Source organism: Sphingobium sp. AS12, from assembly GCF_019097845.1.
Lineage (GTDB): Bacteria > Pseudomonadota > Alphaproteobacteria > Sphingomonadales > Sphingomonadaceae > Sphingobium.
In genome coordinates, this window is the sequence record NZ_JAHRGM010000056.1 from 56,249 (window position 1) to 113,765 (window position 57,517).

General features: G+C 63.7%; 51 protein-coding genes and 2 tRNA genes (2 of these 53 cut by a window edge). 32 read left to right on the forward strand and 21 right to left on the reverse strand.

Annotated features, from left to right (window positions below; all coding sequences use genetic code 11):
* Window positions 1-606: the start of an electron transfer flavoprotein-ubiquinone oxidoreductase gene (locus tag KRZ98_RS18505; RefSeq protein ID WP_217674907.1), read on the reverse strand. The gene continues 1,047 nt to the left of window position 1, outside the view; the window shows 606 of its 1,653 coding nt (coding positions 1-606); it begins with the start codon at window positions 604-606; the stop codon falls past the left edge of the window.
* Window positions 607-734: 128 nt separating this feature from the next.
* Between KRZ98_RS18505 and KRZ98_RS18510 the strand changes: the two genes are divergently transcribed.
* From KRZ98_RS18510 to KRZ98_RS18525, 4 genes are all read left to right on the forward strand, one after another.
* Window positions 735-1,466 carry a uracil-DNA glycosylase family protein gene (locus KRZ98_RS18510; RefSeq protein WP_217674908.1) on the forward strand — a complete coding sequence of 244 codons (732 nt, stop codon included), beginning with the start codon at window positions 735-737 and terminating at the stop codon, window positions 1,464-1,466.
* A complete protein-coding gene (locus KRZ98_RS18515) occupies window positions 1,463-3,256 on the forward strand; it encodes a lytic transglycosylase domain-containing protein (protein WP_217674909.1) in 1,794 nt (597 codons plus the stop codon). The genes KRZ98_RS18510 and KRZ98_RS18515 overlap by 4 nt, the downstream gene beginning before the upstream one ends.
* The gene (gene moaB / locus KRZ98_RS18520) at window positions 3,256-3,783 is read left to right on the forward strand and encodes a molybdenum cofactor biosynthesis protein B (RefSeq protein WP_217674910.1); all 528 of its coding nucleotides are present in this window, start codon (window positions 3,256-3,258) and stop codon (window positions 3,781-3,783) included. Before KRZ98_RS18515 ends, moaB begins: the two co-directional genes overlap by 1 nt.
* 82 nt (window positions 3,784-3,865) lie before the next feature.
* Complete coding sequence (locus KRZ98_RS18525; RefSeq protein ID WP_217674911.1) at window positions 3,866-4,933, forward strand: PA0069 family radical SAM protein; 1,068 nt, start codon at window positions 3,866-3,868, stop codon at window positions 4,931-4,933.
* Window positions 4,934-4,936: 3 nt separating this feature from the next.
* Here KRZ98_RS18525 and dnaE read toward each other — a convergent pair whose 3' ends face one another.
* The 3 genes from dnaE to KRZ98_RS18540 form a co-directional block, all read right to left on the reverse strand.
* Entirely contained in the window at window positions 4,937-8,470 is a 3,534-nt protein-coding gene (gene dnaE, locus KRZ98_RS18530; RefSeq protein WP_217674912.1) for a DNA polymerase III subunit alpha, read from the reverse strand.
* Window positions 8,471-8,543: 73 nt separating this feature from the next.
* A complete protein-coding gene (locus KRZ98_RS18535) occupies window positions 8,544-9,215 on the reverse strand; it encodes an ABC transporter ATP-binding protein (RefSeq protein WP_217674913.1) in 672 nt (223 codons plus the stop codon).
* Window positions 9,208-10,458 (reverse strand): lipoprotein-releasing ABC transporter permease subunit, encoded by a 1,251-nt coding sequence (locus tag KRZ98_RS18540; RefSeq protein WP_217674914.1) that lies wholly within the window; start codon window positions 10,456-10,458, stop codon window positions 9,208-9,210. The genes KRZ98_RS18535 and KRZ98_RS18540 overlap by 8 nt, the downstream gene beginning before the upstream one ends.
* Before the next feature lie 521 nt (window positions 10,459-10,979).
* On the opposite strand from KRZ98_RS18540, the gene KRZ98_RS18545 reads away from it, so the two are divergent.
* The gene (locus KRZ98_RS18545) at window positions 10,980-11,453 is read left to right on the forward strand and encodes an Hsp20 family protein (RefSeq protein ID WP_182913916.1); all 474 of its coding nucleotides are present in this window, start codon (window positions 10,980-10,982) and stop codon (window positions 11,451-11,453) included.
* Between the two features lie 41 nt (window positions 11,454-11,494).
* Here the strand turns inward: KRZ98_RS18545 and KRZ98_RS18550 are convergent, their stop codons facing one another.
* From KRZ98_RS18550 to ccmC, 8 genes are all read right to left on the reverse strand, one after another.
* Entirely contained in the window at window positions 11,495-13,426 is a 1,932-nt protein-coding gene (locus KRZ98_RS18550) for a potassium transporter Kup (RefSeq protein ID WP_217674915.1), read from the reverse strand.
* Between the two features lie 131 nt (window positions 13,427-13,557).
* A complete protein-coding gene (locus KRZ98_RS18555; RefSeq protein ID WP_217674916.1) occupies window positions 13,558-14,199 on the reverse strand; it encodes a cytochrome C biosynthesis protein in 642 nt (213 codons plus the stop codon).
* Window positions 14,196-14,603, reverse strand: a complete 408-nt coding sequence (locus tag KRZ98_RS18560) for a cytochrome c-type biogenesis protein (RefSeq protein ID WP_217674917.1) — start codon at window positions 14,601-14,603, stop codon at window positions 14,196-14,198. The genes KRZ98_RS18555 and KRZ98_RS18560 overlap by 4 nt, the downstream gene beginning before the upstream one ends.
* On the reverse strand, window positions 14,600-15,127 hold the full coding sequence (locus KRZ98_RS18565; RefSeq protein ID WP_217674918.1) for a redoxin family protein: 528 nt from the start codon (window positions 15,125-15,127) through the stop codon (window positions 14,600-14,602). The genes KRZ98_RS18560 and KRZ98_RS18565 overlap by 4 nt, the downstream gene beginning before the upstream one ends.
* Window positions 15,124-17,049 carry a heme lyase CcmF/NrfE family subunit gene (locus KRZ98_RS18570; protein WP_217674919.1) on the reverse strand — a complete coding sequence of 642 codons (1,926 nt, stop codon included), beginning with the start codon at window positions 17,047-17,049 and terminating at the stop codon, window positions 15,124-15,126. The genes KRZ98_RS18565 and KRZ98_RS18570 overlap by 4 nt, the downstream gene beginning before the upstream one ends.
* Window positions 17,050-17,185: 136 nt before the next feature.
* A complete protein-coding gene (gene ccmE / locus KRZ98_RS18575) occupies window positions 17,186-17,632 on the reverse strand; it encodes a cytochrome c maturation protein CcmE (RefSeq protein WP_217674920.1) in 447 nt (148 codons plus the stop codon).
* Window positions 17,629-17,760 (reverse strand): hypothetical protein, encoded by a 132-nt coding sequence (locus KRZ98_RS24460; protein WP_302849136.1) that lies wholly within the window; start codon window positions 17,758-17,760, stop codon window positions 17,629-17,631. Before KRZ98_RS24460 ends, ccmE begins: the two co-directional genes overlap by 4 nt.
* A gap of 4 nt (window positions 17,761-17,764) precedes the next feature.
* Window positions 17,765-18,493, reverse strand: a complete 729-nt coding sequence (ccmC, locus tag KRZ98_RS18580) for a heme ABC transporter permease CcmC (RefSeq protein WP_217674961.1) — start codon at window positions 18,491-18,493, stop codon at window positions 17,765-17,767.
* Between the two features lie 233 nt (window positions 18,494-18,726).
* Between ccmC and chrA the strand changes: the two genes are divergently transcribed.
* The 3 genes from chrA to KRZ98_RS18595 all read left to right on the forward strand — a co-directional run bounded on the left by chrA (window position 18,727) and on the right by KRZ98_RS18595 (window position 22,393).
* The gene (gene chrA, locus KRZ98_RS18585; protein WP_217674921.1) at window positions 18,727-19,923 is read left to right on the forward strand and encodes a chromate efflux transporter; all 1,197 of its coding nucleotides are present in this window, start codon (window positions 18,727-18,729) and stop codon (window positions 19,921-19,923) included.
* 147 nt (window positions 19,924-20,070) lie between these two features.
* Window positions 20,071-21,549, forward strand: a complete 1,479-nt coding sequence (gene purF, locus KRZ98_RS18590; protein ID WP_217674922.1) for an amidophosphoribosyltransferase — start codon at window positions 20,071-20,073, stop codon at window positions 21,547-21,549.
* Between the two features lie 127 nt (window positions 21,550-21,676).
* On the forward strand, window positions 21,677-22,393 hold the full coding sequence (locus KRZ98_RS18595; RefSeq protein ID WP_217674923.1) for an SDR family NAD(P)-dependent oxidoreductase: 717 nt from the start codon (window positions 21,677-21,679) through the stop codon (window positions 22,391-22,393).
* A gap of 4 nt (window positions 22,394-22,397) precedes the next feature.
* Here the strand turns inward: KRZ98_RS18595 and KRZ98_RS18600 are convergent, their stop codons facing one another.
* Complete coding sequence (locus KRZ98_RS18600; protein ID WP_217674924.1) at window positions 22,398-23,663, reverse strand: cyclopropane-fatty-acyl-phospholipid synthase family protein; 1,266 nt, start codon at window positions 23,661-23,663, stop codon at window positions 22,398-22,400.
* A 36-nt stretch (window positions 23,664-23,699) separates the two neighbouring features.
* Entirely contained in the window at window positions 23,700-25,076 is a 1,377-nt protein-coding gene (locus tag KRZ98_RS18605) for a deoxyribodipyrimidine photo-lyase (RefSeq protein WP_217674925.1), read from the reverse strand.
* A 217-nt stretch (window positions 25,077-25,293) separates the two neighbouring features.
* Between KRZ98_RS18605 and KRZ98_RS18610 the strand changes: the two genes are divergently transcribed.
* The 10 genes from KRZ98_RS18610 to KRZ98_RS18655 all read left to right on the forward strand — a co-directional run bounded on the left by KRZ98_RS18610 (window position 25,294) and on the right by KRZ98_RS18655 (window position 35,455).
* Window positions 25,294-25,779 (forward strand): RNA pyrophosphohydrolase, encoded by a 486-nt coding sequence (locus tag KRZ98_RS18610; protein ID WP_217674926.1) that lies wholly within the window; start codon window positions 25,294-25,296, stop codon window positions 25,777-25,779.
* Between the two features lie 55 nt (window positions 25,780-25,834).
* Complete coding sequence (locus KRZ98_RS18615) at window positions 25,835-26,734, forward strand: YdiY family protein (RefSeq protein ID WP_217674927.1); 900 nt, start codon at window positions 25,835-25,837, stop codon at window positions 26,732-26,734.
* Between the two features lie 95 nt (window positions 26,735-26,829).
* Window positions 26,830-28,056, forward strand: a complete 1,227-nt coding sequence (locus KRZ98_RS18620; RefSeq protein ID WP_217674928.1) for a hydrolase — start codon at window positions 26,830-26,832, stop codon at window positions 28,054-28,056.
* Window positions 28,053-29,072, forward strand: coding sequence for an arginine N-succinyltransferase (locus KRZ98_RS18625; RefSeq protein WP_217674929.1), 1,020 nt, complete (start codon window positions 28,053-28,055; stop codon window positions 29,070-29,072). Before KRZ98_RS18620 ends, KRZ98_RS18625 begins: the two co-directional genes overlap by 4 nt.
* Entirely contained in the window at window positions 29,069-30,352 is a 1,284-nt protein-coding gene (locus tag KRZ98_RS18630; protein WP_217674930.1) for an N-succinylarginine dihydrolase, read from the forward strand. The genes KRZ98_RS18625 and KRZ98_RS18630 overlap by 4 nt, the downstream gene beginning before the upstream one ends.
* A gap of 30 nt (window positions 30,353-30,382) precedes the next feature.
* Window positions 30,383-30,604: a hypothetical protein gene (locus tag KRZ98_RS18635; RefSeq protein ID WP_217674931.1), complete on the forward strand. Its 222-nt coding sequence runs from the start codon at window positions 30,383-30,385 to the stop codon at window positions 30,602-30,604.
* A 240-nt stretch (window positions 30,605-30,844) separates the two neighbouring features.
* Entirely contained in the window at window positions 30,845-31,744 is a 900-nt protein-coding gene (locus tag KRZ98_RS18640; protein ID WP_217674932.1) for a PAS domain-containing protein, read from the forward strand.
* Between the two features lie 146 nt (window positions 31,745-31,890).
* The gene (locus KRZ98_RS18645) at window positions 31,891-32,349 is read left to right on the forward strand and encodes a TadE family protein (protein ID WP_368389854.1); all 459 of its coding nucleotides are present in this window, start codon (window positions 31,891-31,893) and stop codon (window positions 32,347-32,349) included.
* Complete coding sequence (locus KRZ98_RS18650; RefSeq protein WP_217674933.1) at window positions 32,346-33,962, forward strand: pilus assembly protein TadG-related protein; 1,617 nt, start codon at window positions 32,346-32,348, stop codon at window positions 33,960-33,962. The genes KRZ98_RS18645 and KRZ98_RS18650 overlap by 4 nt, the downstream gene beginning before the upstream one ends.
* 41 nt (window positions 33,963-34,003) lie before the next feature.
* The gene (locus KRZ98_RS18655) at window positions 34,004-35,455 is read left to right on the forward strand and encodes a cobyric acid synthase (RefSeq protein ID WP_217674934.1); all 1,452 of its coding nucleotides are present in this window, start codon (window positions 34,004-34,006) and stop codon (window positions 35,453-35,455) included.
* Between the two features lie 8 nt (window positions 35,456-35,463).
* On the opposite strand, the gene KRZ98_RS18660 is transcribed toward KRZ98_RS18655, so the two are convergent.
* Together KRZ98_RS18660 and KRZ98_RS18665 are read right to left on the reverse strand one after the other, a co-directional pair.
* Window positions 35,464-35,540, reverse strand: a tRNA-Arg gene (locus tag KRZ98_RS18660).
* Window positions 35,541-35,593: 53 nt separating this feature from the next.
* Window positions 35,594-35,670: transfer RNA gene (locus KRZ98_RS18665), tRNA-Arg, on the reverse strand.
* 142 nt (window positions 35,671-35,812) lie between these two features.
* Between KRZ98_RS18665 and KRZ98_RS18670 the strand changes: the two genes are divergently transcribed.
* Window positions 35,813-36,298 (forward strand): hypothetical protein, encoded by a 486-nt coding sequence (locus tag KRZ98_RS18670; RefSeq protein ID WP_217674935.1) that lies wholly within the window; start codon window positions 35,813-35,815, stop codon window positions 36,296-36,298.
* Window positions 36,299-36,340: 42 nt separating this feature from the next.
* Here KRZ98_RS18670 and ppdK read toward each other — a convergent pair whose 3' ends face one another.
* The 3 genes from ppdK to KRZ98_RS18685 form a co-directional block, all read right to left on the reverse strand.
* Window positions 36,341-39,043, reverse strand: coding sequence for a pyruvate, phosphate dikinase (gene ppdK, locus KRZ98_RS18675; RefSeq protein ID WP_217674936.1), 2,703 nt, complete (start codon window positions 39,041-39,043; stop codon window positions 36,341-36,343).
* A 138-nt stretch (window positions 39,044-39,181) separates the two neighbouring features.
* Window positions 39,182-41,623, reverse strand: a complete 2,442-nt coding sequence (gene glyS, locus KRZ98_RS18680) for a glycine--tRNA ligase subunit beta (protein ID WP_217674937.1) — start codon at window positions 41,621-41,623, stop codon at window positions 39,182-39,184.
* Window positions 41,623-42,495, reverse strand: a complete 873-nt coding sequence (locus KRZ98_RS18685) for a glycine--tRNA ligase subunit alpha (protein WP_119745967.1) — start codon at window positions 42,493-42,495, stop codon at window positions 41,623-41,625. Before KRZ98_RS18685 ends, glyS begins: the two co-directional genes overlap by 1 nt.
* Window positions 42,496-42,629: 134 nt before the next feature.
* Between KRZ98_RS18685 and KRZ98_RS18690 the strand changes: the two genes are divergently transcribed.
* The 9 genes from KRZ98_RS18690 to KRZ98_RS18730 all read left to right on the forward strand — a co-directional run bounded on the left by KRZ98_RS18690 (window position 42,630) and on the right by KRZ98_RS18730 (window position 51,634).
* Window positions 42,630-43,523, forward strand: coding sequence for a TraB/GumN family protein (locus KRZ98_RS18690; protein ID WP_217674938.1), 894 nt, complete (start codon window positions 42,630-42,632; stop codon window positions 43,521-43,523).
* A gap of 3 nt (window positions 43,524-43,526) precedes the next feature.
* Complete coding sequence (locus KRZ98_RS18695; RefSeq protein WP_217674939.1) at window positions 43,527-44,411, forward strand: TraB/GumN family protein; 885 nt, start codon at window positions 43,527-43,529, stop codon at window positions 44,409-44,411.
* 247 nt (window positions 44,412-44,658) lie between these two features.
* Window positions 44,659-45,273: a 50S ribosomal protein L25/general stress protein Ctc gene (locus tag KRZ98_RS18700; protein WP_217674940.1), complete on the forward strand. Its 615-nt coding sequence runs from the start codon at window positions 44,659-44,661 to the stop codon at window positions 45,271-45,273.
* Between the two features lie 152 nt (window positions 45,274-45,425).
* Window positions 45,426-45,995 (forward strand): aminoacyl-tRNA hydrolase, encoded by a 570-nt coding sequence (gene pth / locus KRZ98_RS18705; protein ID WP_217674941.1) that lies wholly within the window; start codon window positions 45,426-45,428, stop codon window positions 45,993-45,995.
* Window positions 45,996-46,084: 89 nt separating this feature from the next.
* Complete coding sequence (locus KRZ98_RS18710) at window positions 46,085-47,713, forward strand: alpha-D-glucose phosphate-specific phosphoglucomutase (RefSeq protein WP_217674942.1); 1,629 nt, start codon at window positions 46,085-46,087, stop codon at window positions 47,711-47,713.
* 71 nt (window positions 47,714-47,784) lie between these two features.
* Window positions 47,785-48,885 carry a redox-regulated ATPase YchF gene (gene ychF, locus KRZ98_RS18715; protein WP_217674943.1) on the forward strand — a complete coding sequence of 367 codons (1,101 nt, stop codon included), beginning with the start codon at window positions 47,785-47,787 and terminating at the stop codon, window positions 48,883-48,885.
* 100 nt (window positions 48,886-48,985) lie between these two features.
* A complete protein-coding gene (locus KRZ98_RS18720; protein ID WP_217674944.1) occupies window positions 48,986-49,480 on the forward strand; it encodes a DNA-deoxyinosine glycosylase in 495 nt (164 codons plus the stop codon).
* 85 nt (window positions 49,481-49,565) lie between these two features.
* Window positions 49,566-51,116, forward strand: a complete 1,551-nt coding sequence (locus tag KRZ98_RS18725; protein WP_217674945.1) for an alkaline phosphatase — start codon at window positions 49,566-49,568, stop codon at window positions 51,114-51,116.
* Window positions 51,117-51,166: 50 nt separating this feature from the next.
* Window positions 51,167-51,634 carry a MaoC family dehydratase gene (locus KRZ98_RS18730; RefSeq protein WP_217674946.1) on the forward strand — a complete coding sequence of 156 codons (468 nt, stop codon included), beginning with the start codon at window positions 51,167-51,169 and terminating at the stop codon, window positions 51,632-51,634.
* 107 nt (window positions 51,635-51,741) lie between these two features.
* Here the strand turns inward: KRZ98_RS18730 and KRZ98_RS18735 are convergent, their stop codons facing one another.
* Both KRZ98_RS18735 and mutL read right to left on the reverse strand, forming a co-directional pair.
* The gene (locus tag KRZ98_RS18735) at window positions 51,742-52,242 is read right to left on the reverse strand and encodes a hypothetical protein (protein WP_217674947.1); all 501 of its coding nucleotides are present in this window, start codon (window positions 52,240-52,242) and stop codon (window positions 51,742-51,744) included.
* A 4-nt stretch (window positions 52,243-52,246) separates the two neighbouring features.
* On the reverse strand, window positions 52,247-54,031 hold the full coding sequence (gene mutL, locus KRZ98_RS18740) for a DNA mismatch repair endonuclease MutL (protein ID WP_217674948.1): 1,785 nt from the start codon (window positions 54,029-54,031) through the stop codon (window positions 52,247-52,249).
* A gap of 174 nt (window positions 54,032-54,205) precedes the next feature.
* Between mutL and KRZ98_RS18745 the strand changes: the two genes are divergently transcribed.
* The 4 genes in view from KRZ98_RS18745 to mrdA are tightly spaced (at most 30 nt apart) and all read left to right on the forward strand, a layout consistent with a single transcriptional unit that may run on beyond the window.
* Window positions 54,206-55,252 carry a rod shape-determining protein gene (locus KRZ98_RS18745; protein ID WP_006957952.1) on the forward strand — a complete coding sequence of 349 codons (1,047 nt, stop codon included), beginning with the start codon at window positions 54,206-54,208 and terminating at the stop codon, window positions 55,250-55,252.
* A 30-nt stretch (window positions 55,253-55,282) separates the two neighbouring features.
* Complete coding sequence (gene mreC, locus KRZ98_RS18750; protein ID WP_217674949.1) at window positions 55,283-56,197, forward strand: rod shape-determining protein MreC; 915 nt, start codon at window positions 55,283-55,285, stop codon at window positions 56,195-56,197.
* Window positions 56,194-56,721, forward strand: a complete 528-nt coding sequence (mreD, locus tag KRZ98_RS18755) for a rod shape-determining protein MreD (RefSeq protein WP_217674950.1) — start codon at window positions 56,194-56,196, stop codon at window positions 56,719-56,721. The genes mreC and mreD overlap by 4 nt, the downstream gene beginning before the upstream one ends.
* A protein-coding gene (gene mrdA / locus KRZ98_RS18760; protein WP_217674951.1) for a penicillin-binding protein 2 crosses the window boundary here: on the forward strand, window positions 56,718-57,517 show its 5' end (the start). 1,279 nt of this gene lie beyond the right edge of the window; 800 of the gene's 2,079 nt are visible here — the first part of the coding sequence; its start codon is at window positions 56,718-56,720; its stop codon lies beyond the right edge, outside the window. The genes mreD and mrdA overlap by 4 nt, the downstream gene beginning before the upstream one ends.

Here is a 57,517-nt window from a genome sequence, read left to right on the forward strand (position 1 = left end):
AAACTGGCGCTTCAATATCTTGGTCAGGTGGCCGCGCGCGCCTTCGGCAAAGAAAGTATATTTCGCGTGCAGCTCCAGGCCGGGCTGATAATCGCCCTTATGATTACCCTCCCGATCGACGCCCATGTCGCCGGTGGCCACGCCCTTCACGCTGCCATCCTCATTGTAGAGAATCTCGGCGGCGGCAAAGCCTGGGAAAATCTCGACGCCCAGCTCTTCGGCCTGCTCCGCCAGCCAGCGGCAGAGGTTACCCAGCGATCCGGTATAGGTGCCCTTATTGTGCATCCAGCCCGGCGTCATGATGTGCGGCATCGCCATCTTGCCGCTCTTGGTCAGGAACCAGTGCTGATTGTCGGTCACCGGCGTCTCTGCCAGCGAACAGCCCATGTCGCGCCATTCCGGCAGCAATTCGTCCAGCGCCTTCGGGTCGATCACTGCGCCCGAAAGGATATGGGCGCCGATTTCGGACCCTTTTTCCAGCACGCACACGGCCAGTTCTTGCCCGGCGTCATTGGCCAGCTGTTTCAGCCGGATTGCCGCTGACAATCCCGCCGGTCCCCCACCGACGATGACCACGTCATAGGGCATCGATTCCCGTTCGCTCATAAACCCTCCAATGGGCCACCGGCGGGCTGCACCCCGTCCATCCAGTCGCCTTATTACTCCAACACTTTACCAGCCATGGCGATGAAGAATCTTGACCCCCTCGTCAACCTCTGGCCCTAGATGATCGTATGCGGGGTGAATTGCAGGATCATACGGCGGCTGCCGACGCCTATATGGCGTGGTGGACGCTCGCGGGCGTGGATGGCGCCGTGGCCGAATCGCCGGTCAACTGGCTGCGTCCTGTGACTGCCGCCGATCCTAAAGCGACGATTCGCGCCGTCCCGGTGTCCGCCACCATTGAAAAAAAGCCTCAAAGCCTCGATTCGTTCCTCGGCTGGCTTGCGACCGATCCCGAACAGCCCGAACGACGCTGGCCCGGCGCACCCATATTGCCAATGGGTGGCGAGGGCGCCTCGCTGATGGTTGTCACCGACCTGCCCGACCCGGCGGACATGGCGGCGGGGCAATTGCTGGCCGATCGCGCAGGCGCGCTGTTCGACGCGATGCTGCGCGCGATAGGGCTGGACCGCTCCACCATTCATCTGGCTTCGCTTTTCACCGCCCGTCCGCCTGGCGGCATGATGGAGGCATCTGATCTTTCCACCGTCGCCGACCGGATGCGCGCCCATGTCGCGCTGGCCCGGCCCCGTCGTCTGCTGCTGCTGGGCGATCGGACGATCCGTGCGCTGCTTCCGACGGATGCCGCCACGACCGCCGATGGTTTACGCGACTTTAACCATGAAGGCGGCATTGTGCCTGCCGTCGCCACATTTCATCCCCGCCTGCTGCTGACCCAGCCAGCGGCGAAAGCGGAATGCTGGCGCGCCCTGCAAAGCCTGATCGAGGAAGTCCGCCCGTGATTCGTGCCGCGACCCAAATGTCCAGCCTGGCCCTGATGGCGATGGGACTGGCTGCAACGCTGCCCGCCCGTGCCGAAACCGCCCCGATTTCTCCCGCGCTCACCGCCGCGCCCGCTTCCCCGCTCCAGATTGGCGACGGGGAAAAGGCCAGCTATCGCGCCATCTTCACCGCTCTTCAGGGCCAGCAGTGGGCAGAAGCCAGAACGCTGATCAACGCGCTGGATGCGCAGGACGCCATGCGTCCTCTCGCCTTGTCCGAACTCTATCTCGCCAAGGGATCGCCCAAGGTCGAACTGTTCGACCTGCTCGACCTCATAAACAAGGCCGCCTGGCTGCCCAAGGCGGACCAGCTGTCCCGCCTCGCCGAAAAACGCGGCGCAACCATGCTGCCCACCCTGCCCCAGGTGCAGAAAATGGTGTGGCTGGGGTCCGCCCCCCGCCGCGAATATGTCGGATCGACCAAGACGGACACGCTGGCGATCGCGCTGGCGGGCCAGATACAGAATTTCGTCAAGGCCGACGATCCGGTCGGGGCCGAAGCGCTGCTGGCCAATGGCGAAACCGGCCTGACGCCCGAAGGGCTGACCGAAGTGCGCCAGCGCGTCGCATGGGCCTATTATATCGAAAATGACGACGCCAATGCCCGCCGCATGGCCGCCCGCGCGCTCGAAACCCGCACGGGTGGCGACTGGACCGTGCAGGCGCACTGGACCGCAGGCCTTGCCGCATGGCGTCAGAATGACTGCCGCGCCGCTGCCCCTGCGTTTGCTAATGTCGCGGCCTTTGCCACCAATGCCGACATGCGCGCCGCTGGCGCCTATTGGGCCTCGCGCGCCTACATGGTCTGCGGCGAAGCGCCCAAGGTCGCCAATTATCTCAAACTCGCCGCCCGTTCGGACGAAACCTTCTATGGGCTGCTGGCGCGCGAATCGCTGGGGATGCCGCTCGGCGCGCCACCGGTCGCGACCCGGTTCGGCCAGGCTGAATGGCTGGCGCTCAAGGACAGCCCCAACGCCCGCGCCGCCATCGCCCTCGCCGCGATCGGCGATACCGGCCGCGCCGACGAAATACTGCGCTATCAGGCGAAGATCGGCGGCACCGGCCAATATGACGCGCTGCTTCGCCTGGCGAGCGCGCTCAACCTGCCCGCGACCCAGCTCTGGCTCGCCCATAATGGCCCGGCCGGCAAACAACCGGCCAGCTTCGCCCGCTTCCCCGCGCCCGACTGGCGCCCCGATGGCGGCTGGCGGGTCGATCCCTCGCTCATCTACGCCCACACCTTGCAGGAATCGGGCTTCCGTTCCGATGTCGTGAGCAGCGCGGGCGCGCGTGGCCTGATGCAGGTGCGCCCCGGCACCGGCAGCGACATGGGGCTGGCCTCTGCCGCGCAACTCTTCGTGCCCTCCACCAACATGGAATTTGGCCAGCGCTATCTCGAAGCGCTGCGCGACATGAGCGCCACCGGCGGCCTGCTGCCCAAGGTGATGGCCGCTTACAATGCCGGGCCGTTGCCGGTCGAACGCTGGAACGCGCAGGTCAAGGACAAGGGCGATCCATTGCTGTTCATGGAATCGCTGCCTTATTATGAAACCCGCGCCTATGTGAACATCGTCATGCGCAATTACTGGATGTACCAGATCCAGGCGAAGGGGACCGCCGACTGCCTGACCGGCATGGCGCAGGGCATGTGGCCGACCTTCCCCAATGCCAAGGGCGTGAAGCTGGTTCGCTTGAGCCAAGCCGATGGCCGCGCCAGCCCCACCGCATCGATGGGCGGCGGGTCCGACTGATGCCGATCGACGAAAGCCGGACTTTCCTCCCCGTTCGCATCGCCGTCCTCACCGTATCAGACACCCGCAGCGCGGCGGATGATCGTTCCGGCGACACGCTGGTCGAACGACTGGAAAGCGCGGGCCATATATTGGCTGCCCGCTATATCGAGCGCGACGACAAATCCGCCATCGTCGCCCGGCTCCACGCCTGGATCGACGACCCGGACATAGACGTCATCCTGATAACCGGCGGCACCGGCGTCACCGGCCGCGACATCACCCCCGAAGCGCTGGCGCAGGTGCAGGACAAGGAAATTCCGGGCTTTGGCGAACTGTTCCGCTGGCTCAGCTACCAGACGATCGGCACCTCCACCATCCAGTCCCGCGCCACCGCCTGCGTCGCGCGCGGCACCTATATCTTCGCGCTCCCCGGCTCGACTGGCGCCGTGAAAGATGCGTGGGACGGCATATTGGTGAGCCAGCTCGACAGCCGGTTCCGCCCCTGCAATTTCGTCGAACTGATGCCCCGCCTGACGGAGCGCTGAGGCGAACTTGCCATATGCGATATGGGCTAGCTTTACGAACTTCCGGTTGACTTTTTGTTCCTTTTATGTTCTTATCCCTTACATGGGAATAGAGAAAGGAAGAGGCGCAACATTCAACACGCAAAGTGTGCGTTTTTCCCTGCCCCAACGCGAAACCGACGGAGACTGGCTCGACGCCGTGGCCGATATTGACGGCCCGGTCCCCCGCCGCCGAACGGAGGTGACGATCGAACATCCCCGCACGATCATCGCCCGCAACACGTCACCCGACATCGGTTTCGACCAGTCGATCAACGCCTATCGCGGCTGCGAACATGGCTGCATCTATTGCTACGCCCGCCCGTCCCACGCCTATCATGACCTGTCACCGGGTCTGGATTTTGAAACGAAGCTGTTTGCCAAGCCCGACGCCGCCAAATTGCTGCGCGCCGAACTGTCGAAGAAAAATTACGCCGTCATGCCCATCGCCCTGGGTACCAATACCGATCCTTACCAGCCGATCGAGAAGGATTGGGGGATTACGCGGGCCATATTGGAACTGCTGGCGGAATGTCGCCACCCTGTGTTCATCACCACCAAATCAGACCGCATCCTGCGCGACATCGACCTGCTTGCCGCCATGGCGCGCGATACGCTCGTGTCGGTCGCAATCTCGGTGACGACGCTGGACCCGGCGGTCGCCCGCACACTGGAGCCACGCGCGCCGCATCCGCTACGCCGGGTGGAGGCGATCCGGCGACTGGCGGACGCTGGCGTGCCGGTCTATGCCAGCCTATCGCCGATCATTCCGGCCATCACCGATCATGAGATTGAGAATATCGTCGCCCGCGTCGCCGCCGCCGGTGCGCGCGAAGTGACCTATATTCCCGTCCGTCTGCCCCATGAAGTCGCGCCTTTGTTCCGCGCCTGGCTCGCCGCCCATTATCCCGATCGTGCTGCGCGGGTGATGACCATCATCCGCGAATTGCGCGGCGGGCGTGACAATGACCCCAATTTCGGCAGCCGGATGCGCGGACAAGGCGTGTGGGCCGACCTTATCCGCTCCCGCTTCATCAAGGCCCGCAAGCGCGCCGGGCTGGGGGACGAACGACTGACCCTGCGCACCGATCTGTTCCGCCCGCCCGAAGGCGCGCAGATGCGGTTGCTATGATGATCAACCGACCAGTCGCATCCCGGCCCGCCGGTTGCGGGTGCGATAACCATCCTGCGTCGCCTCCATCCGCTCGAACCGGTGAATGGTCAGGTTGGGAATCACCGACAGGGCATCGACTTGATCCGCGCCCAGGAGGAAATCATCGCCCAGGAACAGCCGCACCGCCTGACCGTTCGCAGCAGGGGTGCGCAGGAATAATTCGCTCCGCCCGCCCCGGCTTTTTGCCATCAATGCCGCGAGGGCTTCGACCGCTGCCGGATCGGTCGCATCGACCACCAGTTCCATCCGCGACGCGCTGGCAATCAATTTGAACGGCTCGATCTTGCGCACCGTCACACGCGGCGTTTCCTCGCCCGGCAGTCGGTCCAATTCGACGTAGAGAAGCGCGCAATCGCCATCGCGCGCCAGTTCCTCGATCGCCTTGCAGGCATCCTCCTCGAAACAGCTGGCCTGAAACTGGCCGCTACTGTCGGAAAATGTCGCATTCGCATAACGCGCCCCGCGCTTGGTCTCGCGCCAGCGTACATCCTCTACCATCGCTGCCATGACGCCAGTGGCGCGCGCCTCCCCGGTCAATGGCTCCACGCAGATTGCGCCATAGCTTTTGGCGCCGCGGGCATCGGCCAGATGGCGGTAGCGATCGACCGGGTGGGCGGAGAAATAAAAGCCGAACGCTTCCTTCTCCTGCGCCATCCGGTCCGCCACCGACCAAGCCTGATGCGGCGGAATACGGACGTCAGCATGGGGCGTCTCAACATCGCCGAACAGTCCGCCCTGCCCGCTTTCCCGCGCCTGCGCCGCGCTCGACGCGACGCTCAATATAGTCTCCGCCGCCGCATGAACGCCCGCCCGGTCGGCATGGATCGCATCGAATGCGCCAGACGCCGCCAGGCTTTCCAGCTGCCGCCGGTTGAGCAAGCGCGGTTCGATCCGGTCGGCAATATCGTCCAAGCTCTTGAACGGTCCACCAGCGTCGCGTTCGGCGACCAGCTGGTCCATCGCCTTCTCACCCACGCCTTTCAGGCCACCCAGCGCATAGCGCACCGCATAGCCCAGACGCGGATCGTCGCCCTCATGCGCGATCGGCTCGACCGAAAAGTCCGCCTGACTGCGGTTGATGTCCGGCGGCAGGCATGTCAGCCCCATGCGCCGCATATCATCCACAAATATGGTCAGCTTGTCGGTCAGGTGAATATCGAACGCCATCGACCCGGCGTAGAATTCCGCCGGATAATGCGCCTTCAACCACGCCGTTTGATAGGCGAGCAAGGCATAAGCCGCCGCGTGCGACTTGTTGAAGCCATAGCCTGCGAACTTGTCGATCAAGTCGAACAGCTCATTCGCCTTGGCCGGCTTGATGTCGCTGGCAGCGCACCCCTCGACGAAGCGCGAACGCTGCGCGTCCATCTCCGCCTTCACCTTCTTGCCCATCGCGCGACGCAAAAGGTCGGCGTCGCCGAGGCTATAACCAGCCAATATCTGCGCGGCCTGCATCACCTGTTCCTGATAGACGAAGATGCCGTATGTCTCTTCAAGGATCGGTTTCAGCAGGATATGAGGATATTCGATCTCCTCCTGCCCATTTTTCCGCCGCCCGAACATCGGGATATTGTCCATCGGGCCGGGCCGGTAGAGCGAGACGAGCGCGATGATGTCGCCGAAATTGGTTGGACGGACGGCGGCCAGCGTTTTGCGCATTCCCTCCGATTCCAGCTGGAACACGCCTACGGTATCGCCCCGCTGGAGCAGGTCGTAAACGTCGCTGTCGTCCCAGCTAAGTGTATCCAGCTCGATCGTGACGCCACGCGCCGCCAGCAGTTGGACCGCTTTTTGCAGCACAGACAGGGTTTTCAGGCCCAGAAAGTCGAACTTCACAAGGCCTGCCCCTTCGACATATTTCATGTCGAACTGGGTCACCGGCATGTCGGATCGCGGATCGCGGTACAGCGGCACCAGCTGCTGCAACGGGCGATCGCCGATCACGACGCCTGCGGCATGGGTGGAGCTGTGGCGCGGGAAGCCCTCCAGCTTCATAGCATAGTCGATCAGCCGTTTGACTTGCGCGTCATTGTCATATTCAGCGCGAAACTCGCTGACACCATTGAGCGACCGTTCCAGCGTCCAGGGATCAGTCGGGTGGTTCGGCACCAGCTTGGCGAGGCGATCGACCTGACCATAGCTCATCTGGAGGACGCGGCCGGTGTCTTTCAGGACGGCGCGGGCCTTGAGCTTTCCGAAGGTGATGATCTGCGCGACATGATCGGTGCCATATTTCTGCTGGACGTAGCGGATCACCTCACCGCGCCGCGTTTCGCAAAAGTCGATGTCGAAGTCGGGCATCGACACACGTTCCGGGTTCAGGAATCGCTCGAACAGCAAGCCCAGTTGCAGCGGATCAAGGTCAGTGATGAGCAGCGCCCAGGCGACGACCGAACCTGCGCCGGACCCACGGCCTGGACCCACCGGAATATCATGATCCTTCGCCCATTTGATGAAGTCGGCAACGATCAGGAAATAGCCGGGAAAGCCCATCTGGATGATGATGTCGGTCTCGAACTTCAAACGGTCGAGATAGGGCTGGCGCGCTGCTTCGTCGATGATGCCGAGCTTCGCCAGCCGCGCGTCGAGACCCGCACTGGCGAGATCGCGCAGCATCCGTGCTTCGCCCTCGATATCCCCGGCCAGACTCGGCAGGATCGGCTTGCGCTTGGGCGCAGCGACGGCGCAGCGCTGGGCGACGACCAGCGTGTTGGCCAATGCTTCGGGCAGATCGTCAAACAGGCGCCGCATTTCGGCCGCCGGTTTCATCCAGGCGTCGGGCGAACTGGTGCGCCGGTCGGGCATATCGACATAAGCGCTGTCGGCAATGCAGAGCATCACGTCATGCGCGGCGTGGAAATGCGGCTCGGTAAAGCAGGTCGGATTGGTGGCCACCAACGGCAGGTTGCGAGCATAGGCCAGTTCCAGCAGCTCCGGCTCGGCCTTCCCCTCGACCGGATCGAGCCGACGGCAGATTTCTATATAGAGCCGGTTGGGGAACAGCGCATCCAACCGCTGCGCATAGGCCAGCGCTGCGTCGGGCTGGTCCTCCGCGAACAGCCGCGCCAGTGCGCCCTCTCCGCCTGCGGTCAGCGCGATCAGCCCGTCAGTGCGCCCGTCTAGCACGTCCAGCCCAACATGGGGCACCTCTTCCAATGGCCGGTCGAGATGCGCCATCGACACCAAAGCGCACAGATTGTCATAGCCCGTCGCGTCCTGCGCATAGAGCGCCAGCCAGTCATGGACCGGGGCGGCATTGGCGGGACGACCGGGGCGCAATATGCCCAGCATCGCGCCGATCAGCGGCTGGACGCCTTCGCTCTTGCAGGCGTCGGAGAAGGCCATCGATCCGTAGAGGCCATTGCGGTCGGTGATCGCGGCGGCGGGGAAGCCCAGCGCCTTGGCCTGCTTGGCGATCTTCTTGGGATCGATCGCCCCTTCCAGCATGGTGTAAGAGGAGAAAATGCGGAGCGGAACGAAAGCGGCGTGGGGCATGGGGCACTTTATCCAGAAGGCGTGATTCGTGACCAGCCCTGCTGGAGAAAAGTCTGTGGGTAAGATTGAAGGGCTATTCCAAAACGCCCTCATGCAACCGGACCACCCGGTCCATCTTGGCCGCAAGCCGTTCATTATGGGTCGCGACCAATGCCGCCGATCCTTCCTCTCGTACCAGCCGCAAAAATTCGGCCAGCACGACGTCGGCGGTGCGCTCGTCCAGATTGCCCGTCGGCTCGTCGGCCAGCACCAAAGCGGGCCGGTTGGCAAGCGCACGGGCGACGGCGACGCGTTGCTGCTCGCCGCCCGACAACTGGCTGGGGCGATGGTCGAGGCGATGGCCAAGGCCAAGCGAGGTCAGCAGCGATTCCGCGCGAGTGCGTGCAACCGCCATGTCGGTATCGCGGATCACCTGCGGCAGGATGACATTTTCGGTCGCGTTGAAATCGGGCAGCAGATGGTGGAACTGATAGACGAAACCCATGGCGTCGCGACGCAACCGGGTGCGACCGTCATTATCGAGCTTGGCCGCTTCCTCCCCATCGATGCGGATCGACCCGTCAAAGCCGCCCTCCAGCAGCCCGACCGCCTGGAGCAGCGTCGATTTGCCGGAACCCGATGGTCCCAGCAGCGCGACAATCTCGCCCTGACCCACGGTCAGGTCGACGCCACGCAGGACGTTGATCGTCTCGCCGCCCTGCGTGAAACTGCGGGTGAGGCCCGTGACCTTGAGAATGTCATTCATAACGGAGCACCTGCACCGGATCTGTATTGGCGGCCTTGAAGGCCGGATAGAGGGTGGCCAGGAAGCTGAACAGCAACGCCATGATGCAGATAGTGGCGATCTCCACCGGATCGGCCTGCGATGGCAATTCGGTCAGGAAACGGATCGAAGGATCCCACAGATTCTGCCCCGTCACAAACTGGATCGCGTTGACCACATTCTGGCGGAAGAAGAGGAAGGTGAAGCCGAGGATCAGCCCAGCAACCATGCCCAGCGTGCCGATGGTGACGCCCACGGTCATGAAAATCCGCACGAGGCCCGCCCGGCTGGCCCCCATCGTCCGCAGGATCGCAATGTCGCGCGTCTTGGCGCGCACCAGCATGATGAGCGAGGAGAGGATGTTGAACACCGCGACCAGCACGATGATCGACAGCACGACGAACATCGCCACCCGCTCGACGGCCAGCGCCTCGAACAGGGAAGCGTTCATCTGTCGCCAGTCGTTGATAACCGCGCGGCCAGCGATCTTGCCAGCCAGCGGCTCCAATATCTGACCAACCTTGTCAGCATCGACCGTCTCGACCTCGATCATATTGACCACATCGCCGAGTAGCAGCAAAGTTTGTGCGTCCTCTATCGGCATGACGACGAACGCCTTGTCATAATCATAGATGCCGACCTCGAAAATGGCGGCGACCTGATAGGCGACCTGACGCGGCACTGTGCCAAAGGGGGTGGAGCGGCCCGCGGGGTTGATGACGGTCAGGCTGTCGCCCAACTGGATACCCATATTTTCCGCCAGACGCGACCCGATGCCGATCTTGCCGCTATTGGCGGTCAGATTGTCCAGACTTCCGGCAATCACCTTGCCCTTGAGCGTCTTGTTGGTGCGGATGTCCGGCACGGTCATGCCGCGCACCAGCACAGCTTCGGCCCGACCATTGAAGGTGGCGAGCAAAGGTTGTTCGATCATCGGCGTCGCGCTGGTGACGCCCGGTGTCGCTTTGGCCTCCGCCAGAACCGATTTCCAGTCGGGCAGGCGGTTGCCATAGCCCTGCACCACGGCATGGCCGTTCAGGCCGACAATCTTGTCAAACAGTTCGGCGCGAAAGCCGTTCATGACGCTCATGACGATGATGAGCGCAGCGACACCGAGCATGACGGCTGCCAGACTGATCCCGGCGACAAGGAAAATGAAACCCTCCCCCTTGCCAGGCAAGAGGTAGCGTTTGGCGATCATGCGTTCATAGCGGGATAGAATCATGTGGCGCGGGCGGCCTTTGTGAAGGGACAGGCTGATCGTCTAGGCATAGCGTCCCTGAACGGCAAGCATTGCCAGATTGTTGCATCGTAGCCACAGGCATCGGCGCAAAATCACACGCACCCGATTTTGCCCGTGACTCCGCCCCGCAGCAGTCATAGCAAGACACTCGAAGCACAGGTAAAAGGCCGTGGTTCAGGGATACTGCATCCCGCTTCGAGCTTAGGGGGCTGAGAGGCGGTTGAGGCAGGCCAAGGGGGAGACGAGCAATCGTCCATTAAGCGCCCGGATCGTGAAACCACGGTCCGGGCGCTTTTTTGTCTGCGCTTTTTATCGCATCTTGGCGATAGGACAAACTGTCCACCCCATCGTTCCTCCGCACCGAGTTTGGCACGCATAAATCCCCTTGAAACCCGAAAAGCCCAAACCATATCAATCTCGTTCGGCCGCCATTTGGGGCTGGACGCTGTATTGCCGGACGCCGGTTTCGGGTTCGGCAGGTTCATTTTGCTCTTTGGGAGATCATGACGATGCGTAACTTTGACCTGACCCCCTATCGCCGCTCGACCGTTGGGTTCGATCGCCTTTTCGATCTGATCGAAAACAACGCACGCTTGAGCCAGGGCGACAATTATCCGCCCTTCAACATCGAACGGCTCTCAGAAGATCGCTATCGCGTGACGCTGGCCGTAGCAGGCTTCCGTCCTGACGAGATCGACATCACGGCGCAGCAGAATCTGCTCCAGGTGATCGGTCGCAAGGATGAAGGGTCTCCAGCCGACCGGTCCAAATATCTGCATGTCGGCATCGCCAACCGCAGCTTTGAGCGGCGGTTCGAACTGGCCGATTTCGTCCGGGTGGAAAAGGCCGACCTGGCCGATGGGCTGCTGGTGATCGACCTGCTGCGCGAAGTGCCTGAAGCGATGAAGCCCAAGAAGATCGCCATCAATGGCGGTCAGCTTGTGGAGATCACCGCCAAGGATCGCGACGCGGCCTGATAGGCAAGTCGGGGCGCAGCCTGCCAAAGGCTGCGCCCTTTTTATATCTCGACCTGACTGCCCAGTTCGACCACGCGGTTGGTAGGCAGGCGGAAAAACTCCATCGCGCTTTCCGCGTTGCGCAGCATCCAGGCGAAGATTTTTTCTCGCCACAGCGGCATTCCCGGCTTGGCCGATGGCAGCAGCGTCTGGCGCGCCAGGAAGAAGCTCGTGTCCATCATCTTGAACGCCTGACCGCAGCCTGCGACATTTTTGAGCGCGGCGGGGACGTCCGGTTCCTGCATGAAGCCAAATTGCAGCACCATGCGGAAGAAGCCCCGGCCCAGGTCCTCCAGCTTGCAGCGCCCGTCATCCTCGACCACCGGCACATCCCTGATCTTGACCGTCAGCAGGATCACTCGTTCGTGCAGCACCTTGTTATGTTTCAGGTTGTGGAGCAGCGCGTGGGGGACGCCGTCCGGCGTCGACGTCATAAACACCGCCGTGCCGGGAACGCGGACCGCGCTGTTGGCTGCGGAGGCGACGAATACCGGGATCGGCATGGCCGCTTCGCGCAGACGATCCTGCACCAGACGCCGACCGCGCGACCAGGTGGTCAGCAGAGTGAAGATGACGAAGCCGATCAGCAGCGGGAACCAGCCGCCGTCCGGCACCTTGGTCAGGTTCGCGGCGAGATAGGCGCCATCGACCAGATAGAAGACCCCCAGCACCGGCGCGGCATAATACCATTTCCATTTCCACAAGCGGTAGAGCACCACCGTCAGCAGCACATTGTCGATGAACATCGCGCCGGTGACCGCGATACCATAGGCAGCGGTGAGGTTGGACGACGTCCTGAAGGTCAGCACGAGCAGGATGACCATGACCATAAGACCCCAGTTGATCAGGGGAATGTAGATCTGGCCCGCCGTCGCGGCGCTGGTATGGGCGATGCGCAGGCGGGGCATGAAGCCCAGCTGGATCGCCTGTTGCGTGACAGAGAAGGCACCGGAAATGACTGCCTGCGACGCGATGATCGCCGCCATGGTGGCCAGCATGACCAGCGGCAATTGGCCCCATTGCGGCGCGAGATTGTAGAATGGACTGTGGAGCGCGGCGGCCCCTTCGCGGAACAGCAGTGCGCCCTGCCCCATATAGTTGAGCATCAGGGCGGGCAGGACGAAAGCGAGCCAGGAAACACGGATCGGGTTGCGACCGAAATGACCCATATCGGCATAAAGCGCCTCCGCGCCGGTGACCGCCAGCACGACCGACCCAAGCGCCAGAAAGGCGGGCAAGGGGTCGGTGACGAAGAACATCACCGCCCAATAGGGGTTGAAGGCGAAGAGGATGCCCGGCGTCTTGACGATGGAGAGGATGCCAAGGCCCGCGATCGTGACGAAATAGAGCAGCATGATCGGGCCGAACAGGGTCGCAACCTTGTTGGTCCCAAGCCCCTGTATCCAGAACAGGCCGAGCAGGATGACGATGACCACGGGCAGAATTGCAGGCGCAAGGGCGGGGTTATAGACCGCGAGCCCCTCCACCGCCGACAGCACCGACACCGCCGGGGTAATCATCGAGTCGCCGTAAAAAAGCGCGGTCGCGAACACGCCCAACAGCACGATGCCGCGCGACCAGCGCTGCGTCTTGGTCTGGCCGTTGATCAGCGCCAGCAGAGCGAGGCTGCCGCCTTCGCCCTTATTATCGGCGCGCATGATGATGCTGACATATTTGAGCGTCACGACCAGCATCATCGACCAGAACATCAGGCTGATGACGCCCAATATATGGTCCGGGTCCAGCGTGAGCTGGTGATGCCCGGCGAAGGTTTCGCGGAAAGCGTAGAGCGGACTGGTGCCGATGTCGCCAAACACGATACCGATCGCGCCGACGACCAGTTTGATCGTCGCCTTTTGCCGGGAATGGCCATGGCCGCCATCATGATCGTCCGTGGGGGACGATGGTGCGGTGTTGGGAAGGAGATCAGCCACGAAGGAAAAGCCGAATTATCATGCTCTGTTCGACACCCGTTGAAAGGCGATCACGGAACATTCCGCCACCCCCGCAAGCCGCCGCGCCCTATCACGGCTCCCATGACCACGCAATGCGGCCTTACGGCTGGTCATGGACGGGTAGGACCGCCTGCCGCCAGCAGCGAATCGATACGCGCGATATTGGCTTCCAGTTCCGTCCTGATCGCACTGCCCGGCGGCGTAGCGGCGGCAAGTGGTGCCCAGAGGTCACGCGCGGCCTGCAACTGGCCATTGCGGGCAAGGGCAAGGCCGTAAAAATAGCGGGGCGCGGGTCCATCGGGATCGAGGGTAAGTGCGCGGCGATAGGCAAAGTCCGCACCGGGCGACACGACGCCATCGGCATGGGAGACGAGCGCATTGCCGAGGCCCAGCCAAAGATTGGCGTCATTGGGCGTCTGACGCAGGCCGGCCAGCAGGATATTGGCCGATTCCTTGGTCTTGCCCTGCCGCCCCAGGCCATCGGACATGACCAGCCATTGCCCGGCAGGACCATAGCGTTCGGCAAGGCCGCGCCGTTGTTCCGCCAGCTTCTCGTCGAAAGGCTCATCCACCTGTTTGACGGCACGCGGCGCGCCAGCGAGGCCCGGATTACCCTGCCAGGCATAGCCTGCAAGGCCGAGCAGCAGCGCGGCGGCGCTGATTTCGCGCGCCGATCGGGGGATGCGGCCAATGAGCAGCATGGCGAGGAAGGCCAAGGCAGCCAAGGCGAAGGCAAGGAACCAGCCGGTCATGATCGCGCCTTTCGCTTGATTCGGCTGCGCAGGAGCAGGACGCCCAGAGCCAGCAGCACGAGCGGTGCGGCCCAGAGCGGCCAGAGGATCGGCGCTGCGGTGGGCTCATAGCTGACCCAGTCGCCATAACGCGCGATTAGCCATACGCGGATCGCTTCGGGTTGTTCGCCCGCCATGATTCGTTCGCGGATTTGCGAGCGCATGTCGCCAGCCATGCTGGCATTGCTGTCGGCGATCGATTGGCTCTGGCAGGTGAGGCAGCGGATGGTTTCCATCAGTGCCTTGGCCTTGCGCTCCATTGCCGGGTCGGCGAGTTGCTGGTCAGCATAGGGCGCGGGCGGAAGCGCGGTCTGGGCCGCCAGCGGGGTCGCGATCAACGCGAAGAGGATAAGGATCAGCTTCATTGTGCGGCCCTCAGCCGGTCGAGGATCATCGGCACGTCATCGGCGCGGATTTCGCCGACATGCTGATAGGCGATGCGGCCTTTGCCATCGATAACGAAGGTTTCGGGGACACCCGACGAACCGAGCGCGATCTGCACTTCGCTGCGGGCGTCGAGGCCGATGCGGGCATAGGGATTGCCGTTGCGTTTCAGGAAGGCATCGACATCGGGCCGGGCGTCGCGGATGGCAATGGCGTCGATCTGGACACCGGCGGCTTTGAGCGCGTCGAGCTGGGGCGCTTCGGCGGCGCAGGGGACGCACCAGCTGGCGAAGATGTTGAGCAGGCGCGGCTGGCCGGAGGCAAGCTGGCTGCTGGCGAGCGGCGGGCGATCGCTAGCAGCGGCAGGCAGGGTGAAGGCCGGGAGCGGCTGGCCGACGAGGCGCGAGTGGATGATGCGGTCATCCGGTTGGAACAGGCCGCTCGAGAACAGGGCGATGAAGCCCAGGAACAGGGCAAGCGGGAGCCAGATCAGCAACTTCCTCATGCCGCCGCCCTCGCCCGCCATTTCATCAGCCAACCGCGCCGTTCGCGACCGAGCAGGGCCAGCGCGCCGCCCAACGCGATCATGATGCCACCGAGCCAGATGAGGGTGACAAAGGGCTTCCACCAGATGCGCAGCTGCCAGCGGCCACCTTCTACCTCTTCGCCCAACACGACGTAAAGCTGTCCGTCCCAGCGGGTCAGAAGTGCGGCTTCGCTGGTCGAGGTGGGGGGCGAGGCAAAGAAGCGCGATTGAGGATGGATGGTGACCGTCGCACCGTTGCGGCGGACTTCCATGTCGGCTTGCAGCGCGGTCCAGTTGTCGCCCGCGAGTGGCTGGATCTGGAGGAAGCGCAACTGCCAGCCTGCGGTCTCGATCATGTCACCGGGGCGGGCGGCAACCAGTTTCTCAACGGTGAAGGCGGAGTCGCTGGCCATGCCCCCTAAGCTGACGGCGCAGCCGAGATGGGCGATGACCATGCCATAGGTGAAGAGCGGGGTGCGGCGCAGGTTGCGTTTCCACAAGGGCGCGAGGCTGGCCACAGCGACCGATCCGGCGATGACGAGGCCAAGGAATGGGAGGATGCCGATGCGGCCCCAGACTAAAGCCGACACTAAGCTGGACAATAGTAAAGCGATTCCAAACGGGATCAGCAAACGTTTGCCGACAACCCGCGCCTGATCGCGCCGCCAGCGCACGAGCGGGCCTGCGGCCATGGCGATCATCAGTGCCAGCGCGATCGGCCCGGCGATCCGATCGAAATAGGGCGCGCCGACCGAGACTTTATGACCAAAGGCTTCGGTCATCAGCGGATAGAGGGTGCCGATCAGGACCAGGCCAAGGATGACGGTCAGCAGGAGATTGTTGATGACCAGCATCGTCTCACGGCTGACCAGCTCGAACGGCGCACCTTCGCGGACTGCACCGATACGCCAGCCGAACAGGGCCAGCGCGCCGCCGATATAGAGCGCGAGCAGGCCGAGGATGAAGCTGCCCCGTGTCGGATCGACAGCGAAGGCGTGAACGCTGGTCAGGATGCCGGAGCGGACGAGGAAGGTGCCGACCATCGACATGGAGAAGGCGACCACGGCCAGCATCACCGTCCAGGCGCGCAGCGCGTCGCGGGTGGCCAGCACGGTGACGCTGTGGAGCAAGGCGGTGGCAGCCAGCCAGGGCATTAGCGAGGCGTTTTCGACCGGATCCCAGAACCACCAGCCACCCCAGCCCAGCTCATAATAGGCCCAGTAGCTACCTGCGGTGATGCCGAGCGTCAGCAACACCCACGCCCCCAGCACCCATGGCCGCATGGCGCGGGCAAAGGATGCGTCCACCTGCCGCGTCAGCAGTGCGCCGATGGCAAAGGAGAAGGCGACGGATAAGCCGACATAGCCGAGATACAGGGTGGGCGGATGGAAAGCGAGGCCGGGATCTTGAAGGAGCGGGTTCAACCCCTGTCCGTCCGCTGGTGCGGGGTCGATGCGGGCGAAGGGGTTGGAGGAGAAGAGCAGGAAGGCATAGAAGCCCAGGCTGATCGCGGCCTGCCCGCCCAAAGTCGCCATATGCGTGTCGCGGCGCAGCGCGCGCTCGAACAGGGCAACCGCGGCCCCGGCGACGCCCATGACCGTGACCCAGAGCAGCATCGATCCTTCATGATTGCCCCATGTCCCGGCGAATTTGTAGAGCCAGGGCTTGGCCGAATGGCTGTTGGTCGCGACCAGCAGCACCGACATGTCGGATCGCATGAAGAGGGTGATGAGCAGGGCAAAGGCGATCGCGGTCAGGACGCCCTGCGCCACGGCGGCGGGGCGGACGGCGGCGAGCAGGTCTGGCTTGCTGCCCTTGAGGCCGATAAAGGCGAGGACCAGCTGGAGCAGCGCGAGCGACGCGGCAAGCCAGAGCGCGGCGAGGCCGGTTTCAGCGATCATGAAAAGGATGCCACGATGAAAATTCCGTTCGGGCTGAGCGAAGTCGAAGCCTTACATTGAGCGTAGCGAAGTGACCTCCCTGCGGTCGGTCGAACCCTTCGACTTCGCTCAGGGCGAACGGAGGTTTGAGAATGGTTCACTTCTCCACCTTCAATTCGCGGGTGGTTTCGTTGTAGCTCATGCCTTCCAGTTCGCGGGGCATGTAGCGTTCGTCATGCTTGGCCAGCAGGTTGGTGGCGATGAAGGTGCCTTTGGTGTCGAACGATCCTTCGGCGACGACGCCGCTGCCTTCCTTGAACAGGTCGGGCGCGATGCCGCTGAAGGTGGCGGGGACGGTGGCTTTGCCGTCGGTGACGTCGAAGGACATGGTGACGCCGTCGGCCGCGCGCTTGAGGCTACCCTTGACCACCATGCCGCCGAGGCGGATCGCCTTGCCGGGTTCCACGCCCTTGGCCTTTACATCGCCGGGCGCGTAGAAATAGGCGGCTTCGTCCTTGAGCGCGGAGGCGGCGAGCAGGCCTGCGCCGATCAGCGCGGCCAGCGCGACGAGCGCAAGGATCAGGCGTTGATGCTTGGCTTTCATGGACGGTTCGCCAATGTTTCGGCCTGAGCCTCAGCGCGATGCATGCTGCGCCAGCTGATCAGGCTGACCGCCGCTGTTCCCAGCAAGGTCACCGCATAGGCGGCGATGACAAAGGTCCATTGGTGCATGGGGCTATCCTCTTGCAAGGCGCTGCATTCGCGCCTCAACCTTATTTTGCGCCAGTATCGCCCGCATCCGCATCAGCACGATCGCGCCGAACCATAGGGAAAAGCCCAGCAGCGTCAGGCCAAGCGGCCAGAGCAGGGCCATGTCGATGCTGGAGCCGCGCAGAGTGATGGACGGTCCCTGATGCAGGCTGTTCCACCAGACGACCGAGCGGTTGATGATCGGAATGTTGATCGCGCCGACCAGGCCGAAAATGGCGGTGACATTGCTGACCCCACCCTGCCCCGCGCCCTGACGCGCGCTGGCATTGGCCAGGGCAATATAACCCAAATAGAGGAAAAGCAGCACGAGCATCGACGTCATGCGTCCGTCCCATTCCCACCATGTCCCCCAAGTCGGACGCCCCCAGATCGATCCGGTCGCAAGGCAGATGGCCGTAAACAGCGCGCCGGGCGCGGCAATGGCGCGGCCCGCGACGGCGGCGAGCGGGTGCCGCCAGACAAGTTGCATCAACGCCGAGACAGCGATGCCGGTCCAGCCCGCCATCCCCAGCCAGGCGGTGGGGACATGGATATAGAGGATTCGCACCGTCTGCCCCTGAAGATAGTCGGCAGGCGTCAGGAAAAGGCCACAGGCGCAGCCCGCCAGCAACAGGACGAGACCGGACCAGAACAGCCAGCCGGTGAGCGGCCGGGCGATCTTGAGGAAGCGGGCGGGATTGGCGAAACGATGCATCAGGGCTGCGTCTTTAGCGGCGCGGGCGCGGCATGGCCAGTAGGGCATTTTGCCGATGGACGGGCCGATGTATGGAGAGGTGAGATTGGATGTGGCTGGCGCCGGGACGATATTGACATCGCCTGCTGCCTTCGCCGATAGCTTGGCGCATCGGGCCAACACGGACGCCCGGTGAGACGGGGTCCGTCCAAGTCCGTTCCCTTCGCCGTGCCTGCGGCGTCAGGAGCGTTTTAATGACCGACCCGATGGATACCACCCGACCGCCGCCGATCAGCCTGATCGCCTTGTTCCTGAAATTCCTGCGTTTCGGCGCGCTCGCCTTTGGCGGGCCGGTGGCGCAGATTGCAATGGTGCGCCAGGCTCTGGTCGAGGAGGAACGCTGGATCGCGCCTGCGCGCTTCAACCGGTTGCTGGCTGTGTTGCAGGTGTTGCCCGGCCCCGAAGCGCACGAATTATGCGTCCATTTGGGGATGATGGCGCGCGGACGCATCGGCGGATTGCTGGCGGGGCTGGGATTCATGCTGCCGGGTCTGACGCTGATGATGATCGCGGGCTGGCTGTATGTCGGCTGGATTGCGGGGCATGTCGGGCTGACTGGTGTGCTGCTGGGCGTGCAGATCGCCGTGCTGGCGGTGATTGCGCGGGCGGTGGTGCGGATCGGCCAGCATATTATCGAGGATCGTTTGCTGGCCGGCATAGCCGTGGTGGCGCTGATCGCGACGCTGATGGCGGTGCCGTTCTGGATCATCCTGCTGGCCGGCGGACTGGCCTATGCGGCGGCGGAGCGGCCCATCGTGGCGATTCTGGTGCTGTTGGTGCCGATAGTGGGCGCGCTGATCGTGCAGTATTTCGTCGGGGCGACAAGCGCGGCGGGGCCTGTCGTCGCCCACGCGCCCGCGACGCTGGCGATGCTGTTCATTGCCGGGCTGAAAGGCGGACTGCTGACTTTTGGCGGCGCTTATACGGCGATCCCCTATGTGCGGGCCGACACAGTCGGGCGCGGGTGGATCAGCGATTCGGCGTTTCTGGACGGGATAGCACTGGCAGGGGTGCTGCCTGCGCCGCTGGTGATCTTCGCGACCTTTGTGGGCTATGTCGCGGGCGGGCCGCTGGGCGCGCTGGCTGTGACGGCGGGAATGTTCCTGCCTGCCTTTGCCTTTTCGATGCTATTTTTCGAGCGGCTGGAGGCGGTGGTCGCCAATCCGACATTGCATCGGCTGCTGACCGGCGTGGCGGCGGCGGTGGTGGGAATCATCGCGGCAACCTTTGCTCAGCTGACGCTGGCGACGGCTGCGCGCATGGACAATATGCTGATCGCGGCAGTGCTGTTCGCCCTTGCCCTGGCGGTCGCCTGGCGGATCAAGGGGGCTTGGGTCACGCCCGCCATATTGGCTGGCGGGGCGGCGGTTGGCTGGCTGATTTCGCTCTGACAGCGAGGCCCATCAGGCCGTTTCGCCCCACCGGGATAGGTAAAGGAACGGCCTGCCACGCTTTTTTGTTACAGGAGGGCGACAAACGGGACGAGAGTGACTATATGCGCGCCAAAGCCCGGCCCCTGCGGTCGGACAGGATCGGCTATGGACCCGCTCACACCCATGATCACGACCAACCCTTTCGACGACGACAAGTTGCGCGAAGAATGCGGCATTTTTGGCGTTTCCGGCGCTGACACAGCCTCTGCCATCGTTGCGCTAGGCCTTCATGCGCTCCAGCATCGGGGGCAGGAAGCCGCCGGTATCACCAGCTGGGACGGGCATGATTTCCATACCCACCGGGCGATGGGCCATGTTGCGGGCAATTTCGACCGGGACGAGGTGATTCGCGGCCTGCCGGGCGGTTCGGCCTGCGGCCATGTGCGCTATTCGACCACGGGCGAGACATCGCTGCGCAATGTGCAGCCGCTCTATGCGGAACTCAATTCCGGCGGATTCGCCGTTGCCCATAATGGCAATATCTCCAACGCGATGAAGGTGCGGCGGGAGCTGATTCGGCGTGGGTCGATCTTCCAGTCGACGTCAGACACCGAAGTCATCATCCATCTGGTCGCAACGTCCAGCTATCGCACTCTGCTCGACAAGTTCATCGATGCGTTGAAGCAGGTTGAGGGTGCCTATTCGCTGATCGTCATGACGCCCGAAGGCATGATCGCCTGCCGCGATCCGCTGGGCATCCGACCGTTGGTGATGGGGAAGCTAGGCGATACCATCATGTTCGCGTCGGAAACGGTCGCGTTCGACGTGGTAGGTGCGGACTATATCCGCTCGATCGATCCGGGCGAACTGGTGATCGTGACCAATGCGGGCGAAATCCGGTCGCATCGCCCCTTTGGCGACGTTCATCCGCGCCCCTGCATTTTCGAGCATGTCTATTTCAGCCGTCCCGATTCGATTGTCGACGGGTCCAGCGTCTATTCGGTCCGCAAGGCGATCGGCGCGCAGCTGGCGATCGAAAATCCGGTCGAGGCGGATTATGTCATTCCGGTGCCCGACAGCGGCGTGCCAGCGGCGATCGGCTATGCCCAGCAATCGGGCATCCCGTTCGAGCTGGGCATCATCCGGTCCCACTATATCGGCCGCACCTTCATCCAGCCGGGCGACAAGGTCCGCCATCTGGGCGTGAAGCTGAAGCATAATGCCAATCGCGCGCTGATCCAGGGCAAGAAGATCGTGCTGATCGATGATTCGATCGTGCGCGGGACCACAAGCCTCAAGATCGTGCAGATGATGCGCGAGGCGGGCGCGGCCGAGGTGCATATGCGGATCGCGTCGCCGCCGACCAAGCATAGCTGCTTCTATGGCGTCGACACGCCGGAACGCACCAAATTGCTGGCGCACAAGCTGGACGTGGGCGGGATGCAGGATTTCATCCATGCCGACAGTCTGTCCTTCATCTCGATCGATGGCCTGTACAAGGCGCTGGGCGAAGCCAAGCGCGAATGTGGACGGCCGCAATATTGCGATGCCTGCTTCACCGGCGACTATCCCACCACGCTGACCGACCAAGATGATGTGGTGGTCACCGACCAGCTGGAATTGCTGGCGGAACGGGTCGCCTGAACCCTTCATTCCTGCCTCACCGTTCGTCCTGAGTAGCCACTGAGCGAAGTCGAAGTGGCGTATCGAAGGATGCTTCGATACGGGGCTTCGGCAGGCTCAGCCCCTACTCAGCACGAACGGATATATAATGGCCTCTTCTCCCCTTCCCCTTTCCGGTAAACTGGCGCTTGTCACCGGGGCCAGCCGTGGCATTGGCGCGGCGACCGCGCAGGCGCTGGCGGCGGCGGGTGCGCATGTCGTGCTGACCGGGCGGACCACTGGCGGGCTGGAAGAAGTGGAGGATGCGATCCACAAGGCGGGCGGTCATGCGACGATCGCGCCGCTGGACCTGATCGACGGGGAAAGCATCGGGCGGTTGGCGCAGGCGATTGCCGGGCGCTGGGACGCGCTGGACATATTGGTGCTGAACGCGGCGACGCTGGGCGCGCTGGCGGCGGTGCCCGCGATCGATGCCAAGGAATTTGCGCGGTTGCTGACGCTGAATATCGCCGCGCCGCAAGCGTTGATCGCGGCATTCGACCGGATGCTGCGAGCGAGCAAGGATGCGCGGGTGGTGGCGGTGACGTCATCGGTCGTGAAGCCCCGCGCCTATTGGGGTGCTTATGGCGCGTCCAAGGCGGCGTTGGAAACGCTGGTGGGCGCCTATGGCGAGGAGATGAAGAATATCTCCGCCATCCGCACGCATATCGTCGATCCGGGCGCGACCCGCACAGCGATGCGCGCGCGCGCCTTTCCGGGGGAAGATCCTGCGACGCTCAAGGGGCCGGAAGTTGTGGCGGACGCGATCGTGGATCTGGTCGTGGCGGATACGCCCACCGGGCATCGGATGCGGGTCGAGGGCTGAAGCGTCAGGCGGGTTTGACCAGCGTGACCTGCGCCACGTCGATCCCGCCACCGCGGAAACCACCTTCGCAATACATCAGATAGAAGCGCCATAAGGCCACGAAATGCTGGTCGAAACTGGCGGGCAACCGGCCTTCGTCGATGGCGCGATCGAAACGCTCGCGCCAGCGGCGCAGGGTTTCGGCATAGTCGAGGCCGAAGCGGTGGACGTCCTGCCAGACCAGCCCCTGCTGCTCCGCAATCGCGCGGAATCGGCTTTCGGACAGGAGCATACCGCCGGGGAAGATATAGGTCTGGATGAAGTCCGCGCCGCGCGCATAGCCCTCGAAGATCGCGTCATCGATCAGGATATACTGGATCGCAGCGCGGCCGCCGGGTTTGAGCAGGCGGTGGATGGCGGCAAGATAGTCGGGCCAGTAGCGCTGGCCGACCGCTTCGACCATTTCGACGCTGGCGATGGCGTCATATTGCCCCTGCGCATCGCGATAGTCGGTCAGGCAGATATCCGCGCCTGATCCCAACCGGTCGCGGGCATAATCAGCCTGTTCGGTGGACAAAGTGAGGCCGGTATAGCTGATCGCGTGGCGTTCCATCGCCTGTTCGGCCAGACCACCCCAGCCGCAGCCGATTTCCAGCAGCGATGCGCCGTCGGTCAGGTCCAGCCGGTCGAGGATCCCATCAACCTTGCGCCTCTGCGCCTGTTCCAGACTTTCGATCCGGCAGTCAGGATCAAGGAACAAGCCACTGGAATAATGCATATTCTGATCGAGCCAGAGGCGGTAGAAATCATTGCCCAGATCATAATGGAAGGCGATGTTGTGGCGCGATCCGCGGCGGCTGTTGCGGCGCGCCCAGTGGGTCAGACGTCCAGCCCAGCGGGCGGGGCCGCGTGGACGAGCGGCTTTGCCCAAGGCGACCGCGTTCGCCATGAACAGGGCAAAGAGCGGCACCGGATCGGGGCTGGTCCATTCGCCTGCCGCCCAAGCGCGATACCAGCCGGACGAGCCGCCCGTTGCCAGCCGCAGCAGTGCGCGCCAGTGGAGCAGATGCACCTCACATTCCGGCCCCGGCGCGCGGCCGCCCAGCAGCCTGCGCGTGCCGTCCGGCAGCGTCGCGTCGATCGCACCCTGATGCAGTCCGCTGTCGATGCGATCGAGCAGGCGATGGAATTGCGGGCCGATCATGCGAGCAAACGCGCTGACGGCCCCCGATCGCGGCGGACGCCGCACGGACAGGGGGCGCTTGCCGCGCCGGGGATCGACTGCATTCATGACGTCAATCTTGCATCAAGCTGCGCCGCGCTGCAATCACCCCTTGGCGTGGCGATAGGCGGCCAGCGCGCGTTCGCGACCTTCGCGATGGCCGATGATCTTTGACGGATAGGCGCGCGGCCGGACGCCATGGGCCTCAGGATCATGGATATGGACGTCGGACAGGTCGGCGAGTTCCGGCACCCACTCGCGAATATAGGCAGCAGCGTCGAATTTTTCCGACTGGACCAGCGGGGCCATGATGCGGACGAACATATTGGCATCCACCCCGCTGCCCGCGACCCATTGCCAGTTGACGCTGTTATTGGCGTAGCTGGCATCGACCAAAGTGTCCCAGAACCAGCGCGCGCCATGCCGCCAGTCGATCAGCAAATGTTTGATCAGGAAGCTGGCGGCGATCATGCGAACGCGGTTGTGCATCCAGCCTGTCGTCCAGAGCTGACGCATTCCTGCGTCAACGATCGGGTAGCCAGTGCGGCCCTGTTGCCAGGCGGTGAAGTCAGCCTTGGCCTCCCGCAGGTCCCGCCATGGCAGCGCGTCAAATTCGCCGCGGGCGTTGGCAGAGCCATAGGTCGGAAATTCGACGATCTGGTTATGGGCATAATCGCGCCAAATCAGCTCTTTAAGGAAGGTTGTCGTGCCTTCGTCCGAACCTGTGACCTGATGCCAGACGGTGGCGGGGGAGATTTCGCCGAAGTGGAGATGGGGCGAGAGGCGCGATGTTCCCTCGATCGAGGGCAGATTGCGGGCGGTGGCATAGTCGGGCGCTTCGCCCCGGAAATCGGCGAGATTGGCCTGTGCCCCCGCCTCCCCCGGCGTCCAGTCCTGCGCGAAGCCGCTCGCCCAGTCGGGGCTGGTCGGCAGCAATGCCCAACCGTCCAGCGAATCACTGTCGGGCCATGACGCCGGGGCCGGAATATGGTCGGGCGCGGGGCGCGGGACGGGCGGCGGCATGTGGGTCATCACCGCGCGGGAAAAGGGGGTGTAAATGCGATACATGCCCCCCGCCCCGGTCCGCACCGCGCCAGGCGGCAGGAGCAGGCCGCCGTCATGGAGGTGCAGGTCGAGCGTCTTGGCCACCGCCTTTTCCGCGTTGCGCCACCAGGGTTCATAGTGGTGGAGGGCATGGACGCTGCTGGCCCCGGCCTGGGCGGCGATCTGCGCCAATATCTCCGCCGACTTGCCGCGCCGCAGGATGAGGCGTGATCCTTTCGCGCGCAGGCTTTTGTCAAGCCGCGACAGGCTATGGTGCAACCACCAGCGCGACGCTCCGCCCATCGCCCATTGGCGCGGCGTGTCATCGTCCAGGATATAAATGGGGATCACTGGCCCTGCTTCGATGGCTGCCAGCAGCGCGGCCTGATCGGTCAGGCGAAGATCCTGGCGGAGCCAGAGCAGGACGGGTGTGGTCATGGTGCTGCAATGCCGCCAGAAGGGACCGGTTCCAAGCGACCGATAAAGCATCTTGCCAAGGCAGGTGGCCATATTTGTAGCGGTCAAATCCGTCCAATGGTGATTCGATCAATGGACGGATGCTGCCACCCACCCTATCCTTGGCGCGAGAAACAGGAACGATGTCGGCGGCTCCGGGGGGTATGTCGCGGTCGAAATAGCGTAATCAGGGGACAAAATGGCTTCGACGCCCGAAGAACAGGAACGCGGATACCGGCCTTGCGTCGGCATCATGCTGGTCAATATGGATGGCAAGGTTTTCGTCGGCCAGCGGCTGGATAATGTCGTGGAGGCCTGGCAGATGCCGCAGGGCGGGATCGACGAGGGCGAAGAGGCGAAGGATGCCGCGCTCCGCGAATTGCACGAGGAAACCGGCATCGTCAGCGGTCATGTAAAGATCATCGCCACAGCCAAGGACGAGCATTTCTACGATCTGCCGCCCGAACTGGTCGGCAAGCTGTGGGGCGGTAAATATCGTGGTCAGCGCCAGTTCTGGTTCCTCGCCCGCTTTCTGGGGCAGGATGAGCATATTAACATCCAGACCAAGCATCCCGAATTTCGCGAATGGCGCTGGACCGACCCGGAAACGCTGCCGGAGCTGATCGTGCCGTTCAAGCGCAAGCTGTATCGCGACATTTTGCAGGAGTTCAGGGCGCTTATCTGAGCGGCCCGTCGCTTAGGGGCTTAACCTTCGCGGTCTTGCGGCTATGACATAGATCATGCGCGCTTGTCTGATCCCCCTCGCCCTGTTCTTTGCCGCCCCGGCCTTTGCCGCCGATCCGGCGTTGCTGCCGCCTTCGGTGCGGGAGATGCTGGAGGCGGCGATCGCCAATGGCAATGAAACGGATATTGCGACCGTGGCGAAGATCGCGCGCCAGACCAATCCGGGGTCGGCGGACGAAATCCAACGGCTGGTCAACAGCTGGAAAGAGCGGACCAAGGCCACCCATGACACGGTGATTCGCGAGGCGCGCTTTACCGAATTATGGACCGGGCGGGTCGAGGCAGGCGGGTTTCGATCGACCGGCTCCACCAGCGAAATCGGCATTAGCGGGACGGCAACCGCCACCCGCAACGGCATCCAATGGTCGCACAAGCTGAGCGCCGCTGCCGATTATCGCCGGGCCAATGGCGTGACGTCGCGCGAACGCTACTTTGCCGGCTATGAGCCGAAGTTCCAGTTCGACCCGCGTGGCTTTGCCTATGGGCTGGCGCAGTTCGAGCGGGATACGTCGATCGGCTATGACGAGCGCTACACCGCGTCGGTCGGGGTGGGTTACAAGCTGATCGTGAGCAAGCCGGTGGATCTGCTGGTCGATATCGGCCCATCGGTGCGGCACGCCAAATATCTGATCGGGGTGCGGGAAACCAAGCTGGGCGCGCGTGGGTCGATGGCGCTGGCCTGGCGCGCCAGTCCGACTTTGACCTTCAAGCAGACCGCGGCCGGCTATGCCGAAAGCGACGTCTATTCGCTCAATGCGCTGACGTCGATGGAGACGAAGGTCGCAACGCGCTGGTCGGCAGCCTTGTCCTACAACGTGCAATATGAGTCGGAGACGTTGCTGTCGTCGCGCAATTTCAACACGCTCAGCCGGGTGACATTGAGTTATGATTTTTAGGACGGCGACTGCGTCCTTGAAATACCGCCATCTGACTAATGACTACGCTGTCACAGGGGTGGAGGCGCGGCACTGGGTCTGATAGACCCGGCGGGATGACGCTTTTATCATCGCTCGATCAATCATTGCTGGACCATGCGGCGGATGCGCCGATGCTGGCGCAGGTGCAGGCCTGGGCAGCGATCAACGGTGGGTCGCGCAATCTGGACGGGCTGGGCGTGATGGCCGGGTTGCTGGCGGATGCTTTTGCCGTGCTACCCGGCGACTTACGGCTGGTGGAGGCCACGCCGGTCGAGACGGTCGCTGCCGACGGGCGGATCAACAGCATCGAATCCGGTCGGCACCTGCATCTATCGGTTCGGCCGGATGCGCCGATGCGGCTGCTGCTGACCGGGCATATGGATACGGTGTTCGGGATCGATCATCCTTTCCAGGCGCAGCGCTGGCTGGAGCCGGGGGTGCTGAACGGGCCAGGAGTGGCGGACATGAAGGGCGGGCTGGCGGTGATGCTGGCGGCGCTTTGCGCATTCGAGACGTCAGGCGAAACGGCAAGGCTGGGCTATGATGTCGTTATCAACAGCGATGAGGAAGTGGGCAGCCCCTCCTCTGCCGCGCTGCTGCGGCAGACGGCGGCGGGCAAGCTGGCCGCATTCACCTACGAACCCGCGTTGCCGGACGGCACGCTGGCAGGTGCGCGGGCGGGGAGCGGCAATTTCTCCATCATCGTTACCGGGCGCAGCGCCCATGCCGGACGGAACCCCGATGACGGGCGCAATGCGCTGCTGGCGGCGGCGGATCTGGCGCTGCGGCTGAAGGCGGCGAGCGGCAAGGGCTTTTCCTGCAATCCGGCCAAGATTGACGGCGGCGGGCCGAATAATGTCGTGCCCGACCATGCCGTGCTGCGAGTGAATTTCCGGCCGATGACGCCAGCCGACGAGGTCGCAGCAAAGGCGTTGCTCGATCGGACGATAGCCGATGTGGCGCGCGACCATGACGTCAGCCTGCATTGCCATGGCGGCTTTGGCCGTCCACCCAAGCCCATGGACGCCAAGGCGCTGGCGCTGTTCGATCTGGTGCGGCGATGCGGCGCGGAACTGGGGCTGCCGATCGGCTGGCGCGATACGGGCGGGGTGTGCGACGGCAATAATATCGCGGCGTGCGGCGTGCCGGTGGTGGATACGATGGGCGCGCGCGGCGGGAGCATCCATAGCGACGCGGAGTTTCTGCTGACCGACAGCCTGGCTGAACGGGCACAGCTGTCGGCGCTGGCGCTGCTGCGGATCGCGCAAGGACAATATAAAAGAGAGGGGATGATCGCTTGAGCTTTATCATGCGCACCGCGCGCGCGGACGATTTGCAGACCTTGTACGAGATGGCCAAGCTGACCGGTGGCGGCTTCACCAACCTGCCGCCCGATCGCAAGGCGCTGTCCGCCAAGCTGGAACGGACGCAGGCGGCGCTGACCCGCACTGGCGAGGGCATCAAGGACGAGCTGATCGTGCTGGTGCTGGAAAATACCGAGACGGGCCAGGTGCGCGGCACCTGCCAGATATTTTCGACCGTGGGGCAAAGCTGGCCATTCTATTCCTACCGGCTGGGCGTGCTGACCCAGCATAGCCGGGAGCTGGCACGGACGTTCCGGGCGCAGATGCTGTCGCTGACGACCGATCTGGAGGGATCGACCGAGGTGGGCGGCCTGTTCCTGCATCCACGCGAGCGGGCCGAGGGGCTGGGGCTGCTGCTGGCGCGCAGCCGCTATCTCTATATTCGCGGGCATCGCGCGCGCTTTGGCGACCGGATCATCGCGGAATTGCGCGGCGTGATTGACGAGGCGGGTGGATCGCCCTTCTGGGATGGGCTGGCCGGGCGTTTCTTTGGCATGAATTTTCAGGAGGCGGACGAGTTCAATGCGGTAAACGGCAACCAGTTCATCGCCGACCTGATGCCCAAGACGCCCATTTATACCGCGATGCTGACCGACAGCGCGCGTGCCGTCATCGGCCTGCCCCACCCCAATGGCCGGGCGGCGATGCGTATGCTGGAGACGGAGGGGTTCATCAATGCGGGCTATGTCGATATTTTCGACGGCGGACCGACAATGGTGGGGCAGATCGACCAGCTCAAGACGATCGCGGCGGCGCGTGACGTCAATCTGTCATCCTGCCATGAAAAGGGCGGCGTCAAGATGCTGGTGTCGACCGGCACGCTGGCCGACTATCGCTGCACCTATGGCTTTGTGGTCGAGGATGAGGATGGCGCAGTGTCGCTGGATGCGGCCAGCGCGGCGCGGCTGCATCTGGAACCGGGGCAGAGCTTTACCATGGCGGGACGGGCATGAGCGTAACCGAGATCAACTTCGACGGGCTGATCGGGCCGAGCCATAATTATGCTGGGCTGAGTCTGGGCAATCTGGCTTCATCCCGCAATGCGGGCGCAGTTGCCTATCCGCGCGCGGCTGCGTTGCAGGGTATCGAGAAGATGCGCGGCAATGTCCGGCTGGGGTTGGCCCAGGGGTTGTTCCTGCCGCAATGGCGGCCCGACGGAACCTGGCTGGCGCAACTGGGGACCGATATTGGCGCAGCCGAGCCGCATATCCGCGCGGCGGCGATGTCGGCATCATCCATGTGGGCGGCCAATGCGGCAACAGTGTCTCCGGCCAGCGATACCGCGGACGGGCGGACGCATCTGACCGTCGCTAACCTCGTCACCATGCCGCATCGCAGCCATGAATGGCCGCAGACGCTGGCGCAGTTGCGGGTCGCTTTTTCCGATCCGCGCGCTTTTGCGGTTCATTCGCCGGTGCCTGCGCCGTTCGGTGATGAGGGCGCAGCCAATCATATGCGGCTGTGCGACCATCATGGCGCGGCGGGGGTAGAGATATTCGTCTATGGCCGGTCGGGTGGGCCCTTCCCCGCGCGCCAGCATCTTGAGGCGAGCAAGGCGGTGGTGCGGCTGCACGGGCTGGACCCGGCGCGGACCCTGTTTGTCGAACAGTCCAAGGAGGCGATCGCGGCGGGGGCGTTTCACAATGACGTCGTAGCGGTCGCCAATGAGCGGGTGCTGTTCGTGCATGAGCTGGCCTTTGCCGACCAGGCGGGATTTTACGCCGATCTGCGCGCGACGATGCCCGGTGTCGAGATTGTCGAGGTGCCGGCCAGCGCCGTCAGCCTGGCCGATGCGATCAAATCCTACCTGTTCAATGCGCAACTCGTAACGCTGCCCGATGGCGGCCCCTCGACTTCGCTCGGGACAGGCATGGCGCTGATCCTGCCGACCGAGGCGCAGGAGACCCCGGCTGTGTGGCAATGGCTGGAGCAGATGGTGGCGGGCAACGGGCCGATCCGGCGGCTGGTGCCGGTGGATGTGCGCCAGTCGATGGCCAATGGTGGCGGCCCCGCCTGCCTGCGATTGCGGGTGGTGGCGGACCCGGCGACGATCGACCCGCGATTCCTGATGGATGAGGGGAAGCTCGACGGGATCGCACGGATCGTCACGGATTATTGGCCCGAACAGATCGCGCCGGACGATCTGTCGGACACGCGGCTGATCGCGCGGATCGAACAATCATGGTTAACCCTTGTTGACCATTTGCAGCTTTCGGGCGATCTAATCCCATAGCGGCGGGCCGCAACGCCAGGTGGGATCATAATGGAACGCATCAAACGCCTTTTCACCATAAAGACCAAGTTTGAGGCGTTCCTGATCATCTACGCGCTCGCGCTGGGCGCGTCGGAGCGCGGCATCGTCTATATGCAGCAATATCCCGGCTTTGGCGGGCAGTTGCTGGCACTGGCCTGCACCGGCGCGGTGTTCATGGCGGGGGGCAAGATGCTCGACGCGCTGGACTATCAGCGCGCATACGGCAGCTAGGCCCAATCGACATTCAGCCCTGACGGCCTGCAAATGGCGGTTTCCCGCGCTTCCGGTGCTCACCTACTTTTAGTAGGCTGCGCTCCGGGTCACAGGAAACCACCATTTTCGGCTCGTCATCATCTGAATGTCGATCGGCCCTAAATCGCGCTTCGCTCCGAAACGGAGTGGTCTGTCGATTCACCTTTTGATCCGGCCCTGTATCCTGGCTTCCTAACAGGAACAGGGAGCCATGGAGCCATGCTGGATGACCGTCGCGGGCAAAGCGTTGCCGCCGCTGAACTGGTACGCAATTTCGCGCATTGGCGGGAGGTCGGCGCGCGGGAGCCGGTGATGATCACCCATCATGGCCGCGAGACGCATATCTTCATGGGGGTGGAGAGTTTCCGCAGCCTGGGCGTGAGCGATGGTCCCGCGCCAGCGCCGGACCGGATGCGCGAACTGGCCAACCATATCCATCAGGGGCTGATCCTGTGCCGCAGCGACCTGAGCATCGACTATGTCAACAGCGTGGCGCTGGCGATGACCAAAAGGTGGGACCGGCATCTGGAAGGGCGGTCGCTATGGGAGGCACTGCCGGAATTTGCCGGCGCGCTGACAGAAGCGCATATCCGCCACAGCCTGGCGTCTGGTGAAGCCAGCGCGGCGGACATCCCCTCCCCGTTCCGCAGCGACACCTGGCTGCATTTCGAAACATTCCCGTTCGGCGACGGCATCGCCCTGCTGCTGCGCGACATTACTGCGGACATGCGCCGTCACCGGCTGGCCGACGTCAAGTCCGCGATCCTGAAAGCCATGAGCGTACATGGCGGGGTGGGCTATGTGCGGGTATCGACTCGCGGGTTCATCGACATTGCCGACGACACATTCTGCACGTTGATCGGCCTGCCCGAAGAGAGGCTGTCGAGCGTGTGCCTGCCCGACGTCGTGGAAGTATCGGCACGGCCGCAGTTTCGCGAACAATTGGAGCGGGTGCTGCGCGGCGAGGGCGACCGGCGGGTGGCGACGCGGCTGCTGACCAATGGCGGGGCGGTAATGCCGGTGGACGCGGCGATCGCGCAACTCCATGGCACCTACGGCACCGAGGGCGCGGTGATCGTGATGACAGGCCAGCGTGTGGCCGCGACAAAGGGCGCGTAAGCAGTGACCGGCGCGGCTTTTACGCAAATTCATGGTCCGATTCGGAGGGAGTGGATCAGGATCGATTGATGCGGCGGATCGGCGGGGCTGAGATATGCGGGAATTGCGTATTGTCCGCCGCAAGCCGATCAAACCGGCTGTTGAGCGTGCGACGCTATGCTGTCCTTATGCGCCAAAGCCCCTCCCCCCGGTTCCGGCCGATCGCCTCCCTGCCCCGCCATGACGCGGGCAGCGCCCTGGTTGAGGCGGCCTTTGTCCTGCCGCTGCTGATCAGCCTGCTGTTTGGCATCTTAATCTATGGCAGCTGGTTCATGACGGCCCATAGCCTGCAACAGGCGGCCAATGATGCGGCGCGGGCGGCGGTGGCGGGCCTCGATTCAACCGAACGGCGCGCTCTGGTCGACCAGAGCATCGCCGCCAGCCGCGCCGCCTTCCCCGCGCCCGCCGCGCAGACGATCAGCATCGGCACGGAAGAGAGCGGCGGCTATTATCGGGTGACGCTGAGCTATAGTCTGAGCAACGCGCCGATTTTTGCGGCTACCCCCATTCCCCTTGCCGCCACGACGCTGCAGCGCAGTGCGGTCATACGGATTGCGGTGCCGTGACCGGGCGCGGCGTGATGCGCGATGCGCGCGGCGGCATCAGCCTGATTCTGGCGGGATCGCTGTTTATGCTGGCCGGCGCGGCGACGGTCGCTGTCGATCTGGGATCGGTCTATCTGGCCAAGCGGCAGTTGCAGGGCATTGCCGATGCAGCGGCGCTGGCGGCTGTCGGTGGCGGGCGCAGCGCAGCGGAAGAATTGGTGGGACAAAGCGGGGTCGGCGGCATCGCGCTGATCGGCTTGGAGGGCGGCAGCTACCGGGCCGACAGCGCGGTTCCAGTGCCCGATCGTTTCGTTGCAGGCGAAGGCGGGGCGATGCGGGTCGAACTGCAACGGCGCACGCCGCTCTTCTTCGCCCGGCTGCTGGTCGGGCGCGATGGCATCGACCTGCGCGCGCGGGCGATTGCGGCGCGCCAGGATGCGGCGGCCTTCTCGATCGGCACCGGACTTGCCGCGGTCAATGGTGGACTGCCCAATATGCTGCTGTCGAGCCTGGCCGGGACGCAGCTCAATCTGTCGGTGATGGACAGTCAGGGGCTGGCGAGCCTGAACCTGGACCTGCTGGGCGTTGCCGACGCACTGCGGGTGCGGACGGGGCGCGATGGCGAAGCCTATGGCACCTTGTTCGACCGCGAAATCCCGCTGTCCGATATGATTGGCGCGATGGCCGACAGTGCAGGCGGCAATCAGAGCGCGGCAGTGCTGCTGGCCATTGCCGGACAGGTCGCGGGACGATCGGTGCGGTTGAGTGATATCATCGATCTTGGCCCGATGCGGGGCGCGGCCAGTGCAACGGGGCAGCCCAATGTGTTGCTCGACGCTTTTTCGATGCTGCGCATGATCCTGAGCCCCCCGTCGGGGACATCGGTGCCGATGGATTTGCGCCTGACGGTGCCGGGGCTGACATCGACCCGGCTGATGCTGGTGATGGGCGAGGGACAGGCGCGCTCCCCCCTGCTGAGCGTGACGGCTGACAAGTCCGTCGTGCTGCGCACCGCGCAGACCCGCCTTTATCTGGAAAGCACTGTGGCGACGGCGCTTTCGGGTATCGCGTCGGTGCGTATCCCGCTTTACGTCGAACTGGCGGCGGCGGAGGCGCGGCTGGCGGCGATCGACTGTACGGCAGGATCGGCGGGTCGCGGCGTGACGCTGGCGGTGACGCCGTCGATCGGCACGGCGGCGCTGGCGGATGTTGATGTGCAGGCGCTGACCAATTTCAACGCGCCCGCCAATCCGCGCCCGGCTGTGCTGGCGCAAGTGCTGGGCACGAAAGTGACAGGCTATGCCAATATCGCGCTGGGTGGTGTGCAGCCGCAAAATGTGCATTTTTCGCCCACGGAGATCAGCGCGCAGACGGCCAAGCGGGTCAGCACCAACGACCTGACGCAGGGGCTGGCCGCGAGCCTTGCCAGCCGGACGCAGGTGCAGGTGTCCGTGCTGGGCATCAATCTAAACCTCAGCCCGCTGGTGCCCGCCATCGGCACACTGCTGGCGACGACCGCCCCCTTGCTGGACGGGATTTTGGCGAACGTGACGGCAACGCTGGGGGTGCAACTGGGCTATGCCGACGTGCGGGTGCATCAGATGCGATGCGGGATGGCGGCGATCGTCGCCTGACGGCTTGCGCTGGGGGCCCCGTGCCGTCAGGAGCGGGAGCCATGGGCGCTATCATGCTGCAGGGAACCGGATCGGACGTTGGCAAATCGGTGCTGGTCGCCGGACTGTGCCGTGCGCTGGTGCGGCGGGGATATTCAGTGCGGCCGTTCAAGCCGCAGAATATGTCCAACAACGCAGCGGTGACGAGTGACGGGGGCGAGATTGGCCGGGCGCAGGCATTGCAGGCGATCGCTTGTGGCGTGCCATTGCATACGGACATGAACCCGGTGCTGTTGAAGCCGCAGGCCGACCGGACATCGCAGCTGATCGTTCACGGTCAGGTGCGCGGAACGCTCGGTTCGGGCAATTTCCGTACCGCGCGTGGAGAGCTGCTGGGTGCTGTGCTGGAAAGCTATGCGCGATTGAAGGCGCAGTGCGACATTGTGGTGGTCGAGGGGGCGGGATCGCCAGCCGAAATCAATCTGCGCGCGGGCGACATCGCCAATATGGGCTTTGCCCGCGCGGCCAATGTGCCGGTGATCCTGATCGGTGATATAGACCGGGGCGGCGTGATCGCGGCGGTGGTTGGTACGCTCGCGGTGATTGACCCGGACGATTCGGCAATGATCAAGGGCTTCCTGATCAACAAGTTTCGCGGTGATCCGGCTTTGTTCGAGGATGGCTATGCGCAGATTGCCACGCTGTCGGGATGGCGCGGCATGGGGGTGGTGCCGTGGCTGGATGCGGTGGCGCGACTGCCGAGCGAGGACGCCGTCGTGCTGGAGCGGCGCGCCCCGTCCGCCGATGCGCCGCTGGTGATCGCCTGCCCGGTGCTGCCGCGCATCTCCAATTTCGATGATCTTGATCCGCTGAAGCTGGAACCGTCGGTCGAGTTGCGGATGATCGGGCCGGGTCAGGTGATCCCGGCCGATGCCGCGCTGGTGATCCTGCCGGGGTCGAAGGCGACGATCGCCGACATGCGCGCGATGGTGGCGCAAGGGTGGGACATCGACATTCGCGCGCATCACCGGCGTGGCGGTGCGGTGCTGGGGATTTGCGGCGGATATCAGATGCTGGGGCGGACGATCAGCGACCCTGAAGGAATCGAAGGACCGCCGGGCGCGGTGGCCGGGCTGGGGCTATTGGAGGTCGATACGCTGTTGTCGGCAGGCAAGGCGCTGGATCTGGTGCAGGGGCATGGTCTGGACGCGAGTTTCAGCGGATATGAGATGCATATGGGTGCGACCAGCGGGCCGGACTGCGCGCGGCCCTTTGCGGTGCTGGACGGCGGACGGGCCGATGGAGCGATCAGCCGCGACGGGCTGGTGCTGGGCAGCTATGTCCATGGGCTGCTGGCCAGCGCCCCCCTTCGCGACGCATTGTTGCGGCGGCTGGGCGGGCAGTCGGCACTGGCCGATTATGGACAGACCGTGGAGGATGCGCTGGACGAGGTTGCGGCGCTGCTGGAGCAACATGCCGATATCGACGCGATGGTCGCGCTGGCGCTGTCATGACAGGCAAATGGTGCACCCGGAGCGATTCGAACGCCCGACCCTCAGATTCGTAGTCTGATGCTCTATCCAGCTGAGCTACGGGTGCGCTGGAAGGATGATAGCCTGGCGTGAAGCCGGACTGGACGTCCTTCAGAATGTTGGTGCACCCGGAGCGATTCGAACGCCCGACCCTCAGATTCGTAGTCTGATGCTCTATCCAGCTGAGCTACGGGTGCACTGGAGTGGCGCGGATAGTAGGGCGCGCCGGATTGGGCAAGCCCCTTTTTTCACTTTTGCCCGACCATCCCGCCTTTCTGGGGCCGCGCGGCAACTTTTGGCCTCGCCCGCCGTTCGAGACGGTAATGAAAGGATGTCCTTATGAGCTTTACCCTGAATGACATCGCCTTGCTGCTGGTTGCGCTGGCCATCGGCCTGATTCTGGGCCTGATGATGAGCGGACGCGGTAAATATCGCCGGGCGTGGCGGGACGAGCAGGCTGCCCACCGCGCCATGGTCAAGGATCGCGACGCGCAACTGGAGGCCGCCAATGCGCGGATCATCGAGTTGGAGAAGCGGACGGTTCCGGTTGGCGCAGCGCCTGTCGCGGGGGTTGCCGCCGAGCGGGATGATCTGAGCCGGATCAAGGGTTTGAGCCAAGCGCAGGAAGTGTCGCTGAATGAGGCAGGCTATCAGCGCTACGGCCAGATCGCGGCGCTGAACAGTGAGCAGGAGGCGACGCTGGAGGCGCGGCTTGGGCTGACGCCAGGCACGATCGCGCGGGAGAATTGGCGCGAGCAAGCGCGCGCGCTAGAAGGTGGCGGACAGCGCAAGGGGCTGTTCGGGCGGGCCACTACGCCGGTTTGAGGGCTTAAGAAAAGGGCGGGGTTTGCGCCCCGCCCTTTTGCGTTACTTCCTGTTCGCCAGTGCGGCCTGAGCCGCAGCCAGTCGAGCGATCGGCACGCGATAGGGCGAGGCCGATACATAGTCTAGGCCCGTGGTTTCGCAGAAGGCGATCGAAGCCGGATCGCCGCCATGTTCACCGCAAATACCCAGCTTGATGCCGGGGCGGGTCTTGCGACCGCGCTCGGCTGCGAGCTGGATCAGTTCGCCCACACCCTCGACATCGATGCTGACGAAGGGGTCGCGGGCGAAAATGCCCTTATCGACATAGGTGCCCAGGAAACGGCTGGCATCGTCGCGGCTGATGCCGATCGTGGTCTGGGTCAGGTCGTTGGTGCCGAAGGAAAAGAATTCACCGACTTCCGCTATTTCCCCGGCCTTGAGCGCGGCGCGCGGCAGTTCGATCATCGTGCCGACCAGATATTCGACACTGTCGCCCTGTTCTGCGAATACTTCGGTGGCGACGCGATCGACGATCGCCTTCATCAGTTCCAGTTCCTTGGCGGTAGCCACCAGCGGGATCATGACTTCGGGGATCGGCGCTTCACCGCCACGCTGCTTGACGATCAAAGCCGCTTCGAAAATCGCACGAGCCTGCATTTCGTATATTTCGGGATAGGTAACGCCCAGACGGCAACCGCGATGGCCGAGCATCGGGTTGAATTCATGCAGTTCGTTGGCGCGGCGCTTCAGCACTTCGATGCCGACGCCGGCGGCCTTGGCCACTTCCTCAAATTCCGCTTCGGCATGAGGCAGGAATTCGTGCAGCGGCGGATCGAGCAGGCGGATCGTGACGGGCAGGCCCGCCATCACCATGAAGATCTGCGCGAAATCGTCCCGCTGTTCGGGCAACAGCCGTTCAAGCGCGACGCGGCGGCCCTTTTCGCTGTCGGCCAAGATCATTTCGCGCACGGCCGTGATGCGGGCCGCGTCGAAGAACATATGTTCGGTGCGGCAGAGGCCCACGCCTTCCGCGCCGAATTCACGCGCGACCTTGCAGTCCTGCGGCGTTTCGGCGTTGGCGCGGACTTTCAGGCGGCGGACCTTGTCGGCCCAGACCATCAACGTGCCGAAATCGCCGGCCAGTTCGGGTTGCACGGTCGGGACTTCGCCCGCCATGACTTCGCCGGTCGAACCGTCGAGGGTGAGGATATCGCCTTCTTTCAGTTCACGACCGTCGACCCGCAGGATTTTCGCCTTGGTGTCGATCGAAATGCCGCCCGCGCCGGAAACGCAGGGGCGGCCCATGCCGCGCGCCACGACGGCGGCGTGGCTGGTCATGCCGCCGCGCGCGGTCAGGATGCCCTTGGCGGCGTGCATCCCGTGAATATCCTCCGGCGAGGTTTCCACGCGGACGAGGATGACGGCGTCGCCCATTTCGTTACGGCGCTCGGCTGTATCGGCGTCGAACACGATCAGGCCAGACGCAGCGCCGGGGCTGGCGGGCAACCCCTTGGTCAGCACGTCGCGCGGCGCCTTGGGATCGAGCGTGGGATGGAGCAGCTGGTCGAGCGCGGCAGGATCGACGCGGGCGACGGCTTCTTCTTCGGTGATCAGCCCTTCATGCGCCATGTCCACGGCCATTTTGAGCGCTGCCTTGGCCGTGCGCTTGCCAGAGCGGGTCTGGAGCATCCAGAGCTTGCCCTGCTGGACGGTGAATTCAATGTCCTGCATGTCGCGATAATGCGTTTCGAGGATCTGGAACACCTTGGCCAGTTCGGCATAGGTTTCCGGCATCGCCTCTTCCATCGACAGCGGCTTGGCCCCTGCCCGTTCCCGCGCGGCCAGCGTCAGATATTGCGGAGTGCGGATGCCCGCGACGACATCCTCGCCCTGGGCGTTGATCAGAAATTCGCCATAATAGACATTTTCGCCGGTCGATGGGTCGCGGGTGAAGGCCACGCCGGTGGCGGATGTTTCGCCCATATTGCCGAACACCATCGCCTGCACATTGACGGCGGTGCCCCATTCGCCGGGGATGTTGTTGAGGCGGCGATAGACTTTCGCGCGTTCCGACTGCCACGATCCGAACACGGCGCTGATCGCACCCCAGAGCTGGTCATGCACGTCCTGCGGGAATGGCTTGTTCCAGAGCTTTTCCACCAGCGCCTTATATTCGGCGACCAGTGCCTTCCAGTCGTCCGCCGTCATTTCGGTGTCGAGGCTGTAGCCCTGATCTTCCTTGGCGACTTCCAGCGCTTCCTCGAACGCGCCATGGTCCAGTTCCAGCACCACGTCCGAATACATCTGGATGAAGCGGCGATAGCTGTCCCAGGCGAAACGCTCGTCACCCGATGTGTTGGCCAGGCCAATGACGGTTTCGTCGTTGAGACCAAGGTTGAGGACCGTGTCCATCATGCCGGGCATCGACGCGCGCGCGCCGGAGCGGACCGAGACGAGCAGCGGATCGGCGGCGTCGCCGAATGTCTTGCCGGTGATCCCCTCGATATGGGCAAGGCCGGTTGCGACTTCGGCTTTCACGCTGTCGGGATAGACGCCGCCATCTTCATAATAGCGGGTACACATGGCCGTCGTGATGGTGAAGCCGGGGGGGACCGGCAGGCCGATCGCGGCCATGCCGTCGAGGTTCGCGCCCTTGCCGCCCAGAAGGTTGCGGTCACCCTGCCCGCCATCATCCACGCCGCCGCCAAAACGATAGACATAACGTGTTGCGGTCGTGGTCATGATGGCCTCTTGTGTATCATTCATTCCCGGCACTCCCTGCACTGATTGCCGATTATATTGCATTGCAACAATCTGGCATTCATAGCCAGATCATGCGCGGCAGAATAGGATTATTACGTCTTAACTTCGCATTTTTCCCGGCAAACGCGACATTATATTGCGTTAGCCCGTAATTTTGGAAAAGTCCGCCACGCTGTGAACCGCATCGCGCACCCGCGCCAGCAGCGCAAGACGGGCGGTGCGCTTCGCGGGATCGGGGTCATTGACCGTCACGCTTTCAAAGAAGGCGTCGATGGGCGCGCGGAGCGTTGCAAGGGCCGCCATCGCCCCCTCGAAATCCTCCGCCGCCACAGCCTGTGCCGTGCGCGGTTCCGCCACGTCGAGCGCGGCGATGAGCGCAGCTTCGGCTATTTCGGGCGTGTAGGACAGGCCTGAATTGCCCTCCCCCTCCAGGGTCGGAAGGAGTCCCGTGCCTCCTTCCGAGGTTGGGTGGGGGTGTGCCACGTCGATAGCGGGACGCTCGGCTTCGCCTCGCTCCCCCTCTCCCCGGCCCTCTCCCCGCAGGGGAGAGGGAGTTTGTGGCGCTTCCTTCTTGAGGATGTTCGCGGCGCGCTTGTAGCCGGCCAGCAGGTTCGCGCCGTCGTCGGTGGCGACGAAGGATTGCAGCGCATGGACGCGGGCGAGCAGGCGAACGAGATCATCCTCGCCACCCAGGGCAAACACCGCGTCGATCAGGTCGTGACGGACACCGGCTTCGCGTTGCTGGACTTTGAGGCGGTCGGCGAAGAAGTCGAGGAGTTCCGCATCGTTTGATCGAAAACTTGCAAGCTTAGCAGGCTCGTACTCTTCGAAGAGGGAACGAATGCCGTCAAGCGTATCATTTTTAATAGCGAGGTCAAAGAAGGGCAGCGAGACATCACCCATCAATGTGAAAAACAATTCGCTAAACTGCTTTTTAAGCGGGATCGAACTATCGTAGTTTGCGTGTGACGACGTGGCGTAGAAAATCCAACGCAACGTTAAATCGCGAACTGAAAACATTTTCGGCATCTGAAGCGAAAGCGCTAGAATGCCAAGCGCAGCACGTCTCAGAGCGAACGGATCTCGCGATCCCGTAGGCTGTTGGCTAATAAAAAAGAAACCCACCAGCGTATCAAGCTTATCCGCCAAGCTCACCGCCACCGTGACCGGCGCGGTGGGGACGTCGTCGCCCTGCCCGACCGGCTTGTAATGGTCGCGGATGGCGTCGGCTACGGCGTCGGGCAGACCTTCGGCGCGGGCGTAGTAGCCGCCCATAATGCCTTGCAGTTCGGGAAATTCGCCGACCATTTCGGTGACGAGATCGGCTTTGCAGAGGTAGGCGGCCTGTTCGGCGAGTTGCGCCAATTCACTCTTCGTCATGCCAGCGAAGGCTGGCATCTCAGGCGTTGGCGCGCTGCCGCCTGAGACCCCAGCCTTCGCTGGGGTGACGGCGGCGGCTGGGGTGACTATGCCCTCTTCCACCAGCCAGCGGGCCAGCTTCGCCACGCGCTCGACCTTGTCGGCGACCGTTCCCAGCTTGTCGTGGAAGGTGATGCGTTCCAGCTTTTTGGCGTGGTCCTCCAGCCGGGTTTTGCGGTCCTGTTCCCAGAAGAAGCGGGCATCGCTGAGGCGTGCGGCCAGCACCTTGCGGTTGCCGGCGATGATCGCCGCGCCGCCGTCCTTCGCCTCGATATTGGCGGTGCAGATGAAGGCGGGGGCGAGTTTGCCCTGCCCGTCCCGCAGGACAAAATATTTCTGGTTGATGCGCAGGGTCAGCTGGATGACTTCGGGCGGGACTTCCAGGAATGCGGGGTCGAAATCGCCCAGCAGCGGGACCGGCCATTCGGTGAGACCCGCATTTTCCGCGATCAGCCCCTTGTCCTCGACCACGGTGTAGCCATGGGCGGCAGCGGCCTGCGCGGACTTTTCGGCGATGATCGACTGGCGTTCCTGATGCGACACGATGACGTGGCAGGCGCGCAGCTTTTCGGCATAGTCGCTGGCGCCGCCGATGGTGATCTCGCCGCTGTGGTGGAAGCGGTGGCCGAGCGTCGCGTAGCCGGACTGGATGCCGTCCACCTCACACGGGATCAAATCCTCACCCAATATCGCGACGATGCCCTGCAACGGGCGGACCCAGCGCAGGCTTTCGGTGGTCTGGGACGCGGCGCCCCAGCGCATCGATTTGGGCCAGGGGAAGGCGCGGATGATGGCGGGGATGGCCTGCGCCAGCACGTCGGCGGTGGCGCGGCCGGGCTTGTTGACGGTGGCGAACCAGACGCCGTCGCGGTCCTCCAGCTGGTCCTGGGTCAGGCCGGTCTTGCGCAGGAAGCCTTCGAGCGCCTGGGGCGGCGCGCTGGTGCGCGGGCCTTTATGTTCTTCGCTGACGGCGGCGGTTTGCAGCGGCAGATCGCGGGCGATCAGCGCCAGACGGCGCGGCGTGACGAAGCTGTCGATCGCGCCGGGGGTGAGGCCGGATTTGGCCAGTTCCTCGGTAAACAGGCGGGCGAGATCGTCGCTGGCCTTCAATTGCATACGCGCGGGAATTTCCTCGCAGCGCAGTTCTAGGAGGAAGTCAGTCATCACGCGGTCCACCCGTTGCTCTGCATCCACGCTTCGCAGCTGCCCTTGGCCATGTCGCGCACTTGCCCCATGTAGCTGGCGCGTTCCTGGACCGAGATGACGCCGCGGGCCTGGAGCAGGTTGAAAGTGTGGGACGCCTTGATCGCTTGCTCGAACGCGGCGAGCGGGACGCCATTGTCGATGCATTGGCGCCATTCGGACTGGCAATCCTTGAACCAGCGGAACAGCTTTTCGGTGTCGGCGACCTCGAAATTCCATTTCGACATCTGCCGCTCATTTTCAAGGAACACGTCGCCATAGGTGACGCCCGCGTCGTTGAATTTCAGGTCATAGACGCTGTCGACGCCTTGAATATACATGGCGAGCCGTTCAAGACCGTAGGTGAGTTCGCCCGCGACCGGCTTGCAGTCATAGCCGCCCATCTGCTGGAAATAGGTAAACTGGCTGACCTCCATGCCGTCGCACCAGACTTCCCAGCCCAGCCCCCAGGCGCCCAGCGTCGGGCTTTCCCAGTCATCCTCGACAAAGCGGATGTCGTGGACCAGCGGGTCTATGCCGATCTCTACCAGAGACCCCAGATAGAGGTCTTGCAGGTTGGCGGGGGACGGCTTCATGATCACCTGATATTGGTAATAATGCTGGAGCCGGTTGGGGTTTTCGCCATAGCGGCCATCGGTCGGGCGGCGGCTGGGCTGGACATAGGCGGCGTTCCACGGCTTTGGCCCCAGCGCGCGCAGCGTGGTCGCGGGGTGGAAGGTGCCCGCGCCGACTTCCATGTCATAGGGTTGCAGGATGACGCAGCCCTGTTTCCCCCAATAGGCATGGAGGGTCAGGATGAGATCCTGGAAGGAAAGCGCTTTGCCTTCAGCCACGGGTGGTCCTTGCGATATGACGGTTTAGCTTGGCGTCGCGCATTGGCGTATGGGGCTGAAACGGTCAAGGGAAAGGCGCGTAAAACAGGGTTAAGCCGCTTGCCCTGCGCCCGCCCTGCCCGCATGTGTGGGGCATGAATATGCTTCGTTTATGCGCCGCTGCGCTGTTGATGATGAGTGGCGTGGTGCAGGCGCGCCCTGCCCCGCCCACCACCACCATTGCCACGCCTGCCCTGTGGCGGGTGAGCGATGCCGACACCACCATCTATCTGTTCGGCACCGTCCATGTGATGAAACCGGGGATCGACTGGTTTCGCGGCGGTGTGAAGGCCGCGTTCGACGGGTCGGACGAACTGGTGCTGGAGATTGTCGAGCCGGACGATCCCAATGCTATGGGCGCTGTCATGACGAGCAAGGCGATGGCGGGCGACGGGATGGCGCTGTCCGACCGGCTGGATGCGGAGGCGCGGACGAAATATCGCGCGGCGATGGAGGCCAATGCGATGCCGTGGCAGGCGTTCGAACGCTTTGCCCCGTGGATGGCGGGCATGGCGCTGTCGGTCGCGCCGCTCCAGAAGCTGGGCTATCGGGCCGATCTGGGCGCGGAGAAGGTCTTGCGCGCGGCGGCGGTGAAGGCGGGCAAGCGGGTCGATGCGCTGGAGACGGTCGAGCAGCAGATCGATTTCTTCGCTACGCTGCCGATGGCGCAACAGGTCGAGTTTCTGAACGCGACGGTCGATGGGCTGCCGGAGATGGAGGGCGAGTTTGCGGGGCTGCTGCGTTACTGGCAGGCGGGCGATCCCAAGAAGCTGGCGAAGTCGATGAACGAGTCGCTGGAAGCGACGCCGCAGCTGGCGCAGATACTGCTGATCAGGCGCAATGCGAACTGGGCGCAGTGGATCAAGACGCGGATGGACCGGTCCGGCACGGTGTTCGTGGCGGTGGGCGCGGGGCATCTGGCGGGCAAGGGCAGCGTGCAGGATCAGTTGAAGGCGCTGGGCATCGCGACCCGGCGGGTGAAGGAGTAAGTGATGCGGCTGTTCACCCATTTTCTGGCGCTCTGCGCGCTGACGCTGGTTGCCGCATGTGGCAGCGATCCTGCCCCCGCGCCGGTTGCCAAGAGTGGCCCGGCGCTGTGGCAGGTGCAGCGTGGCGAGATGAAGGGCTGGCTGTTTGGCACCATCCATGTGCTGCCCAAGGGGGTGGCATGGGAAACGCCGACAATCAGCGAGGCGATGGCCAAGGCCGACCGGCTCGTGCTGGAGGCGGCGGACTTGCAGGATGAGGAGAAAACGCTGGCCCTGTTCGAATCCATGGGCCGCAGTCCGGGCCTGCCACCGCTCGACCGGCGGGTGCCGGAAGAGGAGCAGGCGGCGCTGAACAAGGCGATCAGTGAGGGCGGGACCAGCACTCAATTGCTGTCGAGCTATGAAAGCTGGGCCGCGGCGATGCTGCTGTCGGCAGCGACGCAGCAGGGGCTGGGCGTCAGTCAGGATGACGGGGTGGAGCCAGTGCTGATCGCGACCTTCAAGAAGGCGGGCAAGCCGATCGGCGGGCTGGAGACGATCGAGCGGCAGTTCGGCGCGTTCGACACGCTGCCGCAAGCGGCGCAATCGCGCCTGCTGGTGCAGACGGTGCATGAGGCCAAGGATATGAAGGGATTGTATGATCGCATCCTCAAAGCCTGGACCACCGGCGACATGGACGCGATCGCCAAGGAGGATGAGAATGGCGAACAGCCCGACCCGATGGTCGAGGAAGCGGTGCTGGTGGCGCGCAACCGCGACTGGGTGAAGGCCATCGAACCGATGAAGGGCGTGCCGTTCATCGCGGTCGGGGCCGGGCATCTGACGGGGCGGGAGAATTTGATCGACCTGCTGAAAGCGCGCGGGTTTGCCGTTACGCGGGTGCAGTGACCTATTAACGGCCGTTCGTCCTGAGTAGAGGCTGAGCTTGTCAAAGCCTGGTATCGAAGGATGCGCGTATGCCGATCCTTCGATACGCCATTTCGACTTCGCTCAATGGCTACTCAGGACGAACGGAACTTGTGCTGTATCCCAACTTGCTTTCCAGCACTTTTCTGCTAAAGGCCGCGCTCCCGCTATGGTCATCCCTGGAGGCGTGGCGGGAAAAGTAACTCAAACCAGCTTTTGGAGACACGCAATGAGCGAGCAGCTTACGCTGTCGGCCGAGGCACGCGATCGGGCAGGCAAGGGAGCCTCCCGCGCCCTCCGCCGTGAGGGCCGCGTACCCGCCGTCATCTATGGAATGAACGAAGAACCCCTGTCGATCCATGTCGAGGAAAAGCTCCTCAACAAATTGCTCGGCACCGGCCACTTCTTCAATTCGGTCATCATGGTCGAAGTAAACGGCAAGACCGTCCGCACCCTGCCCAAGGATGTGGCTTTCCACCCCGTTTCGGACCGTCCGCTGCACGCCGACTTCCTGCGCGTTTCGGAACATGCCACCGTGCATGTCAACGTTCCCGTGCGCTTCGAGAATGAAGATGCGTCGCCCGGCCTCAAGAAGGGCGGCGTGCTGAACGTCGTTCGTCATGATGTCGAGCTGATCGTCGACGCCGCCGAAATCCCCGAAGATGTCGTGGTCGACCTCACCGGCTTCGAGGTCGGCGATTCGATCCACATCAGCGCGGTGACGCTGCCCAAGGGTGCCAAGACCGCGATCGACGATCGCGACTTCACCCTGGCGACCATCGTTGCGCCGTCGGCTCTGAAGAGCGCCGGCACCGAGGCGGAAGCGGAAGCGGAAGGCGAATAAGCCTTTTCCCGTCAGACTGACCTAAGCCCCGTTCGGGCTGAGCGAAGTCGAAGCCTGCCACTGAGCGAACCGAAGTGCCTTCACTTCGTTCAGGCGGCCCCTTCGACTTCACTCAGGGCGAACGGGGTTTTGTCGTGAAGGAGCAAGGGAAGATGCAAATCTGGGTCGGTCTGGGCAATCCGGGCGCGCAATATGCGATGCACCGGCACAATGTCGGCTTCATGGTCGCGGACCTGATCGCGGACCTGTATCGCTTCTCCCCGCCCCGCAAACAGTTCCAGGGCTGGACCCAGGAAGGGCGGATCGGGCCGGAGAAGATCCTGCTGCTGAAACCCGCGACCTTCATGAACGAAAGCGGGCGTTCCGTCGGGGAGGCCATGCGCTTCTACAAGCTGGAGCCGCAGGACGTGACCGTTTTCCACGACGAGCTGGACCTGGCACCGATGAAGGTGAAGGTGAAGCGCGGCGGCGGCAATGCCGGGCATAATGGCCTGCGGTCGACCGACGCGCATATTGGCGCGGATTTCCGCCGGGTGCGGATCGGCATCGGCCATCCTGGTCATAAGGACCGGGTGCATGACTATGTGCTGGGCAATTATCACAAGAGCGAGAGCGACGCGCTGGCCGACATGCTGGGCGCGATCGGCGCGGAAGCGGAGTGGCTCGCCAAGAATGACGATGCGCGGTTCATGAACGAGGTCGCGCTGCGGCTGGCGGACTGAACGGACGATCTGGCAATAACTGCATTGCGAACAGTCGCAAGGCCGGGCCATAAGGGCGCGGGGCATTGCGTTATGCAGGGGATTACCGGGTGATTCAGACAGTTTCGACCACGCCGTTTACCGACCAGAAGCCGGGCACGTCGGGCCTGCGCAAGAAGGTGAAGGTCTTTGCCCAGCCCCATTATGCCGAAAATTTCGTCCAGTCGGTGCTCGACAGCCTGGATGGCTTTGCCGGGCAGACGCTGGTGGTGGGCGGCGACGGGCGCTATCTCAATCGCGAGGTTATCCAGATCGTCCTGAAAATGGCGGCGGCCAATGGCTTTGGCCGGGTGCTGGTGGGCCAAGGCGGGATTTTGTCGACACCGGCTGCATCACATTTGATCCGGTCATCGGGAGCGTTCGGGGGTCTGGTGCTGTCGGCCAGCCATAATCCGGGCGGGCCGGACGAGGATTTCGGGATCAAATATAATGTCGGCAATGGCGGACCCGCGCCGGAGAAAGTGACCGATGCGATCCACGCCCGGACGCTGACCATCGACCAGTATCGCATATTGGAGGCCGCCGACACCGACCTGGACAGTATCGGCACCAGCCGGATGGGCAATATGCTGGTCGAAGTGGTCGATCCTGTCAGCCTCTATGCCGATCTGATGGAGCAGTTGTTCGATTTCGGCGCGATCCGGGCGATGATCGCGGGCGGCTTTACCCTCGCCTTCGATTCGATGAGCGCGGTGACCGGTCCCTATGCGGTCGAGATATTCGAGCGGCGGCTGGGCGCGCCGTCGGGCACGGTGATGAACGGCACCCCCCTGCCCGATTTCGGCCATCACCATCCCGACCCCAATCTGGTTCATGCCAAAGAGCTTTATGACCGGATGATGGCCACCGATGCGCCTGATTTCGGGGCGGCATCGGATGGCGATGGCGACCGCAACCTGATCATCGGGCGGCATTGCTATGTGACGCCGTCGGATTCGCTGGCGGTGCTGGCGGCGAACGCGCATCTCGCGCCGGGCTATAAGGCGGGCCTGAAAGGTATTGCGCGCTCCATGCCGACCAGTGGCGCGGCGGACCGGGTTGCGGAGAGGCTGGGCGTTCCGCTTTATGAGACGCCGACCGGATGGAAATTTTTTGGCAATCTGCTCGACGCAGGCATGGCGACGATCTGTGGCGAGGAAAGCGCCGGCACCGGGTCCGACCATGTGCGTGAAAAGGACGGCATCTGGGCGGTGCTGCTGTGGCTGAACATCGTCGCGGTGCGTCAGCAGAGCGTGGCGGCGATCATGGCCGATCATTGGGCGACCTACGGCCGCAACTATTATGCCCGGCATGATTATGAGGCGATCGCGACCGACCGGGCCGATGCGCTGACGGCTGCGCTGCGCGGCAAGATCGACAGTCTGGCAGGAACCGGCAACAGCGGCGGGACGATCAGCGCGGCCGACGATTTTGCATATACAGACCCGACCGACGGATCGGTCAGCAGCCATCAGGGCGTCCGCATACTGTTCGAGGACGGATCGCGGGTCGTGTTTCGCTTGTCGGGCACCGGCACCCAAGGGGCAACGCTGCGCGTCTATATCGAGCGCTACATGGCCCCTGATGGCGATCTCACGCTGGCGACGGGCGACGCGCTGGCGCCGCTGGTCGCCGCAGCGCAGGAGCTGGCGGACATTAGCGGCTATACCGGCATGGATGCGCCCAGCGTCATTACCTGATGGAGATGCTGGCCAATAGGGACTGAAACCGCTATCGGGCGCGCCATCGAATGTGAAGTGAAGGCAGTCAAATGGGTTTTCGTTGCGGTATCGTCGGGCTTCCCAATGTGGGCAAGTCCACCCTGTTCAATGCGCTGACCGAGACGCAGGCGGCGCAGGCGGCGAACTATCCCTTCTGCACGATCGAGCCGAACGAGGGCCGCGTGGCCGTGCCGGACCCCCGGCTGGAGACGATCGCGAAGATTGGCGGGTCGCAGAAGATCATCGAAACGCAGCTGGCGTTTGTGGACATTGCGGGTCTGGTGCGGGGCGCGTCCAAGGGCGAAGGGCTGGGCAACCAGTTTCTGGCCAATATCCGCGAGACCGACGCCATCGTCCATGTGCTGCGCTGTTTCGAGGATGACGACATCACCCATGTCGAGGGCAAGGTCGATCCGATCGCCGACGCCGAGACGGTCGAGACCGAGCTGATGCTGGCCGATCTGGAGAGCCTGGAAAAGCGGGTGCCGAACCTGCTGAAAAAAGGTGCTCAGGGTGACAAGGAAGCCAAGGCCGCTGCCGCCGTGCTGGGCCAGGCGCTGGAACTGCTGCGCGATGGCAAGCCTGCCCGGCTGACCCAACCGCGTGACGAGGAAGAAGCGCGGCTGTTCGCGCAGGCGCAGCTGCTGACCGCCAAGCCGGTGCTGTACGTCTGCAATGTCGAGGAGGCAGCGGCGTCCGAAGGCAATGTCTTTTCCAAGCGGGTGTTCGAGAAGGCAGCGGCGGAAAATGCCAGCGCGGTGATCGTGTCGGCGGCGATCGAGGCGGAACTGGTGACCATGCCAGTCGAGGAACGGGGCGAATATCTCGAAGCACTGGGGCTGACCGAAGCGGGCCTCGCGCGGATCATCCGGGCGGGCTATGAATTGCTGGGCCTGATCACCTTCTTCACCGTGGGGCCAAAGGAAGCGCGTGCCTGGACCGTGCATAAGGGGTCCAAGGCACCGCAGGCGGCGGGCGCGATCCACACCGATTTCGAAAAAGGCTTCATCCGCGCCGAAACCATGGCCTATGCCGACTATGTCCAGTTCAATGGCGAGGCCGGGGCCAAGGAAGCGGGCAAGTGGCGGTCCGAAGGCAAGGACTATGTCACGCAGGATGGCGACATCATGCTGTTCCGGTTTAATGTTTAAAGCCCTGGTCGTCACCCCAGCGCAGGCTGGGGTCTCGTGAGGCAGCGCGCTAACGCCTGAGACCCCAGCCTGCGCTGGGGTGACGGATTGAGAGGACGCGATGCCGACCAAATTCGCCTTCCCGCCAAGCGTCGATGCTGACACTCGCGTGCTGATCCTGGGCAGCCTGCCGGGCGATGTGTCGATCGCGCGGCAGGAATATTATGCGCATCGGGGCAATGCGTTCTGGGCGCTGATCGGCGATGTGCTGGGCGAGGCATTGGTCGGGCAGCCCTATTCGCTGCGGCTGGAGCGGTTGCGGGCGCGGGGTGTGGGGCTGTGGGATGTGATGGCCAGTGCCACCCGGCCCGGCAGTCTGGACAGCGCAATCAGCGATGCGGATGTTCGCGATGTGGGCGCTTTTGTCGCCGCTCTGCCTACGTTGCAGGCGGTGGCGTTCAACGGCAAGACGGCAGCGTTGCACGGTCGGCGGCAATTAGGCGCGCGGGATGACCTGACGCTGATCGACCTGCCCTCCTCCAGCGGCGCTCATGCGACATTGTCGCGCGCGCAAAAGATGCAGGCGTGGCGGGTGCTCTGCGACTGGATCGTCTGAGGGGCTGCATATCTCTGTCATATTGCGCGGCTAGATCAGCAGGCTAAGAGACAGTTGTAAAACAGCTTCACAGAAGGTCGCCCTCATGTTTTCCCGTCGCCAGTTACTGACCGTTGCCACCACTGCGCCGCTGATCGGCGCCCCGGCTTTGTTGAAGGCGCAGAGCTGGTTTGCCGGCTATCCCTTCGCTTTGGGGGTGACGTCGGGCGATCCGGCGGCGGACGGCTTTGTCATCTGGACCAAACTCGCCCCCAAGCCGTTCGAGCCGCATGGCGGGATGCCGATGGTGCCGCTGCCGGTGAAGTGGGAAGTGGCGAGCGACGACAGGTTCAAGACGATCGTGGCATCAGGCGAGGCGACGGCGCGGCCGGAACTGGGGCATAGCGTCCATGTCGAGGTGGCGGGATTGCAGCCTGATCGACCCTATTGGTATCGCTTTTCGCTGGGCAGCGACCAGTCGTCGCGCGGGCGGGCGCGGACCTTGCCGCTGGCGTCGGCCAGCCCCACCGCCCTCAAATTCGGGGTGGCGGGATGCCAAAATTATGAGGATGGGCTGTTCACCGCCTTCCGCCATCTGGCGCGCGAGGATGACCTCAATTTCGTCTATCATTATGGCGACTTCATCTACGAATATAAGCAGCGCGGGCCGGACTATGACAAGGACGGGCTGCCGGAGGATCAGATCCGCCACCATATCGGCCAGGACTGTTTCGATGTGGCCGACTATCGGCTGCGCTATGCCCAATATCTGAGCGACTATGATTTGCAGGCGGCGCGGGCGAAGCACACATGGTTTTCGACCTTCGATGATCATGAGGTGGAGAATAACTGGACCGGCGACCATAATTGGAAGGATGTGCCGCCGGAGATATTCCGCATGCGTCGTCAGGCGGGCTTGCAGGTCTGGTATGAATATATGCCGGTGCGGGCTGCGATGCTGCCGCGCGACGGCATCATCACCAACATGTATCGCGAGGCGCGCTTTGGCGACCTGCTGTCGATCGACTTTCTCGATACGCGATCCTTCCGCAGCGACCAGCCATGCGATGACGGGTTCAAACCCTATTGCCCCGGCATCGACGACAGCAAGGCGCAGGTCATTTCCGCCGAGGAAGAAAGCTGGCTGATGCGCAACATGACGCGCGGGCGGACGAAGTGGAACTGCCTGGCGCAGCAGGTGATGATGATGTCGCTCGACCGGCGCCGCTATGCGGACGAGAAGGCGAAAATCTATAATATCGACAGTTGGGCGGGTTACAGCGCACCGCGCAACCGGTTGCTGGCCAAGATGCGCGGGATGGGCAATGTCGTGGTGCTGACCGGGGACGAGCATCAGAATTTCGCCGGGCTGCTCGATAATGGCGACAAGACGGTGGCGGTGGAATTTGTGTCCACATCCATATCGTCGGGCGGCAACGGGTCGGACCGGCGGACCGGCAGCGACATGATGCTGAAGAACAACCCGGAATTGAAGTTCATCAACGACCAGCGCGGCTATCTGGTGTGCGAAGTGACGCCCGACGCCTGGACGACCAAGGCCCAGGTGATGGATCAGGTATCGACGCCCGGCGGCGCGATCAGCACGCGGGCGAGCATGACCGTGCCGCGTGGTCAGCCCTCGCTCCAGATTAGTTGACATTGACGTAAACGTAAGCTGGTACTAGGTCCGTCATGAAAGGAAGTGCCATGACGGACGCGACAGTCTATTTCGAGGATATTGAAGTAGGCGACAGCTTCGCCTTCGGGCCGTTGACGGTGAGCCGGGAGGAGACGATCGCCTTTGCCGCCGAGTTCGACGCGCAGCCCTTTCATCTGTCCGACGAGGCGGCAGCGGCCACCCATTTCGGCACATTGTCCGCCAGCGGATGGCATACCACCGCTATGTTCATGAAAATGTTTGTGACCGAAATGCAGCGCGATCCGGGGCGACAGGCGGCGAGCCTGGGTGCGATGGGGGTGGACGAGCTGCGCTGGCTGCGGCCGGTGCGGCCCGGCGATACGCTGCGCGGCACCAGCGAGGTGATTGACAAGAAGGTATCGCAAAGTCGGCCGGAAATGGGGATTGTGCGCAGCAAGGTAACGATCCTTAATCAGGACGAAAAGCCAGTGCTGACCATGATCCCGATCGCAATGTGGCGGACGCGGCCGGTTTGATTCCAACTGATCCCTTCCTCCGTTCGCCCTGAGCCTGTCGAAGGGCCGTCCTTTCTGGAAAAAGAAGTGCAGGGCTTCGACAGGCTCAGCCCGAACGGATTGTGGGGTCAGGGTATAGGCTGGTTCGCCTTCGCATCCGCAGCCATCACCCGGACGGTTGCGGCCTTCGATCCTGCAATCTGCACCAGGTGCCGCCCGGCGGGCAGGTCGAACCAGACGATCTTGCGGATGCCGGAGCAGGCCGGGCCATGGCCATGCTCGACCGAGGCGACGGCATCCGTGCCGGTCACGACATCGACCCAGGCCGGGCCGTCGAGCGCGATCCCCACCCGCGCGGCCTGTTTGAGCGACAGGGTGAAGAGGCCGCCATGCCCCTCTTTCGCACCTTTGCCCGGCGGCGTGGCGAACTGGACATGGGCGGCGGGCGTGAGGGTCGCAACGGCCGGCTTGCCCAGGATCAGCGCGGGTGCGCCATGGGCTTGTGCGCCAGCCCTGGCCTGTCCGCTCTGGGTCCAGCTGGTCCAGGGTTCGGCGAGAGGCGCGGGGGTGGCGCATTCCTCGGCGGCGACCGGGGCGGCGACCAGTAACAAGGCAGCGAGGATGGTCATCGGATCACTTCCTTCCGAACAATTTTTCTATGTCGCCATGGCCCAGCTTCACCCAGGTCGGTCGGCCATGGTTGCACTGGCCAGAGCGCGGCGTCACTTCCATTTCGCGGAGCAGAGCATTCATTTCCGCGACGCTCAGCACACGGCCTGCGCGGACCGATCCGTGGCAGGCCATGGTCGCGGCGACGAGGTCCAGCCGTTCTTTGAGCGACAGGGCGCTGTCATAGGCGGCGAGATCGTCGGCCAGGTCTTTGACCAATCCCTGCACGTCCGACTGGCCGAGCATGGCAGGGACCGCGCGGACCAGCATGGCCGACGGGCCGAAGCGTTCGAGGTCGAGGCCGAAGTCGTGCAATTCTGCGGCGCGGGATTCCAGACGGTCGCAGGCGGGTTCTTCCAGTTCGACGACTTCGGGCAGCAGCAGTGCCTGCGACTGGACCCCCTGCCCCTCCATCGCGCGGCGCATCCGTTCCAGCGTGAGCCGTTCATGCGCGGCGTGCTGATCGACGATGACAAGGCCGTCCTCCGCCTCCGCGACGATATAGGTGCGCGCGACCTGACCGCGGGCGACGCCGAGCGGGAAGCTCTGCGCTTCGGGTGCGGGGGCCATCGCCGGTTCGGCGCGGGCCTGGGGCGGCGGGGTCGTGAAGCTGGCGCGGCGATCGCCGAAGGAAGAGGAGGCCGACGGGTTGTAGCTGACCGATGCGGCGTCGAAGATCGGCATCGCGCCGATCGGCGTGGGCGAGACGGGTTCGGCGCGCCAGGCGGAAAGCGCGGCGGGATCGGCGTTCTGGACCGACCGAAAGCCTTGTTCGTCGAGCGCGCGGCGCAGGCCTGAGATGATCATGCCCCGGATCATGGCGGGATCGCGAAAGCGCACCTCGGTCTTGGCGGGGTGGACATTGACGTCCACATCGAGCGGCGGCACGTCGAGGAACAGGGCGACGACGGGATGCCGGTCGCGCGCCAGCATGTCGGCATAAGCGCCGCGCAGCGCCCCGATCAGCAGCCGATCGCGCACCGGGCGGCCATTGACGAACAGATATTGATGATCGCCCACGCCCCGATTGTAGGTGGGGATGGAGGCGACGCCGGACAGGCGTATGCCTTCACGCTCAAGGCTGACGATGACATGGTTTTCCGCCAGCGCCCGGTCAGTGAGCGCGGCGACCCTTTCCTCCCGCGCGTCGCCCGCCTGCACCCCCAGCGTCCGGCGGCCGTCATGCTCCAGCGCGAATGCAACGGCGGGATGTGCCATTGCGAGACGGCGAACAATGTCGAGACAGGCGGTATATTCCGCCTTGGCCGATCGCAGGAATTTGCGGCGGGCGGGGACTTTGGCGAAAAGCTGCTCGATGGTGACGCGGGTGCCGGGGGGCAGCGCGGCTGGTCCCTCCGCCACCAGCTGGCCATTATCTACCGTGCGGTTCCAGCCTTCGCCGCCCTGCCGCCGGCTGTCGATCGCCAGGCGCGCGACGCTGGCAATGGAGGGGAGCGCTTCGCCTCGAAAACCCAGAGTGGCCACATTTTCAATGGCATCATCGTCGGGCATTTTGGACGTGGCGTGACGCTCCAGCGCCAGCGCCATGTCCACCGAATCCATGCCGACGCCATCGTCGCTCACCTCGATCCGGTCGAGGCCGCCATTGGACAGGCGAATGGCGATGCGAGTCGCACCCGCATCCAAAGCATTTTCGACGATTTCCTTGAGCGCGCTGGCGGGTCTTTCGACCACTTCACCGGCAGCGATACGATTGACCAGATGTTCGGGCAGGCGGCGTATTGACATTGATTAGGGACTAGCCCAATCGGTCGCTTTCCGCGACCCGCGACGCCAAATATTTTGCACTGCACAGGATGACTGAACAGGGCAGAAGCCATGCGGCGCAGCGGACAAACGGAACAGCTTTCCGACCGGTCCCCAAGTCGCGTCGCGGGGACGGCGGGCGATACAGGATAAGGCATGTCGATCTTCTCGCGTCTCTTCAAATTCACTTCGCAGGATATGGCCATTGACCTCGGCACCGCCAACACGGTGGTCTATGTGCGCGGTCGCGGCATCGTATTGAACGAGCCGTCGGTGGTGGCGGTCGAAACGCTCAATGGCGTGAAGCGGGTGAAGGCGGTCGGCGTCGATGCCAAGCTGATGATGGGCAAGACCCCGGATTCGATCGAGGCGATCCGGCCGTTGCGTGATGGCGTGATCGCCGACATTGATGTCGCCGAACAGATGATCAAGCATTTCATCACCAAGGTGCATGGCGGCAAGCATAGCCCCTGGCGCGCGCCCGAAATCGTGATCTGCGTGCCGTCAGGCTCCACCAGCGTCGAGCGCCGCGCCATTCGCGACGCTGCCAGCAATGCCGGTGCGCGGCAGGTGTTCCTGATCGAGGAGCCGATGGCCGCCGCGATCGGCGCCGACATGCCCGTGACCGAGCCGATCGGTTCGATGGTGGTCGATATTGGCGGTGGGACGACCGAAGTCGCCGTGCTGTCGCTGCGCGGCCTGGCCTATACCACCAGCGTCCGCGTAGGCGGCGACAAGATGGACGAGGCGATCGTATCCTTCGTGCGTCGCCATCATAACCTGCTGATCGGCGAAGCCACCGCCGAGCGGATCAAGAAGCAATATGGCATCGCCCAGTCGCCCGCCGATGGCGTGGGCGAGACGATCCATATCAAGGGTCGCGATCTGGTGAATGGCGTTCCCAAGGAAATCAGCATCAATCAGGGCCAGATTGCCGATGCGCTGGCCGAGCCGATCAGCACGATCGTGGAAGGCGTGCGGATTGCACTGGAAAATACCGCGCCTGAGCTGGCCGCCGACATTGTCGATCAGGGCATCGTCCTGACCGGTGGCGGCGCGCTGCTGAAGGGGCTGGACGACGAGCTTCGCGACGAGACCGGCCTGCCCGTCACCATCGCCGAAGATCCGCTGACCTGCGTTGCGATCGGCACTGGCCGCGCGATGGAAGATCCGATCTTCCGGGGTGTATTGCAAACCGCCTGATCGGTAGGCCAGAGCGAAAGGGACGCGGTGATGGCGCGGCCACCCAGCCGACGCCCCGGACACAACCGGAAGGCGCAATATAGCCTGTTCGCCAGCTATGTGGTGGCGATCACCGGCGCAGCGATCGGGCTGTTGCTGGTTATCGTCGCGATCTTCGATCCCGCAGGTTTTGCAGGGATACGCGCGGTCACGGCCGAAGTGACGCGCCCTGTGTCGGCGGGCCTGAAAAATATGGTGAGCGGGGTCAGCTCCGTCGATGAGGTTCTGGCCGCCTATTGGCGCGCGGGGTCGCAAAATGTCGCGCTGCGTCGTCAGGTGGAGGCGGACCGCAACCGCATCATCGAAGCCAAGGCCGTCGCGCAGGAAAATGCGCGGCTCAAGAAGTTGCTGAAGCTGGTGGATGAGGATGCCAGCCAGTTGCTGACGGCGCGGCTGATCAGTTCCTCCTCCAGCAGCGCGCGGCGCTTTGCGCGGCTCAATGCGGGACGCTGGCAGGGCGTGCTGCCGGGTATGCCGGTGCGCGCGACCGAGGGGCTGATCGGGCGGGTACACAGCACCACGCCCAACACGTCCGACGTGCTGTTGCTGACCGACACCGGCAGCATCGTGCCGGTGCGGCGGGCGAGCGACAATATCCCCGCCATTTCGACCGGCGCTGGCGATGGATCGCTGGAAATCCGGGCGCTGTCGGCGGGACGCAATCCGTTCAAGCCGGGCGACCTGCTGGTGACGTCTGGCATTGGCGGCATTTATCAACCCAATATCCCGGTCGCGGTCATCGTGCGGGTGCAGGGGGAGATCGCCTGGGGCTTCCCGCTCGCCAACCCATCGCGCGTCGATGCGGTCGTGGTCGAGCGTGCCTATGAGCAGGTCGTGACCCGGCCCGATCCGGCCGCACCCGCCCCGACGCAGGGCGATGAGCCGGGTAACGCCGCGACACCATGATAGACCGGCACCTCTACCATGTGCCGCGTCTGGGGCGGAACCCGTCCCGCTTCCGGTTGGCGGGCATCCCGGTCATTACGGTCATGCTGGGATCGACCGTCACGGCGCTGCCTCTAATCGCGCAATCGCCGGTGATGCCGCCCTTCGGCCTGCTGATCCTGCTGTCATGGCGGTTGCTGCGCCCGGAATTGTGGCGGGCGTGGATCGGACTGCCCCTCGGCCTGTTCGACGATATGCTGAGCGGCCAGCCGATCGGGTCCGCCATGTTCCTGTGGACGGTCATGCTGATGGGCGTCGACGCGATCGAGCATCGCATGATATGGCGCAGTTACCGGCAGGACTGGCTGATCGCCGGTTTCGCCACTATATTCTGCATGGCCGGTGGGTTGTTTTTTGCCCGCATCACCGGCGGAGGCGATGTGAGGTTCCTGTTGGTCGCGCCACAGATGTTCTGGACGATATTGCTATTTCCCTTCATCGTCCGGCAATGCGCGCGGATCGACCGCTGGCGCGTGATGGCATGAAATTTCCCGGCCCCAAACATAAGATCATTACCGAAGCTGCCCAAACCTTCACCTTCACCCGCCGCACGATGGTGCTGGGAGCGATACAGGGGGGAATTGGTGCGCTGCTGGCCGCGCGGATGGCGTGGATCAGCATTGCGGAAAATGAGAAATATACGCTTTTGTCGGAGAGCAACCGGGTCAACCTGACGCTCATTCCGCCCCGTCGCGGCTGGATCATCGATCGCAACGGGCGGCCGTTGGCGAACAACCGCACCGACTTTCGCGTCGACCTGATCCCGCAGCGGGTAGTGGATGCCGATGCGACGGTGAAGCATCTGGCGCAATTGCTGAGCCTGGAATCGGACGAGGTCGATCGCATCCGCGAGGAACTGGACAAGTCGGCGGGCTTCCGCCCGGTGCAGGTCGCCGACAAGCTGACCTATGACCAATATGCCGCCGTCAGCGTGCGCCTGCCCGACCTGCCCGGCGTTGCCCCCAGCCAGGGCTTTTCGCGCCATTATCCTGCCGGGTCCACGGTCGGCCATCTGCTCGGCTATGTCGGCGCAGCAACGGCGGAGGAATATAAGGAACGCAAGAATCCGCTGCTGATCACGCCGGGTTTCAAGGTCGGCAAGGACGGGCTGGAGCGCGCGTTTGACGAGCATCTGACCGGCGAGCCCGGTGCCAAGCGGGTCGAGGTGACCGCGCGCGGCAAGATCGTGCGCGAACTGACCACTCGGCCCGATACGCCAGGCCATCCGATCAAGCTGACGATCGACGCAGGATTGCAGGAATATGCCGGGCGGCGGCTGGC

Coding starts and splice junctions, on each gene's coding strand:
- KRZ98_RS18510 (WP_217674908.1), top strand. CDS start 735: ATGCGGGGTGAATTGCAGGATCATACGGCGGCTGCCGACGCCTATATG.
- moaB (WP_217674910.1), top strand. CDS start 3,256: ATGCCGATCGACGAAAGCCGGACTTTCCTCCCCGTTCGCATCGCCGTC.
- KRZ98_RS18525 (WP_217674911.1), top strand. CDS start 3,866: ATGGGAATAGAGAAAGGAAGAGGCGCAACATTCAACACGCAAAGTGTG.
- dnaE (WP_217674912.1), bottom strand. CDS start 8,470: ATGCCCCACGCCGCTTTCGTTCCGCTCCGCATTTTCTCCTCTTACACC.
- KRZ98_RS18535 (WP_217674913.1), bottom strand. CDS start 9,215: ATGAATGACATTCTCAAGGTCACGGGCCTCACCCGCAGTTTCACGCAG.
- KRZ98_RS18540 (WP_217674914.1), bottom strand. CDS start 10,458: ATGATTCTATCCCGCTATGAACGCATGATCGCCAAACGCTACCTCTTG.
- KRZ98_RS18545 (WP_182913916.1), top strand. CDS start 10,980: ATGACGATGCGTAACTTTGACCTGACCCCCTATCGCCGCTCGACCGTT.
- KRZ98_RS18555 (WP_217674916.1), bottom strand. CDS start 14,199: ATGACCGGCTGGTTCCTTGCCTTCGCCTTGGCTGCCTTGGCCTTCCTC.
- KRZ98_RS18560 (WP_217674917.1), bottom strand. CDS start 14,603: ATGAAGCTGATCCTTATCCTCTTCGCGTTGATCGCGACCCCGCTGGCG.
- KRZ98_RS18565 (WP_217674918.1), bottom strand. CDS start 15,127: ATGAGGAAGTTGCTGATCTGGCTCCCGCTTGCCCTGTTCCTGGGCTTC.
- KRZ98_RS18570 (WP_217674919.1), bottom strand. CDS start 17,049: ATGATCGCTGAAACCGGCCTCGCCGCGCTCTGGCTTGCCGCGTCGCTC.
- ccmE (WP_217674920.1), bottom strand. CDS start 17,632: ATGAAAGCCAAGCATCAACGCCTGATCCTTGCGCTCGTCGCGCTGGCC.
- KRZ98_RS24460 (WP_302849136.1), bottom strand. CDS start 17,760: ATGCACCAATGGACCTTTGTCATCGCCGCCTATGCGGTGACCTTGCTG.
- ccmC (WP_217674961.1), bottom strand. CDS start 18,493: ATGCATCGTTTCGCCAATCCCGCCCGCTTCCTCAAGATCGCCCGGCCG.
- chrA (WP_217674921.1), top strand. CDS start 18,727: ATGACCGACCCGATGGATACCACCCGACCGCCGCCGATCAGCCTGATC.
- purF (WP_217674922.1), top strand. CDS start 20,071: ATGGACCCGCTCACACCCATGATCACGACCAACCCTTTCGACGACGAC.
- KRZ98_RS18595 (WP_217674923.1), top strand. CDS start 21,677: ATGGCCTCTTCTCCCCTTCCCCTTTCCGGTAAACTGGCGCTTGTCACC.
- KRZ98_RS18600 (WP_217674924.1), bottom strand. CDS start 23,663: ATGAATGCAGTCGATCCCCGGCGCGGCAAGCGCCCCCTGTCCGTGCGG.
- KRZ98_RS18605 (WP_217674925.1), bottom strand. CDS start 25,076: ATGACCACACCCGTCCTGCTCTGGCTCCGCCAGGATCTTCGCCTGACC.
- KRZ98_RS18610 (WP_217674926.1), top strand. CDS start 25,294: ATGGCTTCGACGCCCGAAGAACAGGAACGCGGATACCGGCCTTGCGTC.
- KRZ98_RS18615 (WP_217674927.1), top strand. CDS start 25,835: ATGCGCGCTTGTCTGATCCCCCTCGCCCTGTTCTTTGCCGCCCCGGCC.
- KRZ98_RS18620 (WP_217674928.1), top strand. CDS start 26,830: ATGACGCTTTTATCATCGCTCGATCAATCATTGCTGGACCATGCGGCG.
- KRZ98_RS18630 (WP_217674930.1), top strand. CDS start 29,069: ATGAGCGTAACCGAGATCAACTTCGACGGGCTGATCGGGCCGAGCCAT.
- KRZ98_RS18635 (WP_217674931.1), top strand. CDS start 30,383: ATGGAACGCATCAAACGCCTTTTCACCATAAAGACCAAGTTTGAGGCG.
- KRZ98_RS18640 (WP_217674932.1), top strand. CDS start 30,845: ATGCTGGATGACCGTCGCGGGCAAAGCGTTGCCGCCGCTGAACTGGTA.
- KRZ98_RS18655 (WP_217674934.1), top strand. CDS start 34,004: ATGGGCGCTATCATGCTGCAGGGAACCGGATCGGACGTTGGCAAATCG.
- KRZ98_RS18670 (WP_217674935.1), top strand. CDS start 35,813: ATGAGCTTTACCCTGAATGACATCGCCTTGCTGCTGGTTGCGCTGGCC.
- ppdK (WP_217674936.1), bottom strand. CDS start 39,043: ATGAATGATACACAAGAGGCCATCATGACCACGACCGCAACACGTTAT.
- glyS (WP_217674937.1), bottom strand. CDS start 41,623: ATGACTGACTTCCTCCTAGAACTGCGCTGCGAGGAAATTCCCGCGCGT.
- KRZ98_RS18690 (WP_217674938.1), top strand. CDS start 42,630: ATGAATATGCTTCGTTTATGCGCCGCTGCGCTGTTGATGATGAGTGGC.
- KRZ98_RS18695 (WP_217674939.1), top strand. CDS start 43,527: ATGCGGCTGTTCACCCATTTTCTGGCGCTCTGCGCGCTGACGCTGGTT.
- KRZ98_RS18700 (WP_217674940.1), top strand. CDS start 44,659: ATGAGCGAGCAGCTTACGCTGTCGGCCGAGGCACGCGATCGGGCAGGC.
- pth (WP_217674941.1), top strand. CDS start 45,426: ATGCAAATCTGGGTCGGTCTGGGCAATCCGGGCGCGCAATATGCGATG.
- ychF (WP_217674943.1), top strand. CDS start 47,785: ATGGGTTTTCGTTGCGGTATCGTCGGGCTTCCCAATGTGGGCAAGTCC.
- KRZ98_RS18720 (WP_217674944.1), top strand. CDS start 48,986: ATGCCGACCAAATTCGCCTTCCCGCCAAGCGTCGATGCTGACACTCGC.
- KRZ98_RS18725 (WP_217674945.1), top strand. CDS start 49,566: ATGTTTTCCCGTCGCCAGTTACTGACCGTTGCCACCACTGCGCCGCTG.
- KRZ98_RS18730 (WP_217674946.1), top strand. CDS start 51,167: ATGACGGACGCGACAGTCTATTTCGAGGATATTGAAGTAGGCGACAGC.
- KRZ98_RS18735 (WP_217674947.1), bottom strand. CDS start 52,242: ATGACCATCCTCGCTGCCTTGTTACTGGTCGCCGCCCCGGTCGCCGCC.
- mutL (WP_217674948.1), bottom strand. CDS start 54,031: ATGTCAATACGCCGCCTGCCCGAACATCTGGTCAATCGTATCGCTGCC.
- KRZ98_RS18745 (WP_006957952.1), top strand. CDS start 54,206: ATGTCGATCTTCTCGCGTCTCTTCAAATTCACTTCGCAGGATATGGCC.
- mreC (WP_217674949.1), top strand. CDS start 55,283: ATGGCGCGGCCACCCAGCCGACGCCCCGGACACAACCGGAAGGCGCAA.
- mreD (WP_217674950.1), top strand. CDS start 56,194: ATGATAGACCGGCACCTCTACCATGTGCCGCGTCTGGGGCGGAACCCG.